At 70.8% G+C, this 56,288-nt stretch carries 58 protein-coding genes, 2 tRNA genes and 1 riboswitch (1 of these 61 running past the window's edge); of the genes, 46 read left to right on the top strand and 14 right to left on the bottom strand.

Annotated features, from left to right (window positions below; all coding sequences use genetic code 11):
- Positions 1-337: 337 nt before the first annotated feature.
- Positions 338-886 carry a MarR family transcriptional regulator gene (locus AB0I66_RS24375; protein WP_363210067.1) on the bottom strand — a complete coding sequence of 183 codons (549 nt, stop codon included), beginning with the start codon at positions 884-886 and terminating at the stop codon, positions 338-340.
- Between the two features lie 122 nt (positions 887-1,008).
- On the opposite strand from AB0I66_RS24375, the gene AB0I66_RS24380 reads away from it, so the two are divergent.
- Positions 1,009-2,295, top strand: coding sequence for an MFS transporter (locus tag AB0I66_RS24380; RefSeq protein ID WP_363210068.1), 1,287 nt, complete (start codon positions 1,009-1,011; stop codon positions 2,293-2,295).
- Between the two features lie 3 nt (positions 2,296-2,298).
- On the opposite strand, the gene AB0I66_RS24385 is transcribed toward AB0I66_RS24380, so the two are convergent.
- Entirely contained in the window at positions 2,299-3,972 is a 1,674-nt protein-coding gene (locus tag AB0I66_RS24385) for a SpoIIE family protein phosphatase (protein ID WP_363210069.1), read from the bottom strand.
- Positions 3,973-4,114: 142 nt separating this feature from the next.
- Positions 4,115-5,473: an NAD(P)/FAD-dependent oxidoreductase gene (locus tag AB0I66_RS24390; RefSeq protein WP_363210070.1), complete on the bottom strand. Its 1,359-nt coding sequence runs from the start codon at positions 5,471-5,473 to the stop codon at positions 4,115-4,117.
- 374 nt (positions 5,474-5,847) lie between these two features.
- On the opposite strand from AB0I66_RS24390, the gene AB0I66_RS24395 reads away from it, so the two are divergent.
- Together AB0I66_RS24395 and AB0I66_RS24400 are read left to right on the top strand one after the other, a co-directional pair.
- Positions 5,848-6,621, top strand: coding sequence for a helix-turn-helix domain-containing protein (locus tag AB0I66_RS24395; protein WP_363210071.1), 774 nt, complete (start codon positions 5,848-5,850; stop codon positions 6,619-6,621).
- 249 nt (positions 6,622-6,870) lie between these two features.
- A complete protein-coding gene (locus AB0I66_RS24400) occupies positions 6,871-8,772 on the top strand; it encodes a sigma-70 family RNA polymerase sigma factor (protein WP_363210072.1) in 1,902 nt (633 codons plus the stop codon).
- A 327-nt stretch (positions 8,773-9,099) separates the two neighbouring features.
- On the opposite strand, the gene AB0I66_RS24405 is transcribed toward AB0I66_RS24400, so the two are convergent.
- A complete protein-coding gene (locus AB0I66_RS24405) occupies positions 9,100-12,357 on the bottom strand; it encodes a BTAD domain-containing putative transcriptional regulator (RefSeq protein ID WP_363210073.1) in 3,258 nt (1,085 codons plus the stop codon).
- A 109-nt stretch (positions 12,358-12,466) separates the two neighbouring features.
- A complete protein-coding gene (locus AB0I66_RS24410; protein ID WP_363210074.1) occupies positions 12,467-14,566 on the bottom strand; it encodes an asparagine synthase-related protein in 2,100 nt (699 codons plus the stop codon).
- A 701-nt stretch (positions 14,567-15,267) separates the two neighbouring features.
- Between AB0I66_RS24410 and AB0I66_RS24415 the strand changes: the two genes are divergently transcribed.
- The 4 genes from AB0I66_RS24415 (at position 15,268) to AB0I66_RS24430 (ending at position 20,502) form a co-directional block, all read left to right on the top strand.
- The gene (locus tag AB0I66_RS24415; protein ID WP_363210075.1) at positions 15,268-16,725 is read left to right on the top strand and encodes an MFS transporter; all 1,458 of its coding nucleotides are present in this window, start codon (positions 15,268-15,270) and stop codon (positions 16,723-16,725) included.
- A 143-nt stretch (positions 16,726-16,868) separates the two neighbouring features.
- Positions 16,869-18,071: an L-2-hydroxyglutarate oxidase gene (lhgO, locus tag AB0I66_RS24420; protein ID WP_363210076.1), complete on the top strand. Its 1,203-nt coding sequence runs from the start codon at positions 16,869-16,871 to the stop codon at positions 18,069-18,071.
- A 228-nt stretch (positions 18,072-18,299) separates the two neighbouring features.
- On the top strand, positions 18,300-19,091 hold the full coding sequence (gene trmB, locus AB0I66_RS24425; RefSeq protein ID WP_363210077.1) for a tRNA (guanosine(46)-N7)-methyltransferase TrmB: 792 nt from the start codon (positions 18,300-18,302) through the stop codon (positions 19,089-19,091).
- 97 nt (positions 19,092-19,188) lie between these two features.
- Positions 19,189-20,502: a PrsW family glutamic-type intramembrane protease gene (locus AB0I66_RS24430; protein ID WP_363210078.1), complete on the top strand. Its 1,314-nt coding sequence runs from the start codon at positions 19,189-19,191 to the stop codon at positions 20,500-20,502.
- A gap of 4 nt (positions 20,503-20,506) precedes the next feature.
- Here the strand turns inward: AB0I66_RS24430 and AB0I66_RS24435 are convergent, their stop codons facing one another.
- From AB0I66_RS24435 to AB0I66_RS24455, 5 genes are all read right to left on the bottom strand, one after another.
- A complete protein-coding gene (locus tag AB0I66_RS24435) occupies positions 20,507-21,451 on the bottom strand; it encodes an aldo/keto reductase (protein WP_363210079.1) in 945 nt (314 codons plus the stop codon).
- Between the two features lie 137 nt (positions 21,452-21,588).
- A complete protein-coding gene (locus tag AB0I66_RS24440) occupies positions 21,589-22,674 on the bottom strand; it encodes a M23 family metallopeptidase (protein ID WP_363210080.1) in 1,086 nt (361 codons plus the stop codon).
- Between the two features lie 11 nt (positions 22,675-22,685).
- Positions 22,686-22,832, bottom strand: a riboswitch (cyclic di-AMP (ydaO/yuaA leader).
- Between the two features lie 202 nt (positions 22,833-23,034).
- On the bottom strand, positions 23,035-24,174 hold the full coding sequence (locus AB0I66_RS24445) for a PP2C family protein-serine/threonine phosphatase (RefSeq protein WP_363210659.1): 1,140 nt from the start codon (positions 24,172-24,174) through the stop codon (positions 23,035-23,037).
- Between the two features lie 165 nt (positions 24,175-24,339).
- A tRNA-Met gene (locus AB0I66_RS24450) sits at positions 24,340-24,413 on the bottom strand.
- A 93-nt stretch (positions 24,414-24,506) separates the two neighbouring features.
- Positions 24,507-25,724 carry an alginate lyase family protein gene (locus AB0I66_RS24455; RefSeq protein WP_363210081.1) on the bottom strand — a complete coding sequence of 406 codons (1,218 nt, stop codon included), beginning with the start codon at positions 25,722-25,724 and terminating at the stop codon, positions 24,507-24,509.
- 129 nt (positions 25,725-25,853) lie between these two features.
- Between AB0I66_RS24455 and AB0I66_RS24460 the strand changes: the two genes are divergently transcribed.
- Complete coding sequence (locus AB0I66_RS24460) at positions 25,854-26,105, top strand: hypothetical protein (RefSeq protein WP_363210082.1); 252 nt, start codon at positions 25,854-25,856, stop codon at positions 26,103-26,105.
- 58 nt (positions 26,106-26,163) lie between these two features.
- Here the strand turns inward: AB0I66_RS24460 and AB0I66_RS24465 are convergent.
- The 4 genes from AB0I66_RS24465 to AB0I66_RS24480 all read right to left on the bottom strand — a co-directional run bounded on the left by AB0I66_RS24465 (position 26,164) and on the right by AB0I66_RS24480 (position 28,963).
- A tRNA-Lys gene (locus AB0I66_RS24465) sits at positions 26,164-26,254 on the bottom strand.
- A gap of 172 nt (positions 26,255-26,426) precedes the next feature.
- Positions 26,427-28,112: a tyrosine-type recombinase/integrase gene (locus AB0I66_RS24470; RefSeq protein WP_363210083.1), complete on the bottom strand. Its 1,686-nt coding sequence runs from the start codon at positions 28,110-28,112 to the stop codon at positions 26,427-26,429.
- Between the two features lie 8 nt (positions 28,113-28,120).
- Positions 28,121-28,276: a hypothetical protein gene (locus tag AB0I66_RS24475; protein WP_363210084.1), complete on the bottom strand. Its 156-nt coding sequence runs from the start codon at positions 28,274-28,276 to the stop codon at positions 28,121-28,123.
- 264 nt (positions 28,277-28,540) lie between these two features.
- Positions 28,541-28,963: an XRE family transcriptional regulator gene (locus AB0I66_RS24480; RefSeq protein ID WP_363210085.1), complete on the bottom strand. Its 423-nt coding sequence runs from the start codon at positions 28,961-28,963 to the stop codon at positions 28,541-28,543.
- Positions 28,964-29,234: 271 nt separating this feature from the next.
- On the opposite strand from AB0I66_RS24480, the gene AB0I66_RS24485 reads away from it, so the two are divergent.
- The 38 genes from AB0I66_RS24485 to AB0I66_RS24670 all read left to right on the top strand — a co-directional run.
- Positions 29,235-29,525 (top strand): helix-turn-helix transcriptional regulator, encoded by a 291-nt coding sequence (locus AB0I66_RS24485; RefSeq protein ID WP_363210086.1) that lies wholly within the window; start codon positions 29,235-29,237, stop codon positions 29,523-29,525.
- Positions 29,522-29,845, top strand: a complete 324-nt coding sequence (locus AB0I66_RS24490) for a hypothetical protein (RefSeq protein ID WP_363210087.1) — start codon at positions 29,522-29,524, stop codon at positions 29,843-29,845. The genes AB0I66_RS24485 and AB0I66_RS24490 overlap by 4 nt, the downstream gene beginning before the upstream one ends.
- Before the next feature lie 18 nt (positions 29,846-29,863).
- Positions 29,864-30,349: a hypothetical protein gene (locus tag AB0I66_RS24495; protein WP_363210088.1), complete on the top strand. Its 486-nt coding sequence runs from the start codon at positions 29,864-29,866 to the stop codon at positions 30,347-30,349.
- On the top strand, positions 30,346-30,627 hold the full coding sequence (locus tag AB0I66_RS24500; protein ID WP_363210089.1) for a hypothetical protein: 282 nt from the start codon (positions 30,346-30,348) through the stop codon (positions 30,625-30,627). Before AB0I66_RS24495 ends, AB0I66_RS24500 begins: the two co-directional genes overlap by 4 nt.
- Positions 30,624-33,281, top strand: coding sequence for a bifunctional DNA primase/polymerase (locus AB0I66_RS24505; RefSeq protein ID WP_363210090.1), 2,658 nt, complete (start codon positions 30,624-30,626; stop codon positions 33,279-33,281). Before AB0I66_RS24500 ends, AB0I66_RS24505 begins: the two co-directional genes overlap by 4 nt.
- A gap of 358 nt (positions 33,282-33,639) precedes the next feature.
- The gene (locus tag AB0I66_RS24510) at positions 33,640-35,259 is read left to right on the top strand and encodes a DEAD/DEAH box helicase (RefSeq protein WP_363210091.1); all 1,620 of its coding nucleotides are present in this window, start codon (positions 33,640-33,642) and stop codon (positions 35,257-35,259) included.
- Between the two features lie 59 nt (positions 35,260-35,318).
- On the top strand, positions 35,319-35,888 hold the full coding sequence (locus tag AB0I66_RS24515) for a hypothetical protein (RefSeq protein WP_363210092.1): 570 nt from the start codon (positions 35,319-35,321) through the stop codon (positions 35,886-35,888).
- Positions 35,889-36,069: 181 nt separating this feature from the next.
- On the top strand, positions 36,070-36,414 hold the full coding sequence (locus tag AB0I66_RS24520) for a hypothetical protein (RefSeq protein ID WP_363210093.1): 345 nt from the start codon (positions 36,070-36,072) through the stop codon (positions 36,412-36,414).
- Positions 36,411-36,647 carry a hypothetical protein gene (locus AB0I66_RS24525; RefSeq protein WP_363210094.1) on the top strand — a complete coding sequence of 79 codons (237 nt, stop codon included), beginning with the start codon at positions 36,411-36,413 and terminating at the stop codon, positions 36,645-36,647. The genes AB0I66_RS24520 and AB0I66_RS24525 overlap by 4 nt, the downstream gene beginning before the upstream one ends.
- Complete coding sequence (locus tag AB0I66_RS24530) at positions 36,644-37,303, top strand: hypothetical protein (RefSeq protein ID WP_363210095.1); 660 nt, start codon at positions 36,644-36,646, stop codon at positions 37,301-37,303. The genes AB0I66_RS24525 and AB0I66_RS24530 overlap by 4 nt, the downstream gene beginning before the upstream one ends.
- A 278-nt stretch (positions 37,304-37,581) precedes the next feature.
- A complete protein-coding gene (locus AB0I66_RS24535) occupies positions 37,582-37,779 on the top strand; it encodes a hypothetical protein (protein ID WP_363210096.1) in 198 nt (65 codons plus the stop codon).
- A gap of 141 nt (positions 37,780-37,920) precedes the next feature.
- Positions 37,921-38,445 carry a hypothetical protein gene (locus tag AB0I66_RS24540; protein ID WP_363210097.1) on the top strand — a complete coding sequence of 175 codons (525 nt, stop codon included), beginning with the start codon at positions 37,921-37,923 and terminating at the stop codon, positions 38,443-38,445.
- The gene (locus AB0I66_RS24545; RefSeq protein WP_363210098.1) at positions 38,445-38,711 is read left to right on the top strand and encodes a hypothetical protein; all 267 of its coding nucleotides are present in this window, start codon (positions 38,445-38,447) and stop codon (positions 38,709-38,711) included. The genes AB0I66_RS24540 and AB0I66_RS24545 overlap by 1 nt, the downstream gene beginning before the upstream one ends.
- The gene (locus AB0I66_RS24550) at positions 38,708-39,568 is read left to right on the top strand and encodes a helix-turn-helix domain-containing protein (protein WP_363210099.1); all 861 of its coding nucleotides are present in this window, start codon (positions 38,708-38,710) and stop codon (positions 39,566-39,568) included. The genes AB0I66_RS24545 and AB0I66_RS24550 overlap by 4 nt, the downstream gene beginning before the upstream one ends.
- Positions 39,568-39,729: a hypothetical protein gene (locus AB0I66_RS24555; RefSeq protein WP_363210100.1), complete on the top strand. Its 162-nt coding sequence runs from the start codon at positions 39,568-39,570 to the stop codon at positions 39,727-39,729. The genes AB0I66_RS24550 and AB0I66_RS24555 overlap by 1 nt, the downstream gene beginning before the upstream one ends.
- Positions 39,726-40,049, top strand: a complete 324-nt coding sequence (locus AB0I66_RS24560; RefSeq protein ID WP_363210101.1) for a hypothetical protein — start codon at positions 39,726-39,728, stop codon at positions 40,047-40,049. Before AB0I66_RS24555 ends, AB0I66_RS24560 begins: the two co-directional genes overlap by 4 nt.
- Positions 40,050-40,145: 96 nt before the next feature.
- A complete protein-coding gene (locus AB0I66_RS24565) occupies positions 40,146-40,304 on the top strand; it encodes a hypothetical protein (protein WP_363210102.1) in 159 nt (52 codons plus the stop codon).
- 8 nt (positions 40,305-40,312) lie between these two features.
- Positions 40,313-40,504 (top strand): hypothetical protein, encoded by a 192-nt coding sequence (locus AB0I66_RS24570; protein WP_363210103.1) that lies wholly within the window; start codon positions 40,313-40,315, stop codon positions 40,502-40,504.
- A 1-nt stretch (position 40,505) separates the two neighbouring features.
- A complete protein-coding gene (locus AB0I66_RS24575; protein WP_363210104.1) occupies positions 40,506-40,649 on the top strand; it encodes a hypothetical protein in 144 nt (47 codons plus the stop codon).
- Between the two features lie 87 nt (positions 40,650-40,736).
- Complete coding sequence (locus tag AB0I66_RS24580) at positions 40,737-42,845, top strand: FtsK/SpoIIIE domain-containing protein (protein WP_363210105.1); 2,109 nt, start codon at positions 40,737-40,739, stop codon at positions 42,843-42,845.
- 187 nt (positions 42,846-43,032) lie between these two features.
- A complete protein-coding gene (locus AB0I66_RS24585; protein WP_363210106.1) occupies positions 43,033-43,233 on the top strand; it encodes a hypothetical protein in 201 nt (66 codons plus the stop codon).
- 131 nt (positions 43,234-43,364) lie between these two features.
- Positions 43,365-43,613, top strand: a complete 249-nt coding sequence (locus AB0I66_RS24590; protein ID WP_363210107.1) for a hypothetical protein — start codon at positions 43,365-43,367, stop codon at positions 43,611-43,613.
- 403 nt (positions 43,614-44,016) lie between these two features.
- Entirely contained in the window at positions 44,017-44,298 is a 282-nt protein-coding gene (locus AB0I66_RS24595; RefSeq protein ID WP_363210108.1) for a hypothetical protein, read from the top strand.
- Between the two features lie 127 nt (positions 44,299-44,425).
- Positions 44,426-45,016, top strand: a complete 591-nt coding sequence (locus AB0I66_RS24600; RefSeq protein WP_363210109.1) for a P27 family phage terminase small subunit — start codon at positions 44,426-44,428, stop codon at positions 45,014-45,016.
- Positions 44,988-46,724, top strand: a complete 1,737-nt coding sequence (locus AB0I66_RS24605; RefSeq protein WP_363210110.1) for a terminase TerL endonuclease subunit — start codon at positions 44,988-44,990, stop codon at positions 46,722-46,724. The genes AB0I66_RS24600 and AB0I66_RS24605 overlap by 29 nt, the downstream gene beginning before the upstream one ends.
- A gap of 19 nt (positions 46,725-46,743) precedes the next feature.
- Positions 46,744-48,207, top strand: a complete 1,464-nt coding sequence (locus AB0I66_RS24610) for a phage portal protein (RefSeq protein WP_363210111.1) — start codon at positions 46,744-46,746, stop codon at positions 48,205-48,207.
- Complete coding sequence (locus AB0I66_RS24615; RefSeq protein ID WP_363210112.1) at positions 48,204-49,184, top strand: hypothetical protein; 981 nt, start codon at positions 48,204-48,206, stop codon at positions 49,182-49,184. The genes AB0I66_RS24610 and AB0I66_RS24615 overlap by 4 nt, the downstream gene beginning before the upstream one ends.
- Before the next feature lie 73 nt (positions 49,185-49,257).
- Complete coding sequence (locus tag AB0I66_RS24620) at positions 49,258-49,995, top strand: hypothetical protein (RefSeq protein ID WP_363210113.1); 738 nt, start codon at positions 49,258-49,260, stop codon at positions 49,993-49,995.
- Between the two features lie 42 nt (positions 49,996-50,037).
- Complete coding sequence (locus AB0I66_RS24625; protein WP_363210114.1) at positions 50,038-50,982, top strand: major capsid protein; 945 nt, start codon at positions 50,038-50,040, stop codon at positions 50,980-50,982.
- A gap of 20 nt (positions 50,983-51,002) precedes the next feature.
- Complete coding sequence (locus AB0I66_RS24630) at positions 51,003-51,329, top strand: hypothetical protein (protein ID WP_363210115.1); 327 nt, start codon at positions 51,003-51,005, stop codon at positions 51,327-51,329.
- A gap of 1 nt (position 51,330) precedes the next feature.
- Positions 51,331-51,894, top strand: a complete 564-nt coding sequence (locus AB0I66_RS24635; RefSeq protein WP_363210116.1) for a hypothetical protein — start codon at positions 51,331-51,333, stop codon at positions 51,892-51,894.
- Between the two features lie 5 nt (positions 51,895-51,899).
- Complete coding sequence (locus tag AB0I66_RS24640) at positions 51,900-52,241, top strand: hypothetical protein (protein WP_363210117.1); 342 nt, start codon at positions 51,900-51,902, stop codon at positions 52,239-52,241.
- Complete coding sequence (locus AB0I66_RS24645; RefSeq protein WP_363210118.1) at positions 52,238-52,573, top strand: hypothetical protein; 336 nt, start codon at positions 52,238-52,240, stop codon at positions 52,571-52,573. The genes AB0I66_RS24640 and AB0I66_RS24645 overlap by 4 nt, the downstream gene beginning before the upstream one ends.
- Positions 52,570-52,974, top strand: a complete 405-nt coding sequence (locus AB0I66_RS24650) for a hypothetical protein (protein ID WP_363210119.1) — start codon at positions 52,570-52,572, stop codon at positions 52,972-52,974. Before AB0I66_RS24645 ends, AB0I66_RS24650 begins: the two co-directional genes overlap by 4 nt.
- A gap of 61 nt (positions 52,975-53,035) precedes the next feature.
- Positions 53,036-54,007 carry a hypothetical protein gene (locus AB0I66_RS24655; protein WP_363210120.1) on the top strand — a complete coding sequence of 324 codons (972 nt, stop codon included), beginning with the start codon at positions 53,036-53,038 and terminating at the stop codon, positions 54,005-54,007.
- Positions 54,008-54,114: 107 nt separating this feature from the next.
- Complete coding sequence (locus AB0I66_RS24660; protein WP_363210121.1) at positions 54,115-54,435, top strand: hypothetical protein; 321 nt, start codon at positions 54,115-54,117, stop codon at positions 54,433-54,435.
- 116 nt (positions 54,436-54,551) lie between these two features.
- Positions 54,552-54,857 (top strand): hypothetical protein, encoded by a 306-nt coding sequence (locus tag AB0I66_RS24665; protein WP_363210122.1) that lies wholly within the window; start codon positions 54,552-54,554, stop codon positions 54,855-54,857.
- A gap of 4 nt (positions 54,858-54,861) precedes the next feature.
- A protein-coding gene (locus AB0I66_RS24670; protein ID WP_363210123.1) for a phage tail tape measure protein crosses the window boundary here: on the top strand, positions 54,862-56,288 show its beginning. The gene runs 2,989 nt beyond the window's last position; only the first 1,427 of its 4,416 coding nucleotides appear in the window; it begins with the start codon at positions 54,862-54,864; its stop codon lies beyond the right edge, outside the window.

Raw genomic sequence — 56,288 nt, forward strand, 5'->3', positions numbered from 1 at the left:
TTCCCGCTCCGGCCTTTCGGCTTTCGCGTTTCCCTTTCCGGCGAGTCCGACTCTACCAGATCCTTTCGGGCCTGATTCCCAGTCAGCGGGCTTTGTCTTCCCGGCTGTTGGGCCGTTCCGACGTCTCAAACTCTAGCGGCTCTTCCCGGTTACTCATAATCGAGTCCTGGAATGGAATTCGGGCATGCCGAAATCGTTCCCGGGGGGATGTCGTGCAGAGTTTGTTTTGCCGCGTCTCAGCGGCGGGAGGTGCTGTCGCAGAACCGTTACGGCTCCGTGGCAACCCGAAGAACCTTACGGATCCGGCGGGTGACTGTCAAACGCCGTGGTGGGGCGCTCAGTCCAGGTCGGTGAGGCGGCCGCCCGCGTCCGGCTGGGCGTGCTCCACCCTGCGCAGGAGACGAGTCAGTACCTCTCCCAGGGCGCCGCGTTCCTCCTGGGACAGGTCCTGGAGGAGGTCCTCCTCGAACACCGTCGCGAGGCGCATCGCCTCCAGCCACTTCTCGCGGCCTTCCGCGGTGAGCTCGACGATCACTCGTACGCGGTTGGACTCGTCGCGGTCCCGCGTCACCAGACCCTCCGCGACCATGCGGTCGATGCGGTGGGTCATGGCGGCCGGCGTGAGGCCCAGGCGCTTCGCGAGCTCGCCGGGTCCCATTTGGTACGGGGCGCCGGAGAGGACGAGGGCCTTGAGGACCTCCCACTCGGCGTTGCTGATGCCGAGGGTCGCGGTCTGCCGCCCGTAGGCGACGCTCATCCGCCGGTTGAGGCGGCCGAGGGCCGAGACGATCTCCTCGACCTGGGGGTCGAGGTCCTGGAACTCCCGCTGGTAGGCGGCGATCTGCTCTTCGAGTGTCGGCTCACTGGGGCCGGGAGTGTCACCCATGGCCGCAGTATGGCACGCCCCTACTTGGCGTTGAAGTTCTTCGGTGTGTATTGTTTAGACTCTAACTTTAGCTTCGAAGTCTTCACGTCTAACTCCTAAGGCAGGTGAAAGTGACCAGGGCGATGGGCGCAGCGATGCGTCGTATTCAGGTAGGCAGCGCGCTGAGCGCGTTTGGTGTCGGGTTCACGGTTCCGTTCCTCTACGTCTATGTGGCGCAGGTGCGGGATCTTGGGGCCAGTACGGCGGGCATCGTGCTCGCCGCCTTTGCCATGGCCGCGCTGATCGTCCTGCCCGTCACCGGGCGCGTCATCGACCGTCGCGGCCCGCTCCCCGTACTCATGGGAGCCGCCCTGACCGCCTCGGCGGGTGCCCTGGCCCTGGGCTTCGCGAACAGTGAGCCGACGGCGATCGTCTCGGCGGCGCTGCTCGGCGCCGGTACCGCGGTGATGCAGCCGGCGCTCGCCACGATGATCGTCTGGTGCTCGACGCCCACCACGCGCACGCGTGCCTTCGCGATGCAGTTCTTCCTGCAGAACCTGGGGCTGGGTATCGGTGGCCTCTTCGGCGGGCAGATCGTCGACGAGCACGACCCGGGCAGTTTCATCACGCTCTTCTCCATCGAGGCCGTGATGTTCCTGGTGCTCGCCGCGATCGTCGTCACCGTGCGGCTTCCGCACGCGCCGTCCATCCAGGACGCCGTGCCGAAGGACGGCTCCGCGCCGCAGAGCGGTCTGCGGGCGCTGCTCCGGCACAAGGCCATGGTGCAGCTGTGCGTGCTGGGCTTCGTGCTGTTCTTCGCCTGCTACGGCCAGTTCGAGTCGGGTCTCTCCGCGTACGGCGTGGAGGCGGCCGGGATCTCGCCGTCGACGCTCGGCATCGCGCTCGCCGCCAACACGGCCGTGATCGTCATCGCGCAGTTCGCCGTCCTGAAGTTCGTCGAGCGCCGCAAGCGGTCGCGGGTGATCGCCGCCGTCGGTCTGATCTGGGCCGTCGCGTGGATCGCGGCCGGGTATGCGGGGCTCGGGCACGGCAGCCAGGCGATGGCGACCGCCGCGTTCATCTCCACGTACGCGCTCTTCGGGCTCGGTGAGGCGATGCTGTCGCCGACCGTCGCGCCGCTGGTCGCCGACTTGGCGCCGGCCGGGATGGTCGGTCAGTACAACTCGGCGTTCGCCCTGGTGAAGCAGCTGGCGCTCGCTGTCGGTCCCGCCGTCGGCGGTCCGATGGGGGCCGCGCTGCACGGGCCGTACATCGTGACGTTCCTGCTGTTCTCGCTGGGCATCACGGTCCTTGCCGTACGTCTGGGCAAGCAGCTCACCCCGCTGCAGAACCAGCCGTACGTGGCCAAGAGCCGGGTGGTCGCGCAGAGCGCCCCCGAGGCCGTGGAGCCTCTGCCCGCCAACTCCTAGGCACTACGGGCGCGGCAGGGCGAATTCGCACCAGACCGCCTTGCCGCCGCCCGGTGTGCGCCGTGAGCCCCAGTTCGAGGCGATCGTGGCGACGATGGCGATGCCGCGTCCCGCCTCGTCCGCGGGCTCGGCGCGGCGGCGGCGCGGCAGGTGGTCGTCGCCGTCCGTCACCTCGATGATCAGGCGGCGGTCCGTGCGGCGCAGGCGCAGGCGCATCGGGGGTGTGCCGTGCTGGAGGGAGTTGGCGACCAGTTCGCTGGCCGCGAGGACTCCCAGGTCGTGCAGTTCGGGCGGGAAGCGCCAGCTGGCGAGGACGCCGGTGGCGAAGGCACGCGCGCGTGGCGCCGCTTCGACCCCGCCGAGCAGCTCCAGGGCCGCGTTGCGGAACAGCTCGGCGTTCAGGCCGGTGCGGGCCGGGTGCTGGAGGACGAGGACCGCCACGTCGTCGTCGTGGTCGGCCGTCACGCCCAGGGCGCGGATCAGCCGGTCGCACACCACCTGGGGTGTGCCGGTGGCGCCCGCGAGGGCGCGCTCCAGTGACGCGACGCCTTCGTCGATGTCCTCGCTGCGCCGCTCGACCAGGCCGTCCGTGTAGAGGACGGCGGTCGAGCCGGGGCCGAGCGGGACCGAGCCCGAGGTGTGCAGCCAGCCGCCGGTGCCGAGGGGCGGTCCCGTGGGCTCCTCCGCGCGGTGGATCGTGCCGCCCTCGTCCCGCACGAGGATCGGCAGATGTCCCGCGGAGGCGTACACGAGGCTGCCTTCGTTCGGGTCGTGCACCGCGTAGACCATGGTGGCGATCTGGCTGGCGTCGATCTCCGCGGCGAGGCCGTCCAGGAGCTGCAGGACCTCGTGCGGGGGCAGGTCGAGGCGGGCGTAGGCGCGCACGGCCGTGCGGAGCTGGCCCATGACGGCCGCCGCGCGGACACCGCGGCCCATGACGTCGCCGATGACCAGGGCGGTGCGGCCGCCGCCGAGGGTGATCACGTCGTACCAGTCGCCGCCGACCGCTGCCTCCGTGCCGCCCGGTTGGTACGTGGCGGCGATGCGCAGGTCGTCCGGCTGCTCCAACTCCTGGGGCAGGAGCGAGCGTTGCAGGGTGACTGCGGTCTCGCGCTGGGAGCGCTCGCTGGCCCGCAGCCGCTCGGCGGCCTCCGCGTGGTCGGTGACGTCGGCGGCGAAGACGAGGACCCCGTCGTCCTTGAGCCCCGTGTCGGAGCCGCTCACGGAGAGCGTCACCGGGGTGCAGGTGAAGGTGTACGACCGGCCGCTCGCCGCCTTGCGGGACTTGACCGTGCGCGGCTTGGAGCTGCGCAGGACCTGGTCCAGGAGGGGCAGCAGGCCGAGCTCCTCCAGCTCGGGCAGCGCCTCGCGGGCGGGTTCGCCCACGGGGCGCTCGCCGAATGCGCCTGCGTACGCCCCGTTGACGTATGCGATGCGGTGGTCGGGGCCGTGCACCAGGGCGACCAGGGCCGGAATGCGGTCGAGGACCTCACGGGTCGGCAGTTCGTCGACCCCCGCGGCGGCGGGGGTGAGGGTGGTGCCTTCCGGGTCCTCCTCGACTCGGGCCGCGGGGACGGAGCTCTCGGCTCGCTGTGGCGGGGAGATCCCCAGGTCGGTGCGCGCCGCGGCGCGGCGCTGCGTTCCGGGGAGCCGGGCGCTCCAGCGCGTGAAGTTCACTGCGGTAGGCCTCGTGATGTCGCTTCTGGATCGGGCGGGGATTTCCGGCGGTCCTGGCCCGCCCATGGTCACACGAACAGTCTGGCCGACCGGACTGACATCCGTCAGACGCCGGTGTCGTGCGGGGAGTTCCTGCCTCCGGTCAGGAGGACTCCTTCGGGCTTCTGCCCCCGGCCGCGAGTTCGAATTCCGCACGCGGGTGCTCGAGCGACCCCAGGGAGACGATCTCGCGTTTGAACAGGCCGGACAGGGTCCATTCGGCGAGCACCCGGGACTTGCGGTTGACGGTGGGCACGCGGCTGAGGTGGTAGACGCGGTGCATGAACCAGGCAGGGTAGCCCTTCAACTTCCGTCCGTAGACATGTGCGACACCTTTGTGCAGCCCCAGGGACGCGACGGAGCCCACGTACTTGTGCGTGTACTCCTTGAGGGGCTGTTCGCGCAGGGAGGCGGCGATGTTGTCGCCGAGCGTCCTGGCCTGGCGTACCGCGTGCTGGGCGTTGGGGGCGCACTCCTTGCCGGGCTCTTTCGCGGTGACATCGGGGACGGCTGCCGCGTCTCCCGCCCCCCACGCGTGCGTGGCGCCGTTCACCGTCAGCTTCGCGGTGCAGTCGAGGCGGCCGCGTTCGTTCAGCGGCAGGTCGGTCGCGGCGAGCACCGGGTGCGGTTTGACGCCCGCGGTCCACACGACCGTGCGGGTGGGGAAGCGCGAGCCGTCGCTCAGGACGGCGACCCGGTCCTCGCAGGAGTCGAGGCGCGTCTCCAGGCGTACGTCGATGTTGCGGCGGCGCAGCTCACGGACCGTGTACTTGCCCATCTCCTCGCCGACCTCGGGGAGGATCCGCCCGGAGGCCTCGACGAGGATCCACTTCATGTCCTCGGCCTTGACGTTGTGGTAGTACCGCGCGGCGTAGCGGGCCATGTCCTCCAGCTCGCCGAGCGCCTCGACGCCCGCGTAGCCGCCGCCCACGAAGACGAAGGTGAGGGCCGCGTCGCGGACCGCGGGGTCGCGCGTCGACGAGGCGATGTCCATCTGTTCGATGACGTGGTTGCGCAGGCCGATGGCCTCTTCGACGGTCTTGAAGCCGACGCCGTGCTCGGCCAGGCCGGGGACGGGCAGGGTGCGCGAGATGGAGCCGGGGGCCAGCACGATCTCGTCGTACGTGATCTCGACGACGCCCGAGCCCTCGTCCGCGGTGGCGAGCGTGGTGAAGGAGGCCGTGCGCTTGGCGTGGTCGACCGACTCGACCTGGCCGATGACGATGCGGCATCTGTCGAGGACGCGGCGGAGCGGGACCACGACGTGGCGCGGCGAGATGGAGCCGGCCGCGGCTTCGGGCAGGAACGGCTGATAGGTCATATAGGGATCGGGCGTCACCACCACGATCTCCGCTTCGCCCCGCTTCAGCTCCGGCTTCAGCTTCCGCTGGAGGCGCAGCGCGGTGTACATGCCGACGTATCCGCCGCCCACAACGAGAATGCGCACAGGTTCCTTCACCATCCCATGACGCACCCAGCTCTTGAGTTTGTCCACAGGCTCGACAATTTGTGTGACCGGTCATCGTGCGCGACGCGCCGTCGGGGCCTTGGTGGCTCGCGGGAAAGGTGTGCAGGTCAGCGGGGGGAAGCGGGGAATGACGAGGGGGTGCAATCGGGTCGGAATCGGTGCGTACTCCGATCGGGGGGCGGTCCGTGCGGAACCCGCCTCTTCTGAATTGACTCTGGCTCAACTATGTTCGTGTGTCGTCGGGGTGTCGGGGGATGCGCTCGTCGGGTCGGGCTACGGGGCTCGGGTCCGAGCAGGCTCCTCACACTCCGGTTAGTCAATGGCGGGGAGTGTCTCCGGGGGGAGACGTCATTACCGGGGGAACGCGTATGCATATTCAGGAATCTCACTGGACTTCGAGCACGGCGTCGGCATCAGCCGTCGCCACCAGCGGGAACGGACGCGACATGGGGGACGGACCGCGTTCGACGCCGCTGCGGGTGGACGCACAGCGCAATCTCGAGCACGTGCTTCGCGCGGCGCGCGAGGTCTTCGGCGAGCTGGGTTACGGCGCGCCGATGGAAGACGTGGCCCGGCGCGCACGGGTCGGCGTCGGCACGGTCTACCGCCGCTTCCCCAGCAAGGACGTGCTGGTGCGGCGCATAGCCGAGGAGGAGACCTCCCGGCTGACCGACCAGGCGCGTTCGGCGCTCGGGCAGGAGGACGAACCGTGGTCCGCGCTCTCGCGCTTCCTGCGGACGTCCGTCGCATCGGGCGCGGGGCGTCTCCTGCCGCCGCAGGTGCTGCGGGTGGGCGTCGCGGACGAGGTCGCGGGGGTACGGGACGACGAGGCGCGCGTGCCGCAACAGCGGCAGGCGGCTCCGGCCGGTCCCGAGCTGCGGCTCGTCGAGCAGCGCTCGGCCCCGGCCGAGGAGTCGGCGGCCGACGACCCCGGGGCGATCGCGCTCCTGGACGTCGTCGGGCGTCTCGTGGAGCGGGCACGTGCGGCGGGCGAGCTGCGCGCGGACGTGACCGTGTCGGACGTGCTCCTGGTGATAGCGACGGCGGCGCCCTCGCTGCCGGACGCGGCACAGCAGGCGGCGGCGTCCTCGAGGCTGCTCGACATCCTGCTGGAAGGGCTGCGCTCACGCCCCACGGCCTGACGCGGCACAGCAGCACGACAGTACGGCGCCACAGCACCACAGGGTCTGCACAAGTTCGTCACGCGGGCGGCTCAACTGCCTTGTCATACAAGGCAGTTGAGCCTTCCCCGAACGAGTGAACAGTAGTGCTCCATTACGGGAAGTCGCCCCGGAAGGGTGGTTGACCGTCATCGCCGTCCGTCGTAGCGGAACGTTGTGGCACTCTTTCCCGGATGGTCGGGTCCGAGTGTGCAAGCGGGGGCTTCCGCGATGAGTGGTGACGGGCGGGACGAGTCGTCCTCCGCCCTGGACGGGGAAGCCGCAGGGCTGCCTCCCCGACAGGTGCCGAACCAAGGCGGGCCCGCGGCCGCAGGTGGCCCCGGCGGTTCCGGCGGCACCGATCCGAGCGTTCCACCGCAGCGTGAAGGCCTCCGGGGCGAAGGCCCGCCGGCCGACAGCGACCTGATCACGCGGATGCGGGCGGGCGACGACACCGCGTACGAGGAGCTGTACCGACGGCACGCCGAAGCCGTCCGCCGGTACGCCCGAACCTGCTGCCGTGACGCGCACACCGCCGACGACCTCACGGCCGAGGTCTTCGCGCGCATGCTGCAGGCGGTCCGCGGTGGCAGCGGCCCCGAGCACGCGGTGCGCGCCTATCTGCTCACCACGGTGCGTCGCGTCGCCGCCGGGTGGACGAAGTCCGCGAAGCGGGAGCAACTGGTCGAGGACTTCGCGGTGTTCGCCGCGCAGGCCCAGCGCAGCTCCGAGGTCTCCGACGACGACACCCTGGACCTGGGCGCGGACGTGCGCGCGATGCACGAGGCCGAGCAGTCCATGGCCATGCAGGCGTTCCGCAGCCTGCCGGAGCGCTGGCAGGCCGTGCTGTGGCACACGGAGATCGAGGACGAGTCCCCGAGTGACGTCGCCACGCTCTTCGGGCTCGACGCCAACGGCACCCGGGTGCTCGCCAAGCGGGCGCGCGAAGGCCTGAAGGAGGCGTACCTCCAGGCCCATGTGAGCACCACGCTCACCGCCGACGAGGAGTGCGCCCGGTATGCCGACCGGCTCGGCGCCTACGCGCGCGGCAGTCTGCGCACCCGGGCCGAGCGCGGCCTGCGCAAGCACTTGGAGGAGTGCGCCAAGTGCCGCCTGGCCGCGGGCCAGATCAAGGAAGTCGCCAGCGGTATTCCCGGGGTCGTGCCGATCGCGGTCATCGGCTGGTTCGGCGCAGCGGGGTACGCGAAGGTGGCCGCCCTCGTCGGCGGTGGCGCCGCGGGTGCCGCGGGCGCCGGTGCGGCTGGCGCGGCAGCCGCGGGCGGTTCGTCCGGTGGCGCGGCGGGCGGCGGTGCCGCGGCCGAGGGGCTCGGCGCGCCCGCGAAGGCCGGTATCGCCGCGGGTGTGATCGTCGCGGCAGCGGCCGTGGCGCTGGCGCTCACCGCGGGCGGGGACAAGCCCAAGGACCTGCCGAGCGCCGACGACAAGCCGCCGGCCGTCGAACCCGTCGCGCCGAACGAGCCACCGCCCCCGAAACCGAAGCCTAAGCCGAAGCCCGATCAGCCGGTCGCCGAGGCGAAGCCGAAGCCGAAGCCTCCGGCGAAGTCCGCTCCCGAGCCGAAGCCGGACCCGACGCCCCCCGCGAAACCCGAGCCCCCGGCCCCGGAGCCGAAACCGAAGCCGACTCCCACGCCGTCGGAGCCGAAGCCCGAGCCGCCGCCTCCGCCACCACCGCCGCCGCCCGCGGTCTACCAGTGGAGCGAGCTGCGGTACGGCATCGTCGGTGACGGCACCGAGCCCGAGATGCGCCTCGGCGAGAGCAGCTGGGTCTGGCAGCGCTCCGGCATGTCCATCGCCGACAAGCAGTACGGCCACGGCGTGACCGTCCACGGCCAGTCCTCCGTCACCATCGACCTGAACCGCACCTGCTCCTCGTACGAGGCGGTCGTCGGCGTCGACGACATGACGATGGGCCTCGGCAAGGTGCGGTTCTCGGTCTTCGGCGACGGCACACGGCTGTGGAAGTCACCGCTGATCGAGGGCGGGGACCCGGCGGTGCCGGTGCAGGTGAACCTGACCGGCCGCAAGACGATCCGCCTGGTCGTCGAGCCGCACTCGCCGTTCTACTCGGCAGCGCTCGCGGACTGGGCACAGTCACGCTTCCGCTGTACGTAGACGGCGGGCGGCGCTGCACGTGGACCGCTCAGGCCGGTGCCGTGCGGGAGAGTTCCGCGACCGCCTGGTCCGCCGCGAGCCGCGTGCCCGCGGCGGACTCCGCCCCTCCACGTAGACGCCGGGCGGCGTTGCTGCACATGAACCGCGCGCGGCCCCTACACGCAGACAGCGGGCCGCTCACGCCCGTGCCGTGCGGATGAGTTCCGCGACCGCCTGGTCCGCCGTGAGGCCGCGGACCGGCGGCGGGCTCCGCCTCTGCACGTAGACGCCGGGCGGCGTTGCTGCACATGAACCGCGCGCGGCCCGTACACGCAGACAACGGGCCGCTCACGCCCGTGCCGTGCGGATGAGTTCCGCGACCGCCTGGTCCGCCGTGAGCCGCGTACCCGCCGCGGACTCCGCCTCGTACCGGTCGGGGCCGATCGCCGAGAGGGCCGCAGCCCTGGTCTCGTCGGCCTCGGCGCGTTCCGGCATCGGGCGTGGGTGGCCGCCCCGCAGCCGGGTGCCGAAGGCGAGCAGGCGGGCCGCGCGCGGGTGATCGCCGAGCCGGCTGACCAGGGTGGCCCCGCCGTCCACCAGGCCGGCGACGACCACCTCCGCGCACCGGTGGTCGAGGGCCTCCCGCAGGCCCTCCGCGAGCAGCGGCAGCGCCTGCTCCGGGCCGGACTCGGCGGCCACGATCCTGGTTTCCACGCCCTTCAGGGCAGCGCCGAACTGCGGCGGCGGCGTGCCCCGCGCCGCCTCGTCGCGGGACGCCTCGAACAGGGCGCGGGCCCGGGGCACGTCAGCGTCGTCCAGCGCCATGAGCGACTGGAGGAGCCGCATGAAGGCCCGGGAATCCACCACCCCATAGCGGTCGGCCTCGATCCCCGCCTCGTCCAGGATCTTCACCGCCAGCGCGCGGTCACCCTCGCGGTACGCGATCTCGGCGAGCCGGACGAGCAGGAAGGGCGTCTCGGCGTAGGCCCCCACCTCGTAGGCGAGCCGCAGCGCTTCGTCGTACTCGACGCGCGCCTCGGCGTGCAGGCTGCGCACCATCGCGGCCTCGCCCGCCGCGCTGGACACCTGGGCGCGCATCCAGCGGTCGCCCGTGCGCGCGGCCAGCTCGCGCAGCTCGACGAGGTCCTCGTCGACCCCGAAGAGATTGCCGGGGGCGTCGACGGCCAGGTGCGTACGGAACATCAGGCTGACGCCGATCTCCCAGTCGCCGCCGTATGCGCGGCAGTTGGCGACCACGGAGTCCATGGCGGGCCGCGCGGCATCGGAGCCGTCGAGGAAGAAGGTGGTGAACGGCCAGATGAGGCCGGGGAAACGGGCCGCCGCGGGGACCGGCCGCGCGAAGGCGCCCCGCACCTCCGCGACGTACGCGCGATAACTTTCCTCGGCCATGGCGTCCGACGGACTGGAGTCCACCTCCAGGAAGATGTGCAGCAGGCGCAGACTCATCCAGGGCCAGTGGTGGGGCTCGTCCCGCGACCCGCCCCGCGCGCCGTCCGCACCGCCGCCGTCAGGCCCTTCGGACGGCAGCGGCGGTGCGAGGCCCAGGAGGCGGCTCACCCATTCCATGGCCTCCCCGCGGTAGTTGCGCAGCCACCAGAACCACCCGATGCCGAGGACGATCGCCAGGGCGTCGTCCACCTCGCGGGACTCGATGGTGCGCTGCAGGGCCGCGCGCAGGTTGTCCAGCTCCGTCTCCAGGCGCTGGATCCAGGGGAGTTGCTCGGCCGAGCGGAGCAGGGGTTCCGCCTGTTCGACCAGCGCGCGGAAGTGCGCGGTGTGCCGGTGGGCCGCGGCCGTGCGGAGCTCCGGGCACTCGGCGGCCCGCTCGGTCGCGTACTCGTGGATGGTCTCCAGCATGCGATAGCGCATGTCGCCCGTCGCCGTGGGCTCGGCGATGAGCAGCGACTTGTCCACCAGGGCGCCGATGAGGTCGGCGGCGGGCCCGGTGCAGACCGCCTCGGCCGCCGCGAGGTCCCAGCCGCCCGCGAAGACGGACACCTCGCGCAGGACCGTCCGCTCGGACTCCTCGAGGAGGTCCCAGGACCAGTCGACGACGGCCCGCAGGGTCTGCTGGCGCGGCAGGACCGTGCGGCTGCCGCTGGTGAGGAGACGGAAGCGGTCGTCTAGCCGGTCGGCGATCTGCCGCGGGGTGAGCAGGCGCAGGCGGGCCGCGGCCAGCTCGATGGCCAGCGGCAGGCCGTCGAGACGGCGGCAGATCTCGGCGACGGCCTCGGTGTCGTTCTCCGGGGCGAAGTCGGGGCGCACGGCCATGGCGCGCTCGGTGAAGAGGCGGTGTGCCGGGTCGGGCGGCAGAGGCTCGACCGGGCGGACGAACTCGCCGGGCACGCCCAGGGGTTCACGGCTGGTGGCGACGACGGTGAGGTCCGGACAGTGCGTGAGGAGGGTCTGGGCGAGGTCGGCGGCGGCGCCGATGACGTGCTCGCAGTTGTCAAGGAGCAGGAGCAGGCTGCGCGGGGCGCAGTACTCGATCAGCAGGGCGGTCGGGTCGCCCTGCGGCAGCGCGGAGAGCTCGCTGGTCATCAGCACGGTCTCGCGCAGACCGAGCGCGCTGACGACAGCGCCGGGCACCGCCTCCGGATGGTCGAGCGGGGCGAGCTCGGCCAGCCATGCCTGCGGATGCCCGGCGGCGGCTTCCTCGGCGAGGCGGGTCTTGCCGGAGCCGCCCGGTCCGGTGAGGGTGACCAGGCGTGCTCGTCGCATGTCAGAACGGATGGCGGCGAGTTCGGGTTCCCGGCCGACGAAAGAGGTCAGACGGGGGCGCAGGTTGCCTTTTCGGTGGGGGCGCTGGGGGCGATCGGGGCGCTCCGGATGCCCCGGATGCTCCAAATCCTCCGGGCTCCCCGGGTCCCCCTTGAGCAACTCCGCGTGCAGTGCCCGCAGTTCCGGGCCCGGGTCGGCCCCGAGGGCGTCGGCGAGCGTGCGGCGCGCGTTCTCGTACGCGGCCAGGGCGTCGGCGCCCCGGCCGGCCGCGCGCAGGGCGCGGATCAGGAGGGCGTGCAGCGTCTCGTCGTACGGCTGGGCGGAGGTGAGCTCCCGCAGCTCCGGTACGACGTCGGAGGCGTGGCCCAGGAGCAGCCGCGCCTCCACGCGCGCGCGGGTCGCGTCGGCGAGCAGCGCTTCGGGGCGGGTGGCCGCGCTGCGGTCGGGCAGGTCGGCGAGGGCGGGCCCGCGCCACAGGGTGAGCGCCTCGCCGAGGAGGCCGGCGGCTGCCGCCGGGTCGTGCCGGGCGAGGGCCGCCCGTCCCTCGCTCACCAGGCGTTCGAAGCGGTGCAGGTCGACGTCTTCGGGGGTGGCGGTGAGGCGGTAGCCGCCGGGGTCCGAGGCGATGGCGGTCCTGCCCAGCGCGCGGCGGAGGCGGCCGACGAGGGCCTGGAGGGCGGCCGGGGCGTCCGTGGGCGGCTCGTCCTCGGCCCATACCTCTGCGATGAGGGCTTCCACGGGGACCGTGCGGTCGGTGCGGAGCGCGAGGACGGCGAGGAGCGCGCGCAGCCTTCGGCCCCCCACGGGCAGGGGCGCTCCTTGTTCGTCGTACGCCTCGGTGGCGCCCAGGATTCTGTACCGCACGGGGTCATTCTCGCCGGTCGTGCGGGTTGAGGCGCGAGGGTTTTCCCTCCCTTGGCGAGCCGCTCGCCCGCTCCCCGTCGTCTCCGCGGCCCGATGCCGGACGCTCCGGCTACCGCCCCGCCCCCAAGGCCCCCCGCTGCGGCACGACGCTCCCCGTAGGGACAGCCCGCTGCCGCGCGGGTGTGCCCGTCCAGCACGTGCCCCTGCGGGACAGCAGGCGGCGCAGCCACAGCTCCGTGGAGACCAGGTCGGCCAGGCCGTCCAGCGGCAGTGGTTCTCCCTCTGCCGCCGCACGCAGCGCCTTGCGGACGACGCGGGCCTCCACCAGGCCCGCCTGGGCGAGCAAAGGGGTGTCGAAGAGGGCGAGGAGGTCGTCCACCGCCACCCGCAGGCCCGTCCTCGCCGCCGCCGTGGACGACGCGTGGGACGGAGCGCCCCAGCCGGGCGGCAGTTCGGCCACCCCGGCGCCTTCGAGGACCGTGCGCAGGATCGCCGCCCGCGCGCCCGGCTGGACGCGCAGGGCCACGGGGAGCGCGCGGCAGGCCCGGACCACCTGGTTGTCCAGGAAGGGCGCGTGCAGCCGCTGGAAGCGGACCTCGGCGGCCTGTTCGAGGACGCGCAGGTCGGCCGCGTGCCGGGCGAGCGCCGCGCGGGCCCGGAATTCACCGGGCCGCTGGCCGGGTCCGGCGCCGGGGCGTCCGGTCGTGTCCTGGAGGCGAACCGATACTTCTGCGAGGGCCTCGCCCGTGAGCCAACGCGCCGCGGGCCCCGGCCTGGCCCACGCGAGGGCAGCCATCGACGCCCCCACCGCCCCGCCCGGCTCGTCGAACCGGCGCTGAAGGAGACGCTCGGCGAGCGAGTCGACGCCCGCGCGGTAGGACATCCGGGCGAGCTTGCGGGCGGCGCCGTACACGCGTGCCGGGACCATCACGGAGCCCGGGGACCCGTCCGCCTTCGCCAACGCCGCGACGGGACGCACCAGATGGCGCCGTCTGCGGTCCATCAGGAGGTCGGCGAGGCGGGCCGGATGCGCGTCGAGCACCTGCCGTGCGCCGTACCCCGTGAAGTGGTCCGCGCTGCCCGAGGAGAGCCGCGCGCGGTGGCGCTGGGCCGTGACCAGGGTGCCGCTCGGTTCGTCCGTCAGAGGGCCGTCCAAGTCCGCGTACGGGAGGGCCTCTTCACCGGCGGCGACCACCACGTGGTGCAGGCGGGGGTTGGCCGCGATGGCACCCGCCCGCTCCAGCTCGGCCTCACGACCGGTGATCGCCAGGTCGTTGAAGGTGACCGCGAGGAGCCGCTCGCCCGCCCCCGTGCCATGGCCGAGGACCGTGCCGGGCATCCCCGGGAGCCCCGCGGCAAGCAGTGCGAGCGTGCCGGAAGCGGGCCCTCCGGAGAGGTCGGCGCCGATGCCGGGCACCGGCATCCCGCGCGCCGCGCGCCGCTCGGCGGGGCCCATGCCGGGCACCGGGCCTGGGTCGACCTCTGAGGCTCCGGGGACGTGCCGCGGGGCGCCGAGGCGGGCGCGTACCGCCTCCACGAGCGCGTCACGGACGCCGTCCACCGCGGCGGTCGCGTCGGCCGCGGGCGCGGCGACCGCGAGGGACGCCACGTGTTCGTACCCGGCGATCTCCCGGCTGCCGGCGCGCAGGATCAGGGCGTGCCCCGGTGGCACACGGCGCACGCCCTGGTAGGGCGTCGAGTCGTGCAGTGCTTCCGGCACGTCGGGCGCCGCGAGGAGCGCCGCGAGGTGACCGATGTCCAGGTGGGCCTCGATGAGGTCGGCGAGCGGCAGCGCGGCCGTCGCGAAGGCCGTGCCTTCGGCCCACGGGGTGTAGAAGACGGGGCGCGCGCCCGCGAGGTCGCCGGCGACCATGACACGGCGGCCGACCTGCACGACCGCGGTGTAACTCCCCGACCACGCGGTCAGGTGCCGCAGGGCGCCTCCCCGGGCGGCGAAGAGGCCGACCCGGAGTTCCTCGTCGCTCGCCCCGCAGGTGCCCAGGACCGCGATGCGGGTCTGTTCGTCCGCCTGCACCGTGCGCACCTCGTCGGCGCGCCAGTCACCCACCGCCCACAGCGGATCCGGGTCACCCCAAAGGAGTTGGGAGCCCACGGGATGAACGGTCTCGCCGTTCTCACCGGTGGCCCCGGCGGAGCCCACCACCGCAGGCTTCACGGCAGTGCTGCTCCACCCCACCAACCACCGCATCGTTGCCTCCACAGGCTGTGGACAACCAGTGCATCGAAGAACTGGGGTCCCATGCTGCCACGAAGGAGGCGCGCGGGAGTGGCTGCGGGGTCGCTCACGCTCTCGCCGATCTGCCGCGAGGGAGCGGTACTTGAAAGGCGCGACCACGGCGCATTCTTTGCGCCGGGGCGCACGACCCCGGCGTCCGAAGAGGCGATTTTCGGCCAAATCAGGGGATGGCACGCGCGCAGCGGAACCGTCATCGGCAACACACAGTCCGGGAGGCGGTGTTCGCCCCCCGGACCGGTCCGCCGCCCGCGGGGATGGAGGCGGCGGTGTCCCCCAGCCCACTGACTCCAGCGCAGCGGGCCGACCCACGCACCGACAATGGAAGCGCTCCCCTTATGGCCGGTGAAGAGCGCACACGCAGGCGCACGGCCACACACCCGGAGCACACCCCGGCACTCCCCCGCTCCCCTACCGGCAACAATCTCGCCATACGGAACTGCGCCTCTTAACGCTTGGGATTCGGCGAACTACGCTGTGTGTGCTGATGTTTTCGCGGAGGCATATACCTGGGGGCTCGGCCAAATGCTCTTGCGGCCGAGGTTCCGGGCCACGGCGGTCGTAGTCGCGGACGCCGCTGCCCCTGAGGGAACGCAGCACGAATGCCGTCGCGGTCAAGCCATCGCACGGCAGCCGTCTGTGTCGAGGGGTGGCGCATGTCCAGGGAGCAACGCGGGCCGAACGAAAAACTCGGCACCGTTCTCGCCCTCGCGGGAATCAGCAATGCGGGACTCGCGCGCAGGGTCAACGACCTCGGCGCCCAACGCGGGTTGACGCTTCGATACGACAAGACGTCGGTGGCCCGGTGGGTGTCCAAGGGCATGGTGCCGCAGGGCGCCGCGCCGCACCTCATCGCCGCGGCCATCGGGCAGAAGCTCGGCCGCCCCGTTCCCCTGCACGAGATCGGGCTCGCGGACGCCGACCCGGCGCCCGAGGTGGGCCTGGCCTTCCCGCGCGACGTGGGCGCCGCGGTGAAGTCGGCGACCGAGCTCTACCGCCTCGATCTGGCGGGCAGGCGCGCGGGCAGCGGCGGCATCTGGCAGTCGCTCGCCGGCTCCTTCGCGGTGAGCGCGTACGCGACACCGGCCTCCCGCTGGCTGATAACCCCGGCCGACAGCTCGGTCGCCCGCGACGTCGTCCTGGACGAGCCCCGCGAGCTGGGCCACGCCGACGACGGCGCGAACAGCGGGCATCCGATGAAGGTCGGCCACAGCGACGTGGTGAAGCTGCGCGAGGCCGCCGAGGACGCCCGGCGCTGGGACTCCAAGTACGGCGGCGGGGACTGGCGTTCGTCGATGGTCCCGGAGTGCCTGCGGGTCGAGGCGGCGCCCCTGCTGCTCGGCTCGTACTCCGACGAGGTGGGCCGCTCGCTCTTCGGGGCGTCGGCCGAGCTGACCCGGCTCGCCGGGTGGATGGCCTTCGACACCGGCCAGCAGGAGGCCGCCCAGCGGTACTACATCCAGGCCCTGCGCCTGGCCCGCGCGGCGGCCGACGTCCCCTTAGGGGGGTATGTCCTGGCCTCCATGTCCCTCCAGGCGACCTACCGTGGCTTCGGCGACGAGGGCGTCGACCTCGCGCAGGCGGCCCTGGAGCGCAACCGCGGTCTGGCCACCGCGCGCACGATGAGCTTCTTCCGCCTCGTCGAGGCACGCGCGCACGCGCGCGCCAATGACGCACAGGCGGCGGGAGCCGCCCTCCGGGCGGCCGAGGGATGGCTGGAGCGGGCCCGGGACGGCGACAACGACCCGTCATGGCTAGGTTTCTACGGATACGACCGCTTCGCGGCGGACGCCGCCGAGTGCTACCGCGACCTGAAGGCGCCCCGCCAGGTGCGGCGCTTCACGGAGCAGGCGCTCTCGCGGCCGACGGAGGAGTTCGTGCGCTCGCACGGCCTGCGCCTCGTGGTGTCGGCGGTCGCCGAGCTGGAGTCGGGGAACCTCGACGCGGCCTGCGAGCAGGGCACACGCGCCCTGGAGGTCGCCGGACGCATCTCGTCCGCGCGGACCACGGAGTACGTCAAGGACCTCCTGCACCGCCTGGAGCCGTACGGGGACGAGCCGCGGGTGGTGGAGCTGCGGGAGCGCGCCAGGCCGCTGCTCGTGGCCCCCGCGTAGCCCGCCGTGCCCGTGCACCCTCCCCATCCGGGCGCCGCCGGAACGGCAACAGCATTTACGCACCCTGTAACCCCGCGGACCTCGCCGGGTTTGAGGGCGTTGTCAGTGGCGCAGTGCACTATCGGGGTGGGAGGTGATGCGGGATGGTCCGGGCCGTGGCGTACGACTGCGATGTGCTGGTGATCGGCGGCGGGATCGTCGGTCTGTCGACGGCATATGCCATCACGCGTGCCGCGCCGGGGACGCGGGTCACCGTCCTGGAGAAGGAGCCCGGCCCCGCCAGACACCAGACGGGCCGCAACAGCGGGGTGATCCACAGCGGGATCTACTACCGCCCCGGCTCCCTGAAGGCGCGGTACGCGGTGCGGGGCGCCGCCGAGATGGTCAAGTTCTGCGCGGAGTACGGCATCGCGCACGAGGTCACCGGCAAGCTCATCGTCGCCACGGAGCGCTCCGAGCTGCCCCGCCTGCACGCCCTGGTCCAGCGCGGCCGGGAGAACGGCATTCCGGTGCGGGAGCTGGGCCCCGCCCAGATCTCGGAGTACGAACCGGAGGTGCGGGGCCTCGCCGCGATCCAGGTCGGCACCACGGGGATCTGTGACTACGGCTCGGTGGCGGAGCACCTCGCGGACGCCTCCGGGGCCGATGTCCGGTACGGCGCGGAGGTCGTCCGCATCGACCGCCGCGCGTCGCTCGGGGTGGCCGTCCGCACGGCCGACGGCTCGGTGGTGCGCGGAAAGGTCCTGGTCAACTGCGCGGGACTGCAGTGCGACCAGGTGGCGATGCTGACCGGTGACGACCCCGGGATGCGGATCGTCCCCTTCCGCGGGGAGTACTTCGACCTGGCGCGGCCCGATCTCGTGCGGGGCCTGGTGTATCCGGTGCCGGACCCGGCCTTCCCCTTCCTGGGGGTGCATCTGACGCGGGGCATCGGGGGCGGGGTCCACGTGGGCCCCAACGCGGTGCCGGCGCTGGCCCGTGAGGGGTACGGATGGGGTGTGGTGCGGCCACGGGAGCTGGCGGGGACGCTGAGCTGGCCGGGTTCCTGGCGCCTCGCCGGGCGGCACTGGCGGTACGGGGCCGGGGAGCTCCGGCGCTCCCTCTCCAAGGAGGCGTTCACCACGGCCGTGCGGAGGCTGCTGCCCGCGGTGACCTCAGATGATCTTGTGCCGGTGGCGGCGGGGGTGCGGGCGCAGGCCGTCTTGCGCGACGGGACGCTGGTGGACGACTTCCTCATCCGGGAGGGGGTGCGGGCGGTGCACGTACTGAACGCGCCTTCACCTGCGGCGACGGCTTCGCTCCCGATCGGGAGGGCGGTGGCCCGGCGGGTGCTGGCGGTTCTGTAGGGGCGAGCCCTGCTTCCCAGAACTGGAGCTCCGCCCCAGACCCCGCTCCTCAAACGCCGGAGGGGCTATATTTCCCGCCCACCCACCCGATCGCCCCGCAGCTGAATCTCCAGCCCGTCCGGCGTTTGAGGACGAACTCGGCGGAGCCGGTGATGGCGGCCACCAAGGCCCTCGCGCCAGAGCGAGTTTTCGGGAAGGGGCGGGGTTGGGGACTAAAATCCCACCACTGTGCCTGAGTCGAACGCCACCCCCGAGCGCCCCCAAGCCCCCCGCCCGAAGGGCGAGCCCCGTTTCCCGGACGGTCCCGCCCCGGACCCCGCGGGCTCACACTTCGAGCGGCGGATCCGCAGCTTCCAGCCCCGCAGGAGCCGCGTCACCACCGGCCAGGCGGACGCCCTGCAGCGGCTGTGGCCCAAGTGGGGCCTGGACATCGACGGGCAACGCGTCCTCGACCTCGCCGCGATGTTCACCGGCAAGAACTCCGTCGTACTGGAGATCGGCTTCGGCATGGGCGAAGCCACCGCCCAGATGGCCGCCGACGACCCGCACACCGGCATCCTCGCCGTCGACGTACACACCCCGGGCCAGGGAAACCTCCTCGGCCTCGCCGAGCGGAACGGCCTGGACAACATCCGCGTCGCGAACGGCGACGCCGTCATCCTGCTCCGCGAAATGCTCCCGCCCGCCTCCCTCGACGGCCTGCGCGTCTACTTCCCCGACCCCTGGCCCAAGGCCCGCCACCACAAGCGCCGCATCATCCAGCCCGACTTCCTCGACCTCGCCGCGCCCCGCCTCAAGCCCGGCGCCGTGCTGCACTGCGCGACCGACTGGGAGCCGTACGCCGAGCAGATGCTGGAAGTGCTCACCGCGCACCCCGCCTTCGAGAACACCGAGGCCGACGGCGGATACGCACCCCGCCCCGCCTTCCGTCCCCTCACCCGGTTCGAGGGCCAGGGCCTGGACAAGGGGCACGTCGTCCACGACCTGCTGTTCCGCAGGACAGGCGCCCAGGCGGACTGAGATACGGCCCACCCGCACCGAGACACCGTCGCGGCCCACCCCCGTCCCTCGTTAGGGTCAACGGGTGGCCACCCGTTCAGCGCACCCTCACCCCCCGATGCCCCCCGCAGGGCCCGCCGGGCTGCGGCACGCGCGCTGGTGGCAGCGGCGGGCGATACGCGCGGCCGCCCTGGTCACGCTGCTCGCCCTGTCGGGTCTGGTGATCCTGGCCCTGGTCAGGGAGCAGACCGGCACCCAGGGCTTCCTGGTCGGGCTGGGTCTCGCGACCCTGCCCGTGCCGCTCCTGGTGGCAGCCTTCCGCTGGCTGCAGCGGGTCCAGCCGGGCCCCTGGCGGAACCTGATCTTCGCCTTCGCCTGGGGCGCCTGCGCGGCCGCCCTCATAGCCATCGTCGCGAACAGCTTCGCGACCCGCTGGATAGCCACCGCCACGGCCGACCCCACCAGCGCGGACACCCTCGGCGCGACGGTCATAGCCCCGATCGTCGAGGAGAGCGCGAAAGCCGTGGCCGTACTGCTCGTCTTCCTCTTCCGCAGACGCGAGTTCACCGGCATCGTCGACGGCGTCGTGATCGCCGGTGTGACCGCCACCGGCTTCGCGTTCACCGAGAACATCCTCTATCTCGGCAGCGCCTTCGGCACCGACCAGCTCAACGGCGAGACCGGCATCGCGTCCGTGACGGCGGCGACCTTCTTCGTGCGCGTCGTGATGTCGCCCTTCGCGCACCCGCTGTTCACCGTGCTCACCGGCATCGGCTTCGGCATCGCCGCGCTCGGCACCGACCGGCAGAACTGGCGGCGCGTCCTGCTCCCGATCGCCGGACTGCTCCTCGCGATGGGCCTGCACGCCCTGTGGAACGGCTCGGCCAGCTTCGGCGACTACGGCTTCTTCGCCGTGTACGCGACGTTCATGCTGCCCGCGTTCGGCCTGCTCACCTGGCTGGCGATCTGGACCAGGCAGCGCGCCCTGCGCACCGTGCGCGCGGAACTGCCCGCGTACGCGATCGCGGGCTGGCTCACCGCCCCCGAGCCGTACGCACTCGGCACGATGCGCGCCCGCACCCTCGCCCGCGACTACGCCTCGTACACCCAGGGCAAGGCCGCGGCCCGCGCGGTCGCCCAGTACGAGGCGTACGCGACGTCTCTCGCGCTCCTGCGTCACCGCGGGCGCCGGGGCAAGGCGGGCGCCGACTTCGTCGTACGCGAGCGGGAGTTGCTGCACGCGCTGTGGGAGCGCCGCGAGGCCGCGCGCCCCGCCCTCGCCTACGCGGCACGCGCGACGGCACCCGTGCTCGTGCCGATGCCGCCGCCGTACGGATACCGCCCCCCGGCCTACCCACAGCCGTACGCCCAGCCGGCGATGCCCTACCCCGCGTACAACCGCTACCCCGCGTACAACCCCTACCGGGGTTAGGCGGTCAGGCCGAGGCCGCCGTCAGCTTCGACACCTCGGCGTCCGTCAGTTCGAGCTCGCCCACCGCGAGCAGCGCGGGCAGCTGCTCGACCGTACGGGCCGAGGCGATCGGTGCCGCCACCGTCGGCTGGGCCGCGAGCCACGCGAGGGCGACCGTCGCGAGCTCGGCGCCGCGGGCCTCGGCGACCTCGTCGAGCGCGGCGAGCACGCGACGGCCGCGCTCGGTCTCCAGGTGCTTGCCGGCGCCCTCGGCCCGCGCGCTCTCGACCTGCGCGCCCGGACGGTACTTGCCGGTCAGGAAGCCGGAGGCGAGCGCGTAGTACGGGACGGCCGCCAGACCGGAGCGCGAGGCGACCTGCTCCAGCGAGCCCTCGTACGTGTCGCGCGAGACGAGGTTGTAGTGCGGCTGAAGGACCGAGTAGCGGGCGAGGCCCTCGCGGTCGGAGAAGTCCAGGAACTCCTGGAGGCGTTCGGGGGTCACGTTGGACGCGGCGATGGCGCGCACCTTGCCGGACGTCACCAGGTCGTCGAGCGCGCCGATGACCTCCTCGACCGGGACGGTCGGGTCGTCGTAGTGCGTGTAGTAGAGGTCGATGTAATCGGTGCGCAGGCGGCGCAGCGATTCCTCGGCACCGGCCTTGATGGTGTGCGCGGACAGGCCCTTGAAGTCGGGGTGGGCGCCGACCTTGCTGGCGAGCACGACGTCGGAGCGGTTGCCGCGCGCGGCGAACCAGTTGCCGATGACGGTCTCGGACTCGCCGCCCTTGTTGCCCGGCACCCAGGCCGAGTAGACGTCGGCGGTGTCGATGAAGTTGCCGCCGGCGGCGGTGTAGGCGTCCAGCACGTCGAAGGACTGCGCCTCGTCGGCCGTCCAGCCGAAGACATTGCCGCCCAGGGCGAGCGGGAAGACCTCGAGGTCGGACGAGCCAAGCTTGCGGAGAGAAGTCATGAGGGGATCAACGCCCTTGCGGACTTCGGCATTCCGTACAACGGGATCCGGATTCCATCGGCTGGGACGCGCACGCCGAACCGGCAGCCCTGACGTCGGGGGGTTGTCGCCAGGACCGCCGGGGTGCCGGGGTTGCCTCAGATCGACTGGCCCTTGCCGCGCAGCCACGCCGCCGGGTCGACCCCGGTGGAGTCGCCGCCCGGGTGGACCTCCATGTGGAGGTGCGCGCCGGTGACGTTGCCGGTGGCGCCGACGCGGCCGATGGTCTCGCCGGTGGTGACCTTCTGGCCCGCGCTGACGTTCATCGAGGACTGGTGGCAGAACCACACCTCGGTGCCGTCGTCCAGTTCGAGGACCGTGCGGTAGCCGTACGCCCCCGCCCAGCCGGCTTCCTTGATGGTGCCGGAGTGGACGGCCTTGATGGGCGTGCCCGTCGGAGCCGCGAAGTCCAGGCCGGTGTGGTAGCCGGAGGACCACATGGAGCCGGGCTGACCGAAGGTGCCGGTGAGCGTGTACGAGGCGACGGGCAGGGTGTAGCTCTTCGCGAGCTTGGCCAGGCGCTCCGCCTCGGCCTTCTTCTTGGCCTCGGCCTCGGCCTTCTTCTTCGCGGCGGCCTTCTCGGCGGCGATCTTCTTCTCGGCCGCGGACTGCTTGGCGGCTGCCTGCTCGGCGGCCTGCTTCACGGCGGCTTCCTCGGCGGCCTTCTGGACCGCGTCGTCCGCCTGGTCCTGCTGGTTCTCGGCCTGCTCCATGATCCGGGCCCGCAGTGCCTCGCCCGCGTCCGTGCTGCCCTGCTCGGTGTCGGCGGCGCTGAGACCGGCGGCGCTGAGGGGTGCGGCGGCGGTCACCACGCCGTTGTCCGCGGAACCCGCGTCGGAGGAGTCGTCGGATATCAGGGACCCCACGCCCGGAAGCGACTTGGCCTCCGGCAGCGAGTCCGTGACGGCCGAGAGGTCCGGCATCGCGATGGAGACCGGGGGCTTGCCGTCCTGCGCGGTGGCGATGCCACCCGCGCCGACGGCGGCGATGACGCCTACGCCGAGAACCGTGGAGCTGCGGGCGAGCCCGCCACCACCCCGCTTGTGCACGCGGTGCCTGCCGCGGACGGGACGGATGGACTCCTCGGTGGGGTTCCATTCCTCCCAGGAATTGTCGTCGTACCCACCGAAATCGTCGTCATTCGGTACGTAAACGCCTTGGGGGGCAGGGCGGTTGGACGCCACTGGGGCGCACTCCTTTCCTTCCTTCTCGCCTACCGGGTTAGCTGACGGGTTCGGAGCAGGAAGGTCTCCTACGAACATCTGGCACGGATGCACAGATGCCCGATTCACCCCAATTAGTGGTTCCCCGGCTCCCTTTCGGGATTAGGCGCGTGCGCGCGGAGCCGACTCGAGTGACGGCTGGGACGACCGCGCTGCGTTATCGAACGTTAATAGACAGCAGGCCGGTATTCCAAGCTGTTCCGACTGATCGTTAACGCTCATGGCCCGCACTTATCGGGACACCGGGGGCCGGAACGGGGCGAGTTGACCCCACTTCTTCACACACCGGAGCTTCACATCTCCTTGACAGTACGTCAGTTGTTATGCGGAGTGGTGTCCTTCCGTCACGGCCGGTGACAGCGGCCGCCGCACCGCGAGCAACGCCATGTCGTCGGTGCCCCCGCCGCCGGTGTGCCGCCGCACCTCCTCGACGAGCGTCGTCAAGAGCGCGTCCGGGCCGCCCGGCCCCGGAAAGATCCGGCCGCCGAGCCGCGCCGCCGGGTCGTAGAACTCGCCCCGGACGTCACGCGCCTCGGAGAGCCCGTCGGTGTAGAGCAGCAGCATCGCCCCCGGCGGGAACTCCGTCTCGTCCGCGCGGTCCGGCCAGGCGCCCAGTTCGCCCATCCCCAGCGGCAGCGCGGGATCGGTGGCGGCCAGCACGCACAGCCGTCCGTCGCCGCGCAGGAGCAGCGGGCCCGGGTGCCCGCGGTTGATGAGACGCACCAGACCGTCGCCGTGCGGGATCTCCGCGAGGACGGCGGTGGTGAACCCCTCGAAGGCGTCGAGCCCGTCGCGCCGCGTGCCCTCACGCGCGAGCGCACGCTCCAGGCGCTGCGCCACCGCCTCCAGCGTGGCCTCCTGCTCGGCGGCCTCCCGGAACGCCCCGATCACCACGGCGACGGCCGCCACCGCGCCCATGCCCTTGCCCCGTACGTCACCGACGATGACGCGGACGCCGTGCGGGGTGTCCTGCACGGCGTACATGTCGCCGCCGATGAACGCGTCGGCCTCCGCGGCCTCGTACCGCGCCGCGACGTCGAGACCACCGATACGGGGGTCCGGCTGGGGCAGTACCGCGCGCTGGGCGGCCTCGGAGATGGAGCGGGCGGACGCGAGCTGTTTGTCGCTGCGGCGTACGACGCGGTTGATGACGACGGCGAGGACGGCGACGGTCACCACCGTGATCAGTTCGGTGACGGCCTCGACGTCGGTGGTGGTGCTGGTCTTGAAGTGCAGGGCGAGCACGGCGGTGCAGGAGGCGGCGCCGATGAGGACGGTGCTGAGCAGCGAGTAGAAGGGCGCGGCGATGAGCGGGGCGGCGGTGAAGAGGGGTACGGCGGTGAACCTGGGCGGGGTCGAGACGTCGTACACGATCCCGGCGACGATGAGCAGCAGGGGAAGAGCCCGCACGAGCGCCCGCTCGTGCCGCACATCGGGACGCTTGCCGCCGCCCCCGCCGATTGCTCCTCGCTGCCCCACTCACTCAGGGTTCCCGGAGGGGCGGTGCGGGGCGACCGGTGTGGGCCGACCGGGTTACCGACTTCCCTCGCGGCTCACGACATCCCATGACAGCGGAAAACACCGAAGGCCCGAATCCATTTCTGGATCCGGGCCTTCGGTCTTTAGTAGCGGGGACAGGATTTGAACCTGCGACCTCTGGGTTATGAGCCCAGCGAGCTACCGAGCTGCTCCACCCCGCGCCGTTGAATGCAACTCTACGCCATCAGGGGGAGTGAAAGCGAACCGGTTGCGAACCACCCGCGAACGGCGCCTTCCGACGGTCCATCGTCAGCTCACACATTCTCGGCGTGCGTCAGCGTCTCCCAGGCCACGAACAGGTCGTCCGTCCCCTCGGGCCGCTGCTCGCGCGTGAGCCTCTCCGTCTCCGGCAGGGCGAGCCGCAACCGTTCCCGCAGGTGGTTGAGGCCGACCTCGGTGTCGGGACCCATGTCGCGCCGCACCGTGCCGCCGCACAGCCAGTCCGGCGCCTTGGCGCCCAGCTGGTACCTGGAGTGGAATTCCAGCGCGGCCCGCAGCCGCTCCTGGACCTCGCCGTACAGGTCGACGCCCTGATGCCAGGCGGTCTCGGCGATGTGCGCGGTGGCGGCGAGGGAGTAGCTGGCGTGCTTGAAGTTGCGGCAGGTCTCCTGGGAAAGGCCGTCGGCGAATGTCTTCTGCCCGAACCAGTACTTCTGGAGCTTCTCCGGGGTGTTGATGCCGCTGCCCGCGGGCGACACGGGCAGCGGGCCGTCCGACTCCAGATAGAAATAGGCGGGGACGCGGGTCCTGAAGTGCGTCACCGCCTTCTCGAAGGACTCGTGGTCGTCGAGGAAGACGGCCATGCTGATGGTGGCGTCGGCCATCAGGAGATCCCAGTTGCCGTTGAAGTCGGCCGCGCCGTCCCGCACTTGGGGCAGGTACGCGTTGCGCAGCATCCGCTCGAAGCGGAGGAGTTCGCCGTCGGTCCAGCCGTCGTAGGTGTAACGCACGGCTTCGGCCGCGCGTGCCCACGAGGAGGCGGCCCAGGCCGTCTGGAGCCCCGCGTTGGCCCCGGTGTGCCGGGTGATCACCCGCGCCCAGGCGTCCATGATCTGCACGGCCTTCCTGGCGTGCGCGCGGTCGCCGGTGACGTTCCAGAGCAGGGCCTGCGTGTACGCGGCGATGGCGTCCTCGCGCTCCTCGACGCAGCCCCGGCCCGCGCGGGTGCCGGCCGGGCACTCGACGACGGCGTACGGCTTGGCCGTGTAGTCGTCGGCGCCGTACCTGCTGGCCCGCATCCGCTCGAACGCCGTCAGCCAGGGCTGCTCGCGCGCCGCGACATGGGCGCGCACGCGGTCCAGTTGCGCCTCGCTGACGAGGACCCCCGGGTGCGCGAAGGCAAGCTCGGCAGGCCGAGCCCGGTCACTGGCTCTCCCACTCCCGCTCCCGCCCTCGGACCCCCCGCAGGCCGCCGACACCCCGACGAGCAACGGCACGAGCACCATCACGAGAGCCCGTCGTACGGAACCCATGCTGTACCTCCGGATCGGCCCCCTGGCAGGCTCAGCGTCGCTCGCGGGAAGCAAGGGCGCAGGCGAGGCGGGTCCGTTCGGGCGACCGGCGATGCGTGACGCCCTGGGCCGGGCGTCGTTTGCCAGCTCATGAAGAAGATCATCACCGCAGGCATGCTGGTCATCGGCTCGCTCGCCCTGGCGGCACCGGCCCACGCCGACAACGACTCCAACTTCGGCGGCGGCGTGAACGCCGCCAACAACTGGAACTTCACGGCGGCCGCCGTGTGCCTCCAGGAAGTCGCCGTGACTCCGGTGCTCGGAGACTGGGTGGGAGACCACGCCAACAACTGCTCCAACGGCAACGTCATCGACCACGCCAGGGCCGCACTGCCCGTCTAGGCACCCCCGAACACACCGAAGGCCCAGCTCGGGGACTCCCCGACCTGGGCCTTCTCGGTAGACCGTGTGGGACTCGAACCCACAACCAATGGATTAAAAGTCTGATTGGCTATCACCCCACCCTGTACCGCCTCGTACCGCAACGGTCCGGCTGATCACGGTACCTACTGGTCAGGGCCGCTTCCTGCACGCACGGGCCGCGCCATGAACCCCGCCTCGTACCGCCTCGTGCCGCGCCGTTACGCGTCACTCGTGAGAGCAGTGTGAGAGCAAAAGGGCCTCTGACCCGCAGGTCAGAGGCCCTTCGTCTGTGCTCCGATTCTACGTCTCTGAGGTCGCGTTGTCAGTGCCCGGCGCTACGGTGCGCTTGTCCCTATCTGGTGTTGCTGGCTGCGACGCTGCGGGCTCCGGTGGCGGAACAGCGCCCGCCGCCGGGGCTCCGTCACGTGCCTTCCTTGCTCGGGGCACGACGGCGGCCGCGCGCTCCGTCAGCTCCTGCTCGTACTCCTGGAACAGTGCCATGTACGTGTCGCTGGTCAACGCGATCGTGGAGTGCCTGAGCTTGACCTTGGCGTCGTGCAGGTCGCCGCCGGCGGCCTTCACCAGTGCGGCCGCCCCGTGCCGCAGATCTCTCAGGTTGATCGGGGGGAGGCCTGCCGCCTCGGCGATCCGCTTGAACTCCTTGGATACGACGTCAGGGTGGAGCCAATTCCCGTCCTCCGCCGTGAAAATCTTTCCCGTATCCGCCCAGTCCGCCACGGACTTGCCCTCGGCGCGCTGCTCGGCCGCCCATGCGTTCCAGGCGTCCCGATCGGCCAGCTGGCGCACCCGATGCTCGCGCAGTACGTCCACGGTCCCACGGTCGATCATCACCGAGGCCATGGACGAGTCGGTCTTGGGTTCCGTCTCGATGGGCGTCCAGCCGTCGACAACGATCTCGGTCAGCACCTCGATGTGCGGCTGTGCAACGTCCAGGTGCACGTTGCCCCAGTCCGCGCCGACAGCCTCGCCCCTGCGCAGGCCGTGGTGAGCGATGACGTGGAAACAGGCGTACAGACGGGATGCCTCGGCCTCGTCGAGGAACTCGCCGACCTGCTCGGGTGTCCACACCATCACGCTGGACGGTTTCGCACCGGTCTCCCGCCACCGGGCCACGCGTTCGGGGGTCCACAGCAGGCCCTTGGGGCGTGCCACCGTCCCGAGCTCGACGTGCACGGCAGCGTTAAAGGTGATGAGCTGCTGGCCGATTGCCTTGTTCAATGCGGCGCGCAGCGTGCGCCGGATCGCATGCCGAGTGGCTGGCCCGGAAGCCTTGCGGAACGGCGGCATCGCGGCCAGCTTCTCGCGCTCGGCGGCAAGTCGTGCGCGCTCGGAGGCAGGGGGCGAGCCAGGCCGCCCCCACTTAGACCGCGCGACTTGTTCGCGCCGTGCTGCGTTCTCGGCGCGGATCACGTCGGCCTCATCCGCGATTGCATCGAACATCTCTTGGCAGTGCCCGACCGTCAGCCGGTCTAGACGCAGATGGCCGATGTGCGGCTTCAGGTGCACGCGGATGTGGGAGCGGTAGCCGTTGTTCGTGGTGGCCCTGGTCTTCTTCCGGCTCATCCAGCGGTCGAGGTAGTCCCCTACCGTCAGCTTGCCGTCGAGCGGCACGCCGACCCCCAACTTGCGCTGCACTTCGGCAGGGTCGGGAATCGGGGCGCGCGTGCTCATCACTTCGGCGAGCAGGTCGCCGACGCGGCGCTGGTCCGCGTCGTCGTCGCCCGCCAGGTCGAGGACCGCCTGCAGCCGGGAGAGGTCGGCCTTGGCGTCCGTGACTGTGCTGTATCCAGTGCGCCGGAACTGCCGGCGCTTCCCGTTCTCACCCGGGGCGAGATCAATGCTGACATCGATCTTCCCGTGGGTCTTCTTTCGGAGCTGTGGGCAAGCTGCTCCGAGCCTCTTGCCGTCCGCACCTCGGCAGTCACACCGACGTGTGAGCCCCCCTGCCCTGCGCAGATTCGGCATCGTGCCCCCTAAGTGGTCGGCCCCTCGGGGTCGTCATCTCCAGGCTGCCAGATGCCCGTGCCCACCACGTGGGCCAGCATCGCGTTGACGGCTTCAAGCAGCTCGTCGGTCATCTCTCCCGGCCGCACCGCAATCATCGTGCCGCGGGGTGTCAGTACAGGCATGAGCACCTCTCCATCGGGCAGATCGTCCCGGAATTCCCACCAAGCCCTTGCGGGCCTGTGCCGGTTGACCATCTCCGCCCCCTCTCACTCGCAACCTCGCACTTGCGTTCGATTAACCGCTGACACCTCAACCCTGTGACGGGTGGGGGTGAAGCGACATGATCGCACTACAGGAAGGGATGCGATACAGGCAGGCACGGTTCCCTTACAGCAGGTGACCCGAATGGATGAATTCTGAGCATGTAAATCACACTGCGTTATCGCTTAGTCGACATCTTCGGGCGGCACAACCGCGTCCAAGAAGCGGATGAGCTGCTCTCGCTGCGCGGGGGTCATCGCCTCCAAGCGCCGCACGTACGCCTTGGCCTCACCCGATTCTGCCCAGACGGGGTCAACCCCGTGGAACTGCTGCCCTGCAGCGTCCTGCATGACCGCCAGGTTCACCTTCGCAGCACGAGCCAGGCCACGCAGCTCTGGAAGCTGTGGGGGCGTCACCGACTCCCCTGACTCCAGGCGGTGCACCCAGCTGTACGTCACAACCTGCTCGCCGGTCTCGGGGTCGATCGCGTTCGCCGCGAACGTCTTCAGCGAAAGGTTGAGGGCGGCCCGCCGATCACGCACCAGGTCGGCGAACTGTGTTCGGGGTGGGGCGTGTTCCTTGCGTGGGGGGAGGTCCTTCGCAGCCATGCGGCGCATCCTGCCACTCCTGGGGGACTAGTAGATCCTCGGCGTTCAGGTGACTCATGTTGCACAAGTGCATATGCACTGATGAACAAGGGTGCCATCTCACGTCCTGAACAGATTGTTCAGGTGATGAGTTACGACCGCCAGAGGGCGCGCGGCTTATTGGCCTAAAGCACACGCACGCCCGGCGCATTGCATGTGCTGGACACGACGTTCAGGTCGTGCAATGCTCAGCGCGTTGCACAAACTGAACGCGACGTCTCAGTGGAGAAACATGACCTCTGAAAGCACGTACTACGTCGACGGCCCCCTCCTGCGGCGCCTGATGCAGCGCATCGGCACCGGCCAGAAGATCACCGTCCGCCAGCTGGCAGACGCGACCGGCCTGGCCACCGGAACCATCGGCGCGCTGCTCTCCGGCACGCAGCGCACCCTCACCGAGGGCAAGGCCCGCCGCATCGCATCAACGATTGGTGTGGACCTGGACATCCTCTTTATCCCCTGCGAGCGAGCAGGGCGCGCGGCCCTCCTGCAGCACGCGGCCGCCACGGCGGTGCCCGTATGAGCACCAAGGACGCCCTGTCGCCAACCGAGGCCCTCGCACTCCCCGCCATGCCGACCGCGCAGGACGCCTTCCGCGCCCTGAACATCGGCTCCACCGCTGGCTACAAGCTCATCGAAACCGGCGAGTTCCCTATCCCGATCGTGCGGATGGGCCGTCACTTCCGCGTCCGGCGAGCGGAGTTGCTCGCCGAGATGGGGCTCACCGAGCCCGCTGCTTCCGAACTCCAGCCGGAAGCAGCCACCCACGACGACGCCCCCGGGGTCCAGCCGGGGGCGCCGTCCGAGCAGCCCGCACAAGCACCCACAAGCGCCAGCAAGTAGAAACCAGAGGGTCCGCTCATGGCTGAGCTTCCCACGGCCGCCGCGCCGTCCACCACGCCCGCGGTCACACAGGCGCTGGCCAACATCGAGGCCAGCAAGCTGACCGCAGGAGCCTCCGTTGCCGAGTGCCTCGACGCGGTTGGCGACCTGATCAGGATCACCCGCAAACCGTCGGTGGTCTTCGACTGGGTGATCCGCCTGCTCGAGGGCGAGACGCTGAAGTACTTCGCCGCACAGAGCCGCATCATCCTGCACGAGTCGCGCGCCACCGAGGAGGAGAGGCTGCCCAGGGCGATCGTCATCTGGATGGCCGACGGCACGGGGATGGCCATCGTCCCGCAGGGACAGCACCCCCACACCGTGCTGCTGCAGCTGCACGAGGAAGTCGCCCAGCGCCAGGAGGACATGCGGCGCGCTGCGGCCTTCCAGGCCTCGGTCGCCGCCGGCCACGTCGAGTCCGTCGACACGTGGCACGCCCGCACCTCCAACCAGGCGGGCCGATGACCAGCCCCGCCGCGCGCGCCCGGGACACCCCGGGCGGAACGGCCGTACCCCCGCCATTCCAAGGCGTCCTGTTCGTCGACCTGGACGGGCAGCGAGCCAAGTACGAGTGCCTGCGCCCTGGCTGCCCGCACCGCCTGGAAGGGCCCATCGCCGCGAACGACCGAGTGAAGGACAAGTCCGGACGGACCACCTGGCGCCGCGGGCCCGGCGGAGTCGCCGCATTCGTCGCTGGCATCAAGGCCTACCACCTCTCCAAGCACCACGGGAGCACCCGTTGACCGACGCGCAGAGCACTGACATCCGGGCGGCGGCCCGCGACCTGCACGAAGCAGGCCTGTGCGTCCTGCCTATCAAGGCCGACGGCAGCAAGAAGCCGGCCGTGTCCTGGCTCCGGTACAAGGTCGCCCGCAGCACTCCAGAAGAACACGACCAGTGGTTCGGCGGTGACCGCCCACGCGGCATCGCCGTGGTCTACGGCGGCGTCTCCGGGGGCGTCGAGATGCTGGAGTTCGAGGGCGTCGCCGTTCGCGAAGGTGTCCTCGACGAGGTCACCGAGATCATGGAGGGCTCCGGGCTCGGCGAGGTGTGGCAGAGCATCACCACGGGATGGGCAAGCGAGTCGCCCTCCGGTGGCGTGCACTACCGCGTCCGTGTCGAGGACGGCGTCACCGGCAGCAAGAAGTTGGCCAGTCGCCTCATCCGCGAGGACGAGTACACCGCGGAACAACGGCAGCGCCTCGCGGAAAAGCCCAACTCGAGGTTCGTTCAGGTCCTCATCGAGACACGTGGCGAGGGCGGGTACGGGCTGGTCGAGCCGTCAGGCGGCTCCGTCCACGCGTCCGGACGCCCATACGTTCGCCTGACCGGTGGGCCCGACAGCATCCCGACCCTCGACGCGGAGACGCTCGAAGCGGTGCACGCCGTCTGCCACATGGTCGACGCGATGCCCCGTGAGGAGAAGGCGAAGACTGCACCCCGTCCCAAGCGTGAGCTTCCGGAAGGTGGCGTCCGACCGGGCGACGACTACGAGAGCCGGACGGACTGGCCGGAGATCATCGGCGATGAGTTCGATCCGATCTTCACGCGCGGCAGCACGACGTACTGGCGCCGCAAGGGCAAGAACCAGGGGATCTCAGCGACGACAGGCCACGCCGCGGACCGCGACCGGCTGTACGTCTTCACCACCTCGACGACGTTCGAGGCCGAGACGCCCTACGACAAGTTCGCCGCCTACACGCACCTCACGCAGGGTGGCACCGGCGCGGAGCAATTCAAGGCCGCCGCCGCCGAGCTGCGCCGACGGGGGTACGGGACCGAGCCGCCCCGCCGTCGCCTGTCCTCCGTACCCGCGCAGCACTTCGCCGACGGATCGTCGGCCCTCGACCCCGACCACGCCCCGGACGCGCATGAGGGATTCCAGGGCGGCCCGCAGCTGCGCTCCGTCTCCTCCCGCCCCGAGCTGGACATCACCAACGAGGCCGACGGCATCGACGGCGTCCTGCAGCTCATGAAGGACGGCCGCCTGCCCGACCTCTACACCCGCTCCGGCGGCCCCTGCTGGGTCTACCGCGACGACAACGACGACCCGATCGTCCAGCAGCTCGGCACCGACAACCTCCGGGCGTACCTCGCCGACCACCTGTCCAGCTTCGTCCTGAAGCGGAACCCGCTCACCGAGCAGCTGGAAGAGGAACGCGAGCTGCTCATGCCCAAGAGCTGCTCGACAATCCTCGGCCGCAAGACATGGCCGCTGCCGATCCTGCGCGGTGTCGTCACCTCTCCCGTGATCCGGCGAGACGGAACGCTGCTCGACGGTCTCGGCTACGACCGGGCCACGGGCCTGTTCCTGGAACCGCGGGTGCCGCTGCGCCGCCTCGCCCCGCAAGTGACGCGGGACAGCCTCGACCGGGCGAAGGCCATCGTCCTCGACCAGGTCCTGAAGGACTTCCCTTGGGTCTCGGCAAGCGACCGGGCCCACTACCTCGGCGCGCTGCTCACTCCGATCTTGCGGCCGTCATTCGACGGGCCGACACCGATGTTCGTGCTCACCGCGACGGCCGCCGGGTCCGGCAAGTCCCTGCTGAAGGACATCTTCCGGCACTGCTACGGCATCGCTGACACGGCCTGGCCGGAGAACGACACCGAACTGCGCAAGAGCATCACGACGCAGCTGTACGGCACTGGGCAGCCCGTCGTCGTCCTCGACAACCTGCCCAACGGCTACGTCATCAAGAGCCCGGTCCTGTCCGCGCTGCTGACCTCCGAGGTATGGGGGGACCGCGTCCTCGGCGCCACCTCCAAGGTGACCATGCCCAACGACCGGTTGTGGATCGTCACCGGCAACGCTCTGCGGACCGGCGGGGACAACGGGCGCCGCGTCCTGTGGGTCCGCCTGGACCCTGACTGCCCCGACCCCGACCAGCGCGACAACTTCACCATCGGCGACCTCCGGCCCTGGCTGCGCCACAACGCCTCAACGCTGGTCGCCGCCCTCGTCACCTTGGTTCGGGCGTGGGTCGCCGCGGGGGCTCCCCAAGTCCGCGTCCGTAAGGGCGACTACTCGGAGTGGGCCAGCCTCATCGCTGGCCTGCTCGACTTCCTCGGCGTCGAGGGCTGGATGGCCGACCGCAACGAGGCACGCGACCAGGACGACGAGCTGCAGGAGTGGGCTCTCTTCCTGGAGATGTGGCGCGAGACGTACGGCGCGGAGCCGCTGGCCACTGGCGCCTTGATCAAGGGCCTGCCCAACCACGTCCCGCGCAAGGGCGATGAGCCGCCCAGCGCGAACCAGCTCGGTATCTGGCTCAAGGCCAGGCAGGGCCGCTACTTCGGCACCCACAAGGTCGTGATGGTCGTCGACAGCCACCGGAAGCAGAACCTGTGGCGCGTCGAGGTGCACGCCGACCGCGGCACCGGCGGGCACGAGTCGTGACCGGCCCTTCTGCGGGGAGTGCGGGGACTCCGCGGGGACCTGTGCGGGGACTCCGCAAGGCCCTCGCACCCGGCCCGACCTGCACGGACGCGGGGACGCGGGGACTTGCGGGAACCCACCCCACTCCCCCGTATAGCGCACGCGTCCCACACGCATCGCGCATCGCGCATTCCGCACGTCGTCACGGATCAGTTCTGAAGATCTCCGGCATCAAGGGATTTCCCAAGTCCCCGCAAGTCCCCGCATCCCCGCAAAACCCCTGATCAGACCAGCTTCGGAGTCTCACACGACTCCCCGCAACGACTCCCCGCAGTCCCCGCAGTCCCCGCAAAGCCCCAGCAACCGAAACGAGGTGACCATGACCACGACCGCCTTCACCCCTCGCCCGTACCAGCTCGACGCAATCGAGGCGCTCCGCAAGGGATGGGCCGACGGTCAGACCCGTCTGGCCGTCGTCTTGCCGACGGGCGCAGGTAAAACGGTGGTTTTCTCCCACCTGGCACACCAGATGCTCGACGGCCTCGGGCACCGCCGAGTCCTCGTCATCGCGCACCGAGAGGAACTGATCGAGCAGGCCGCCTCCAAGCTCCTGTCGGTCGACCCGATGCTGCGCGTCGGCATCGTCAAGGCGCAGCGCAACGACCACGCCGACGCCGACGTGATCGTGGCCAGCGTCCAGACCCTGGCCGTGGCCAAGCGCCGCGAGGCCATCCGCGATATCGGCCTGATCATCGTGGACGAGTGCCACCACGCCGCAGCCCGCACCTACATGGAGGTGCTCCGGCACTTCGGCGCCTGGGACGGCGTACCGGTGGCCGGCTTCACCGCGACGATGACGCGCACCGACGGAGGCCTGGCCGAGGTCTGGCAGGACGTGGTGATGCGGCTGGACATCCTCGACATGATCTCCGACAACTACCTGTGCGACGTCCGCGGCAAAAGCATCACCGTCGACACCCTCGACCTCAACAAGGTGAAGACCCGCGGCGGGGACCTGGTCGACGGCCAGCTCGGTAAGGCACTCGAAGAATCCGGCGCCATCGATGCCATCGCCAAGGCGTACGTCGACCACGCGGGCGACCGGGCCGGTGTCGTCTTCACCCCGACCGTGGCGACCGCCCAGGCCGCCGCCGCGGCGCTTACCGCGGTCGGGATCACCGCGGCCCCGGTATGGGGCGCCATGGGCAAGGATGAGCGCCGCTCGACCCTCGCCCGGTACGTGGCCGGTGAGGTGCAGGTGCTCACGAACTGCATGGTTCTTACGGAGGGGTTCGACGCCCCGCACACGTCGTGCATCGTGGTCGCCCGGCCCACGAAGTCGCCCGGCCTGTACGTGCAAATGGTCGGCCGTGGACTCCGGCCGGCCCCCGGCAAGTCCGACGCGCTGCTGCTCGACGTCATGGGCGCCGCGTCCCGCCACAAGTTGGCCAGCATGGTCGACCTGACCGAGCGGGAGGTCGGTGAGGCCGAGGAGGGCAAGACCCTTAAGCAGGCCGCCGAGGAGCACGAGGCCAGCGAGAAGCGCCGAGCGATCGTCGCGCAGGTGTCCGCCGAGGAGATCAACCTGTTCGGCCAGTCCGCGATCCGGTGGCTGCGCACCGAGGACGGCACATGGTTCATCCGCCTCACCGGCGCGATGTTCCTTTTCCTCGTGCGGGACCCCGGCACGCGGATGTACCGGATGCGCCGGTGGACGCAGGCCGACGGCGTGCACCCGCCGAAAGACGACGTGGCCCGTCCGCTGCCCGAGGCCCTGGCGTGGCTGGAACAGCAGGCCAAGGCGCTCGCCCCCGGGGCGTTCGTCGCACGCGAGGCACGGTGGCGCCGCAGCCAGCCCAGCAGCAAGCAGATCGGCCTGTGTCGCCGCCTCGGCATCCCGGTGCCGCGTAGCAGCACGGCGGGCGACGTCGCCGACCTGATCGACCAGGACCGCGTCGGCCGAGTCCTCGGCCAGCTGATCCTTCCCACCGCCGCGTAGCAGTCCGGGCCTGCCCTTAACAGGCCCGGACCTCCACCCATCACACCACGGAGGAACCCATGTACCCGACTCTCTTCACCACCCCCGGCGTCAAGGCCTTCGCCGAGGAGATCGACGCCGAGCGTCAGCGGCAGCTGGAGAAGTTCGGCGAGCAGCACCACCCCGACGTGGAGACCCGTGACATCGCGATCGTCACGCACCACTACTACGCCGGCCGCGCCGACATCTGGCGGGAGGTCAACACTGAGCGCGCCACACCGAGCACCGGCGGCCGCTGCACCACCTGCCCCGGCAGCGCCGACGGCCCGCACACGCACACCGCGTGGGACGGGATCCTCCTCGAGGAGGCATACGAGGCCGTCGCCGAGGCGGACCCGGTCAAGCTGCGCGCAGAGCTCGTCCAGGTCGCCGCTGTGTGCGCCGCGTGGGTCGCCGACATCGACAGTCGAACGGCCCCCGACCACGCCCCGAAGTGCGCCAAGTGCAAGCAGCCGTTCGATCCGACCGACACCCGGTTCGACGGCCACGCGCAGCACGCCGACACGCCCTGGTGCCGGGGGTGCGTAGACAACTGCCATGAAGGCGGCGCGGAGCACGTCTGCGTGATCTGCGCTGGCGGCCAGCCGTGAGTCGCCGTTGCACGCGCGGGCACTTCATCCCCGCCAACGCCCCCACGCACGTCTGCCACTGCACGCTTACGCCCCGACGTCGGCGCTATCGCAGGCACGAGCTGGGCTCAGACCTGTGGGGCCAAGGCCTCGCCGCCCGCAGAAAGCGCATCACCACCGTCTCGCTCACCGGGAGGTACCTGTGAAGCTGTCCATCCGCATCCTCCGCTGGCACTACCTTGCCGCTGCGGCACTCGCAGGCCACTGCGCCGCCAAGAGTGCTCAGCACGACGCGTATTGGTACGCGGCCGGCCTCTTCATCACCAGCCTCCTCCTCCTGGTCGCCTACGCCCGCGAATGCGTCGTCGCCCAGCAACGCCGCGAGGACCTCGTCCGAGCTGAGCGCGCCGCCCGCCTGCACGGCCGCCAGGACCAGGCAGCCATGACCTGGGGCGAGCTGGACGCGGCCTGCTGCCTGCGCGCCTGGGAGACCAATGGGGCCGACCACGACGCGATCAACTGCGTGCGGAAGGAGAGGACCGTATGAGCAAGAGGCGCTACACCGCCAGCAGCATCGACGACGACGCCCTCGATGCCCTGTACGAGAACGCCAACGAGGGATGGCGCCGCGGCGACCGATGGAAGGAGCGGGCCGAATCGGCCGAGGCCGCTCTGCGCCAGGTCCTCGCCACCGCCGAGGTCATCGAGGCCAACGGCCTCAAGTGGGCCGCCGACTCGGTGCGGCGGGCGGCGACCATTGAGGGGATCAGCACTTCGTGAACTGCGAACTGTGCGGCGACGCGGCCAGCGGCTACCTGTGCCACCGGCACCGGGAGCAGCTGGCCGCGCGGCTGCAGGAACTGCCCGCTCTGTACGCCGAGGTGGGCGAATGCCTGGTGCCTCGCCGCTCCGGATGGGGCGAGATCGTCGCCACCAGGGGAGCCGCGGGCCCCCGGTCCCCGATCGACGAGGACGTACTGGACACCGTGAACACAGCCCGGGCCACCGAGGTTCTGCACCTGTGGCGCGTGGACGTGCAGCGCGTCCGCTGGCCGCACCACGGTCCGCCGCCCCTGGCTCACCTGCTCGATGACGCCCGGTGGCTGGTGATGGAACTCGACTGGATCGCCGAGCACTACCCGGCGGCCGGCGACCTGGCACGCGAGGTGAGCGACCTTGAGAACGCCGCCCGCTCGATCGTCGGCGACCCAGCACCGCGGCGGCAGAGGCTGGGCACGTGCGTGGCGATGACGGAGGCTGGCGTGTGCGGGGCTGTGATCTCTCGTCTTCCGGGCGAGACCCGGCTGACCTGCCGGTGGTGCGGATGCGCGTACGAGGGGGCCCAGAGCTTGCTGGCTCTCGCGCATTTCCAGCCCAAGCCGGTGGTTACTCCCCCTTCGGGGGACGCTGCGGAAGTTCGTCCGTCTCATGTGTGAGCCAGCGCAGGAAGTCGCGGATGACCGCGCCTCTGGCGCGAGGGCCGACCGCTTTCCCCGCCTTGGCCCACAGTTCCTTCTCGACCCTGATGGTCTGGCGGGGCGTCTTCTCGACGTTCGGCATCAGCTCTCCACTCTCGTCATGACACCGGTCAGGGTAGCCCCTTGCGGTGTCATGACACCAGGGTCTACGCTGGGTGTCATGACACCGGGGAATCCCGTAGTCATCACCAGGAAGACCAGCAGGGGAGACAGCAATGAAGGCTCGCATTGACCACGTGACTGACGCCCGGGACACCCGCCCAGCTTGGGGGATCACGTACCGCCGGTATGTGGACGTCACGAGCAGCCACGTGAGGGTGCAGGCCGACAACCTCGACTCCGCCCTGGCCGCCTTGGCCGAGTACGTCGGCAACAACCAGTACGCCGTGACGTCGATCATCCCCGAGCAGGAACTGCGTCGCTCGGCCATCTGACCCCGGTCATTGCAGGCCGGGGACCGCCGAGCCAACGCACGCCCGCAACACAACTGAATCGGCCCCCCGCCGGTGTAACGAGCACCGAACGAAGGGCCTGACCGCACCGCCTACCTGACCAAACCAGGAGGAGACACGGCTATGGCCGATCTTTCCACGTCCCCTGACACGGGCGACACCACCCGCACCTACCCGAGCGAGCTCCCCGCCGCGATCATCGTGGCCCGGCGCACCCTCGCCACCTTCAGCAGCATCGATCACGGGGACTCCGCCGCCGCCAGTTCGGCCCACGGCGCCCTCACCGAGTCGCTGCGGATCCTCCTGCTCGCCCTCGACGCCAGCGGCATCCAGCCCCCTGCCGTGCCGATCGCGGCCCGCTGCCCAGCCGCGCACCCCGAGGACCCCACGCCGTGTGGGGGGCCGATCGTCGTCACCGTCCTGGACGCCACGAACGCGGGCGCGGAAGGATGCGAGCACCACGGCGCCCGCCTTCTGGCCTCCCTCGACGGCGGCCGCGTCTACACCCTGCCGGACGCCCCCGAAGGCTCCGCGATCCGCGTGTTTCAGGCCGCGGACAAGACCCGCCCGTTCGCCTGGTTCAGCGGTCCGCGCATCGACCCGTCGCAGCTGAGCCACGCGGAGAACCGCCGCGGAGGTGGTCAGTGATGGGAATCCGTGACCGCGCACGAGACGCGCTGTACAACGCCATGACCAACGAGGATGGCTCACCCGCCTCGGCCCGCCGTGCCACGCAGGCCGCATCCGTGGCCGCCAATGCTGCGGCCGAGCGGGGCCACGGCGGGACCGCTGCGGCGATCGCCGGGCTCGGCGCCGCCGCGGTGGCCGCCGAGGGCGCCCTGTCCAACTACGTCTACCCGCCCGGCGAGTACGCCTCGTTCAAGGACGACGGCAAGAAGCGGGGGAAGCGATGAGCCGCATCCGCCGCGCCGCCGCCTGGCTGGCCCGCCCCTTCCGCCCCGTGCCCTCCACCAACCGCCGCACCGCCGCACCGCTGTGGATCCGCGGCCTCACCGCCGGCGGACGCCCCATCGTCCTCGGCGTCGCACTCCTCATGTGCGCACCCGGCGAGTACCACCTCGCCCGCAACGCCGGATGGCGCGACCCGTTCACCTACGGCATGCCGGTCGTCCTGTCCGCCTACGCGGGCATCGCCGCCGCCGTCGCCTCCACCCGCCGCCCCGGCGACCGAGGACGCTGGTCCGCGATCATCGGCGCCTGCCTCGCCCTCGGCCTGGCCATGGCCGCACAGGTCGTGTCCCACTTGATCGACACCGGGCACCTCGTCGCCGACCAGCCCACGCTGATCGCCGTCACCAGCCTCGTACCGCCCGCGGTCGTCGGGCACCTGCTGCACCTCGCAGCGTCACCCCCGGACGCCACGGACACCCCGCCGGACGCCCAGGACGCCCCCGCGTCCGACCCCGTCCCGCGCGTCCCCGACGTCGTTCCCGCAACTGCGCGGCTCCTGCCGGTCGTTGCCCGACCCGCGCCCACCGTCACGCTCGAACGCGAACCCCGGGACGCCGATGGGACGCCCGAACTCCCCCCCGGGACGCTCCAGGACGCGGAGGACGCCGACGACGGGCCGCCGCCCGAGCCGCCCCTGATGACGACCAAGGACGTCGCCCGGCACTACGGCATTGAACCGTCCACCGTCCGCAACTGGGTGGGGGCGGGACGCATCCCGGTCCATGGCAAGGACGCGCGAGGACACAACCTGTTTCACCCGTCCGAGCTGCCCAAGTTCTTCGTGGGGGTGGCCAAGTGATGCGCTTCCTGTTTGGTGCGCTCCTCGCGCTCCTCTACCTCTACCCGGCGCTCCTGTCCGCCGTCGCCGCCATCGCCACGCAGCCCGTCGTCCTCGCCTTCGCGGCCGGCGTCATCCTGTGGCCCCGCATCAGCCGCCGCATCAAGGGGTGGACGGCATGAACGAGCCCGTGCCTCGGCAGCAGATCGGCTACGACCTCGCCGGGAACCCCGTCTACGCCCCGCTTGTCCAGTACGGCCCGGCAGTTGTGGGGCAGCAGCCCACGGCTCCGCTGCAGCCCATCAAGGCCCACCCGTGGGGCGCCTACGTCGGCCTCGGCTGCCTCGGCCTGGTCGCCCTGGTCGTCGTCCTGCTCCTGGTGCTGGCCGTCGTGTTCGGGTTCGCGATCCTCGCGGCCGTCCTCGCCCTGGTCGCCGTGGTCCTCACGATCTGCGTCCTGGTCCTGCGCTCGATGTGGACCGACTACCGCAAGGGCCGCTGACCTGCCCTTCCGTCCTCCGCCGTCTGTTCCATCTGGAACAGACGCGGGGGTGCGGTGGGGCCGGACAGCCCGGCCCGCAACCGAGAGGAACACGTCATGGCTGACAAGACCTACGCAGAGGCCGCCCGCGAGTACTCCGACGCGCTGAAGATCGCCGACACCGCCCAGGACATGGGCAAGGACCAGACCGCGCAGGACTGGCGCGACCAGGCCAGCGAGATCCGACAGAGCTTCTTCGGCCGCGACAAGAGCTGAGCGCGGCCATGGAATCCGCCAGCACCCTCGCCCGGAGGTACGCCAACCGGGCCGCCCGCCTCGCCGAGCTGGCCGAGGAGAAGAACAGCCACGGCTCATCCGAGAAGTACATGATCCCCGCCCTCACGAGCATCGGCAGCCTCTACGCCGAGGTCTCCCGCGCCTACTCCGCCATCGCCCAGACACCCGAGGAGAAGTGACGTGGCCAACCCCAACGCCTACGAGTACGCCCGCATCGTCGGCATCGGCGTCATGGCCACACTCCGCGGCGACATGACCGACCGGCAGAAGCGAGCCCTGCAGAAGCTCAAGGACCGCACCGACAAGCGCGACCGCAAGAAGTAGTAACGCCCCGGGGACGGCGCACCACGACCAAGAAGTAGAGCCGTCCCCGGGCCCCGGACCGCCCAACAGAACGACCGGAAGGCCAGCATGACCGACATCCTGATCAAGCCGCTAGAGGACGCCCCCGGGGACGCCGAGGACACCCACCAGGACGCCCAGGACGCCACCGGCGAAGTCGAGGCCGTCGACCGTCCGGACAACCCGCTCGCCGACTGGCTCACCGTCCCCGACACCCCGATCCTGCCCGCGTGGGCCCGCAACTGGGCGTCCGTGCGCGCCAACAGCGGAGCCTTCGCCAAAGTCACCTGGTGGCACACCCGCTACCACTCCTTCCGCAGCCCCAAGTACGCCGTGAAGATCGTCGGATACTCCACACGCGGCGCCTTCCGCGGAGGACGCCGCCTGTGGCCCGTCCTCACCGCGCAGGACCACACGCGCGCGATCAAGGCCCTGCGCGCCCAGACCAAAGCCAAGCCCGAGGACACCGGCCTCGCCGCCCAGGCCGTCCTCGCCCATCGGGAACGGACCGTCGCCCGCCGCTGGCGCTGGGGCACCGCCCTCGGCCTCGCCTCGGCCGCGGCCGTCGCCCTCAACTACGCCTCCCTGGGGCTGCAGTTCGCTGCGGGCTGCCTGATGTGCGGCGGCTTGGCCACGATCGGCTGGTCGGATGAGGCGCAGATCCTCGACCACGGCACGCCGCCCCTGCGCATCGCCATGGACTCCCAGCAACTCAACGACGCCCTGCGCGCCACCGGCCTGCTCAAACAGGGCAAGGGCGACGACGACGGCCCCAAGGTCAACTGCATCATGGGCCCGCTGCGCGACGGCAACGGCTGGTCCGTCGTCTTCGACCTGCCCAAGGGCGGCGGCAAGACGGCCGCCGACGTCCTCGCCAAGCGCACCGCCATCGCCGCCGAACTCGGCGTCGACGAGATCCAGGTCATCATGAGCCGCGTCCGCGCCCACGGCGGCGGCAACGCAGGACGCGTCTCCATGTGGGTCGCCGACGATGACCCCTACCTCGCCGCCCCCGTCCCCTCGCCCCTGGCCAGCCTCGACACCTTCAGCGTCTGGGACCCCATCCCCTTCGGTGCGGACGCCCGCGGACGCCGCATCGACGTCCCCGTCGTCTGGCAGTCCATGTTCTTCGGCGGCCTGCCCCGCCGCGGCAAGACGTTCACCCAGCGCCTCATGTCCGCCGCCGGCGTCCTGGACCCGTGGGTGCGCCACTACGTCGCCGACGGCAAGGGAGGCGCCGACTGGATGCCCATGAAGGCCGTCGCCCACCGCCTGGTCATGGGCGCCGAGGACGACGCCATCGCAGCCCTGAAGGCGATGCTCCGCGAGCTCATCGCCGAGATGGAATACCGGTTCGCCCTGTTCAGGTCGCTGCCGACCTCGCTGTGCCCCGAGGGCAAGCTGACCAAGCAGATCGTCGAGCGCTACAAACTGCCGTTCATCTTCGTCACCGTCGACGAGCTGCAGGAGTACCTGACCGCCATGGAGAAGGAAGAGCGCGACCAGGTCATCTCCGACCTGTGCCGCATCGCCCGCCGCGGCCCCGCCGCCGGATTCATCTCCAACTTCGCCTCCCAGCGCCCCGACGCCGAATCCGTCCCCACCAAGCTCCGCGAGATCATCACCCTGCGGTACTCCACCCAGGTCGTCGACCAGACGTCCTCCGACATGGTCCTGGGCAAGGGCAAGGCCTCCCAGGGCGCGGACGCGTCCGTCCTGTCCGAAGAACACCGCGGCGTCGGCGTCCTGGTCACCGGACCGGCCTCGTTCGTCACCGTCAAGGCCGACCTGCTCGACGGGCCAGGCTTCGCCGCGATCTGCGCCAAGGGCCGCGCCCTGCGCAAGGACATCGGCCAGCTCACCGGAGAAGCGGCCGGAGACGTCACCGCAGCCGCCGACGAAAGCGTCGTCGTCATCCCGGCCGTCATCACCGACGTCCTCGACGTCATGCGGCACTCGCCCCGCATGTACACCGTCGACCTCCTCGCGGGCCTGGTGAACCTCGACGAGGACACCTACGGCGACTGGGACGCCGAGAAGCTCGCCCACGAACTCGACAAGGCCGGCGTCACCCGCGCCAGCAAGCAGGTCAAGATCGAGGGCAAGGCGCTCGCCGGATATCAGCGCCGCGACATCGAGGACGCCGTCCCGGTCGAACTGCTCGCGCCCGTCGGGTAGAGCCCCCACCCTCTACCGGCCCCTCTACCGAAGCCCCTCACAGCCCCCTCGCCCAGACACCCCAGGGTCGAGGGGGCCCTTGACCATGGTCATGCCCCCAGTCATGGCCGCCCACCTGCACGGTCATGGGGGTAATGGGGGTAGGGATCACCCCCGAAACACCCCGCCCAGGGCGCATCATGGGGGCATGGAGTCGCAGATCATCCGGCCCGGCCACCTCACCGCCCACCAGACCGCACGCCTCCTGGGCGTCAGCCTCGACGGCGTCCGCCAGCTCGTCCGACGCGGCCACCTCACACGCTCAGGCGGCAGCCCCCGACAGCCCTGGTACACCGTCACCGACGTCGCCGCACTCGACGCCAAGCGCCGTACCCGCGCCGCCGCTTGACGCGCAGGTCAGAGCGGTGTCACGATCCCGGTGTACAACTGTGCCCTCAACCGGCACCACAGACGCACACGAAGCCCCGGCGGCCCCGAGCCCCGGGGCTTCGTCGTGCCATGAGCGAGGAGGCTCACCCCATGCCCCTCCGCACCACAGCGGCCAAGGCCGTCGCCCAGATCGAGCGCCGAGACTCTGAAGGCGCCGCGCAATACAGGGCCGAACTCCGCTACTTCCACTACAAGCCTCGCGCCATCATCGGTATGACCACGGCTTACACCGTTGTGGACGAGGTACACAGGTGGGCCGCCTCATGCGCCCAGGCGATTACCAAGGTCGCAGCAGTCAAGCCCGAAGACTTCTCCCTGGCCCCTCAGCAGGCCCCCTGACATCCCATCCCAGGGAGGCCATACCCCATGCCCTCCCGCCCCCGTAAACCCTGCCCCATCCCTGGATGCCCAGAGACCGTGGCTCAGGGCAGATGCGCCAAGCACACACGGCAGGCCGAGGAGATCAGGGGCAGCAGCACAGAGCGTGGATACGACACACGATGGGCAAGGCGTAGGGCCAACTACCTGTATCACCATCCGTGGTGCGTGCTGTGTGGTCAGCCATCCAAGACAGCAGACCACCATCCCGTGTCACGCAAGCAGCTGATCGCACGACGTGATCCCGATCCTGATGCTGATCGCCATCTACGTCCGCTGTGCGTGCCATGCCACTCAAGCGAGACGGCCAAGCATCAACCAGGCGGATGGAACGCCCGATAGGACACCACGGAGGCTCACCCCAGTGATCAAGCACCAGCCGACACCCGAACAGCTCGAACGGCTTCAGCAGGCCTCTCTCGCGGCCTCACAGACCAACGCAGCCGTTGCCGAGGCCCGCGCGAAGCTCTCCCTGGCCCTCGCAGAGCACGGAGAAGCGTCCGCTGCGCTGTCCAGCGCCATCGAGACCGTCATCTATGGCCCCCAGGACGACGCTCCGGAGCATCGCGGAGGCACTCTGCGTGAACTGTCGAACCAGGCTGCGCGTGATCACTGGCCCTCGCCGCCGCCCACCCCTGGGGGGTGACTCCCCCGGTGGCCTGACGGCCACCCGCCGGGGAGGGAAAAACCTGCGCGCGCGAATCGGGGCCTTCTGATCACCGGACAGACCGAGGCAGCATCGTGACGCATCGTCACCAACGGGGGTGATCTTGATGTCCGTGTCCGGGCGCAAGCCGAAGCCCGCTCTTCAGGTCGTGCGCGAGGGCAACCCGGGGCACCGTCCCGTGCGCGAGGGCGTGAAGGTTCCGCCGGCCGAGCTGCTCGAGCCCGACTGGGCCGAGCAGTTCCCCGAGGTGCCCATCCCCGAGAAGCCGCGCGCGCCCGCGGGCGCTGATGACGAGGAGCTGAAGGAGTACCGGCGCGAGGTCGAGACGTGGCGCCGCATCAAGCTGGCGAGCGAGGCCGCGGACTTCAGCCGCGCGGTGGCCGCGCGCGAGTGGGCGCGCGTCGTGCCGATCCTGCAGTTCGCGGCGGGCCTGTCGGCCGTTGACCGGTCCGCGGCCGTGGACTACTGCGTGTGCGTTGCCCGCTTGGAGTGGTGTGAGCGTCGGCTGTCCGTCGAGGGCCTGATCTCCATGGGCCAGCGCGGGCCGTGCCGTAACCCGCTGACCACGGTGGCGACGCAGTACCGAACGCAGCTGAAGGCGTACATCGGCGAGTTGGGGCTGTCGCCTTCGTCGCGTGGGCGGATCACGCCGCCGGAAGGCGGGGGCGATGACGACGACGGAAGTGTCTTCGACTGAGCAGCTCTCCCTCGAGGACCTGGCCGACGAACTGCCGGTGCCGCGCGCGGCCCTGCACGCCCTGGGGTTGACGGACGAGGAGATCGCCACAGCCCTGGCATCCAAGCCGCTAGTCGTCGCGCACCAGGCGCATCTGAAGCCCGGAGCCTGGTTCGACGTACCGGCCGCGCTGCGGGCGAAGAACGCCATCGAGTCGTTCAAGCACACCAAGGGGCGATGGGGCGGCAACGCGCTGCTGCTGGCCCCGTGGCAGCTGGTGTGGGTGGTCGCCCCAGTTTTCGGATGGCTGTACGAGGACGAGGAGGCGGGCCGCCCGGTACGGGTGATCCGCACAGCCTGGGTCGAGGTGCCCCGCAAGAACGGCAAGAGCACGATCTCTTCCGGCGCCGCGCTGACGCTGCTCCTGGCGGACCGCGAGGTCGGCGCCGAGGTGTACGCGGCGGCCGGATCGCTCGACCAGGCCAAGCGCGTGTTCGACGACGCGAAGCGCATGGCGCAGACCTCTCGTGCCGTGCGCGGGCGGGTGGACGTGCGCGCGGCCGCGCTGCTGACCCCGCGCACGGGCGGCGTCCTGCGGGCCCTGTCCAAGATCGCCGAGACCGCGCACGGCCTGAATGTGTCCGGCGGCGTGATCGACGAGGTGCACGTCCACAAGTCACGCGACCTGGTGGACGCGATCGAGACCGGCACCGGCGCCCGTGACCAGCCGCTGATCCTCTTCATCACCACGGCGGACGAGGGCGACGAAGGCACGATCTACGACGAGAAGCACACGTACACCGTGCGCGTGGCGGAAAGCGTCGTCGAGGACCCTTCACACTACGGCGTGATCTGGGCGGCCGAGGAGTCCGACGATCCGTTTGACGAGGCGACGTGGCACAAGGCCAACCCTGGGCTCGGGGTGTCGCCGACGCTGGCGTACCTGCGCAAGGAGGCCGCAAAGGCGCAGGTGACGCCGTCGTACTTCCCGACGTTCTGCCGCCTGCATCTCAACCGACGGATGCGGCAGAAGGTCCGGTGGCTGCCGATGCCGCTGTGGGAGGCCAACGAGGGCACCCTCACACCGGCCCGGCGCCAGCGCTTCCAGCCCGCCTGGGGTGGACTGGACCTGTCCGCCGTCTCCGACCTTTCCGCCTGGGTGGTGGTGGTCAAGTCCCGCCAGCCGGGGCGCGAGCTGGAGATCCTGCCGCGGTTCTGGCTTCCGGAGGACCGCTGCGACGAACTGTCCCACCACCTGCAGATGCCGCTGCGGGACTGGGCGGAGGCGGGCCTGCTGACGCTGACCGAGGGCGACGCGATCGACTACGCGGCCATCGAGGACCAGATCCTCGCGGACTCGCGCACCTACCGAATCCAGCGCGTCTCCTATGACCGCATGTTCGCCGGCGGATCGCTGCAACGCATCGAGGCCAACCCGCGCATCGGGGAAGTGACCCCGGTCAACCAGACCTACCTCGGCATGGGGCCGGCGGCCAAGGAGACTGAACGGCTGCTGCGTGAGCGGGCGTTCGTGCACGACGGTCACAAGGTGCTGCGCTGGAACGCCTCGTGCGTCGAGGTGATCCGCGACGGCAACGACAACATGCGCCCGGTCAAGCCCAAGCGGGACGAGTCCACCTCCCGCATCGACGGCATCGCCGCCCTGGTGATGGCGATGGACGGATACCTGCGGCGCAAGGCCGTCCGCGACACCGCAGACAGCGCATGACGCGCGGAAGGAGACGCGCATGCTGACCGACACCGAGAACCGGCTGGCCGACACCGACGGACCCGAGACGATGATCCGCAAGCTGCGGGCGCGGATCGACAAGCGGGACACCAAGGTCACGGAGTACAACTCGCTGTACGACGGGGACCGGCCCCTGAAGTACGCGTCGCCCGAGTTCAGTGAGCAGACCGGCGGACTCTTCGACGACTTCTGCGACAACTGGTGCAAGACCGTCCCCGACACCTTGCGCGAGCGCCTGGCGGTCATCGACTTCGAGGGCGAGGACGGCAGCCCCGACCAGGCCGCGATGAAAGCCTGGAAGCGCACCCGCGCCGACGTCGAGGTAGGCCTGGCGATCCTGGACGCCCTGGTGGTGGCCCGCTCACACGCCCTGGTGTGGAACCCCGCAGGCCAGTCGGACATCACTTTCATTCCCGCCGGGCAGGCCATCGTCGACTACGTGCCCGGCTCCCGTGGCCAGCGCCGCGCGGGCCTGCGCGTCTGGTCGGACGGGTCCCACGAGTTCGCCACCCTGTTCGTGCGCGCGTCGGGCGACCAGAGGGCGATGGTCTACCGGCGCCAGCGCACCGTGAACGGCGGCGAGTGGGTGTCCCGATCGGTCGGCGTGCGCACCTCCGAGCAGGTCGACATGCCCAATCCGATGGGTGAGGTGCCCATCGTCGAGATCGCCAACCGGGCCCGGCTGCACGGCAAACCCCAGTCGGAGATCGCCCCGGTCGCGCCGCTGCAGGACGGTGTGAACACCTTGTGGGCGCACCTGTTCACCGCGGCCGACTTCGCCGCGCTGCCCCAGCGCGTGGTCCTGGGCATGGACAAGCCGGTCAAGGACATCGTCGATCCCGAGACCGGCGACATCCTCGACGTTGAGGACGTCCCGCTGGGGCAGTACTCCAAAGATCGTCTGCTGTGGCTGTCCAAGGCTGGCGCAGGCATCGGCCAGTTTTCAGCCGCGGACCTTACGGCGTACCTGAGTGTGATCTCTCAGTGCGTGCGGCACATCGCCGCCCAGACCCGCACCCCACCCCAGTACCTGCTTGGTGAGATGGCGAACATCGCCGCCGACGCCCTCGAAAGCGCCGAGTCCGGTCTGGTCGCCAAGGCGATGGACAAGCAGCTGCACTTCGGCGCGGACCTGCGCGAGATCATGCGCCTTGAGGCGCTCGCGTCGAACGACCCCGGTCGCGCGGCCTCCCTGTCCATGGGCCGCGTCGTATGGAGGGACGCGCAGTTCCGTTCCGTCGCGCAGTACGCGGACGCCCTGACGAAGTACAAGGCGATCGGCGTCCCCGACGAGGCACTGTGGCGGATGATCCCCGGCGTGCGGCCGGAGCAGGTCAAGGAGTGGATCCGGCTGCGCAACGAGCAGGCCGCCGCCGCCGCGGCCGCCGCCGCGTCCGCGTTCAGCAGCTTCGGCCCCAAGGAGACCGACGACCAGGACGAAGCCGAGAGCGAGGCGGCATGAGCGAAGCGGCGGACGCCCGCTATCGACAGGTGCAGTCCCTCGCCCAGGCCGTCGTTGCGCGCGTCCAGTCGATCTGGTCGGGGCTGGACCCGGCGAACATCTTGGCTTCCCTGCAAGGCGACCAGGGCGGCGCCATTCTGGACGCGGTCGTGGCCGGGCAGCTCACCGCGGCCGAAGGCGCGCAGGCGTTCGTGGGGCTGGCGATGGCCGAGCGCGGAGCAGCTGCACGCGCGGCCGCAGAGATCGAGCCCCGCGCTCTGGCCGGTATCGCATCCGATGGCCGGCCGTTGACGACGCTGCTGTTCCAGCCCGCGATCACCACCTACACCACGCTCGTTGCGGGCGCGGACCCGCGCACGGCGCTACTGGCGGGCATGAACCAGATGGCACGGATGGTGTCCACGCAGATCGCTGACTCCTCACGGGCGGCTACCTCGGTCGCGATGACCGCGCACCGCCGGTGCGTTGCCTACGTGCGGGTGGTGAAGCTGCCCGCGTGCGGGCGGTGCATCGTCCTGGCCGGACGGCAGTACACGTACTCGACCGGCTTCCAGCGGCACCCGAAGTGCGACTGCGGCATGGACCCCGTGCACTCCGACGAGGAGTGGCGCGCGCTGCCCGGGCCGGAGCAGCTGGTGGCGCAGATGTCCCCGCAGGAGCGGCACCGTCGTCTCGGCGCCGCTGCCGTCGAGGCGCTCGAGAAGGGCGCGGACCTGGCACAGGTCGTCAACGCCCGCCGCGGCATGCAGACCCTCACCGGCAGCCGCAAGGGGCCGACGACCACCGAGGCCACCACGCTGCGCGGCATCGCGGGTAAGCGGCTGGCCATCGACCTGGGCGCGGACAAGTTGCCCCGTGAGCGGTACCGGCGGTCAAAGGCCCCGCGGCTGATGCCGGAGGAGATCTTGCGGCAGACCAAGGACAGCAGCCGCGAGGAGCAGCTGCGGCTGCTGAAGAAGCACGGCTACATCTACTGACTTCCCGGGCGCGAGGCCTGGGCGCGCGCGAGGTGCGACACCCGCGCGGATCACCCCACGAAGGAGGAGCGCGATGCTCCGCACACGCAAGAACACCCTGGCCATCGCCGGTAGTGGCTGGTCCCACCCTTACGCCACGGGCCCTTTCGACCCGTTCCTGTACGCCGACGGAGGGGACGGCGGCGGCTCCGGATCCGGCGGCGGCGACGGGGGCGCGGGCGGGAACGGTGAGGGCGGCGCCGGCGGCAACGGTTCGGCAGACGGCGGCAAGGGCGGCTCGGGAGACGAGGGCGACAAGCTCGGCGAGGGCGGCGTGAAGGCGCTGCAGGCGGAGCGCGATGCCCGCCAGGCGGCCGAGGCCCGCGTCAAGGAGCTGGAAGGCAAGCTCTCCCGCAAGCCCAAGGAGGACGGCAAGGGCGGTGAGGGCAAGGGCGGCGACGGGAAGGGCGATCCGCCCCTGGACGCCGAGGCCCTCAAGAAGGAAGTCCGCGACGAGATCACCGCGGACACCAACGCCCGCCTGATCCGGGCTGAGGTGAAGGCCGCCGCCGCGAAGCTGCTCGCCGATCCGGCCGACGCCCCGAAATTCATCGACCTCGCCAAGATCAAGATCGGTGAGGACGGCGACCCGGACGCCAAGCAGATCAAGAAGGCGATCGAGGACCTCCTGAAGGAGAAGCCCTACCTGGCCGCGAACGGTCAGGGCTGGGGCGACGTGGGAGGCGGCGGCCACCCCACCCCGCCCGCCGACGTCGACCCCGGCATGGGCCGCCTGCGGCACGCCTACGCCACCGAGTCCAAGACCAAGTAACCCGGCCCGCGCGACGGGCCCCCACCAAGAAGGAGGCCCGTCGTGGCCGTAACCCTTGTCGAGGCGGCGAAGCTGTCCCAGACCCAGCTCCAGCGCGGCGTCATCGAGACGTTCGTGCAGGAGTCCGTGGTCCTGGACCGCATCCCGTTTTTGACGATCGAAGGCAACGCCTACGCCTACAACGAGGAGGCCGCATTGCCTGGCGTCGCCTTCCGTTCGGTCAACGAGGCGTACACCGAGTCGACCGGCACCGTGAACCAGAAGAGCGAGTCTCTGGTGATCCTCGGTGGCGACGCGGACGTGGACAAGTTCATCGTCCGTACCCGCGGCAACCTGAACGACCAGCGCGCCACCCAGACGCGCATGAAGATCAAGGCGGCCTCGTACTACTTCCAGGACCAGTTCTTCAACGGTGACGTGGCCGTGACCCCCAAGGGGTTCGACGGCCTGAAGAAGCGCCTGACCGGGGCGCAGGTCATCGACGCCGCGACCAACGGGCTCGGCCCGGTGGCCGGCGGACACGACTTCTTCGACGTCCTTGACCGAGGCATCGCCGCGGTGCCCGGCATCAACGCCTCCAACGGCGTGATCTACGCCAACTCCGCGGCCATCGCCCGCATCAAGTCCTCCGGCCGTCGCCTGGGCGGCGTCGACATGGTCAAGGAGGCCCTGACGCAGAAGATGGTCCAGACGTACAACGGCATCCCCGTCCTGGACCCCGGCCAGACCGCGGCCGGTGTGGAGATCCTCCCGCAGAACGAGACCCAGGGATCCAGCTCCCTCGCCTCCTCGATCTACATCGTCAAGTTCGGTCAGGACGAGGGCGACAAGGCCGTCACGGGCCTGACCAACGGCGGCGTCCAGGCCTATGACCTGGGCGAGCTGCAGGAGAAGCCCGCCTATCGCACGCGCTTGGAGTTCTACACCGGCCTGGCCGTCTTCGGCGGCAAGGCAGCTGCCCGTATCCGCGGCGTCCTGAACGCCTGACCTTGAAGGGAGACGGCTTCATGGCCGCCAAGAACACCACCAGCACGCCGAGCGAGACCCGGCTGGACGAGCACCTCAACGCCCCGTCCACCACCGCCCCGGGCGACGGCCCGGCCGACACCACCGACCCCGCGGAGCGGGCCACGTCCGCGCCCCCCGACAAGGGCGCCGCCGCCCAGGCCGGGCACGGCACCGTCAACGCCGTGCTGCCCCTGCCCAAGAAGAAGACGGCGGCACGGCAGGGCAAGGACCGCACCGAGACCTACACCGCGCTCAAGCCGGACGGCACCGAGGTGACCGTAGAGCGGAACATCGAGACCGGCGAATCGTCGGTCAAGGGCGGCTGACGTGGCGCCGCTGCCGCCGCTGGCCACCATCGAGCAGCTGGAGGACTGGTTGCAGGTGCCGCGGGGCAGCGCGCCCGTGAACACGGTGAGCCTCGCCCTGGACATCGCCTCGGACATGGTCCGGCGCGAGGCCCGCACGACGTTCACCGTGCGCACCATGACCGCGCCGTCCCGCATCGTCGAGGGCGGCCGGATCCGGCTGCCCGGTCCGGTGCAGTCGGTCGCCTCCGTCACCGTCAGCGGTACGGACCTGACCGAAGACAGCGAATGGCAGCTGCAGGACGACACGGTGCAACTGCTCGGCCGCCGCTATTACCTATGCGGGCGGGCACGGGTGACGTGGACGTTCGGATGGCCCGTGGTCCCGATGGAGGTAGTGGGCCTGGTCCTGGACGTCACCGCGCGCGCCTGCGTGAATCCGAAGAACCTGCGCCAGGAGTCCACCGGGCAGCGCTCGGTGACGTTCGCCTCCGAGACGCTGGCGACGTCGCTGGCGCAGGTCGAGATCGACAAGCTGGCCCGCTACCACCCGCATCGCAGTCTGACGTCGCGCTGGGGGAGGTGACCTGCATGTTCGGTCAGTCCGCGCTGATGGACCAGACGATCCAGCACATTGCCCGCCACTACGGGGAGGACGAGCGCGGCAACGAGGCGTGGATAGAGGCCGATCCGGTCGACGTTGAGCACTGCTCGTTTCAGCCGCTGGACTCCACCGAGTACCTCACCAGCGCCAGCGACCAGATCGTCTCCCGCTGGCAGTTCTTCGGACCTCCCGACATGGGTCTGAAGGGCACCGACCTGATCGCCGTGGACGGTGAGAAGTACGAGGTCGACGGCAAGCCGGGCCTGGCCCGGTCTGTGGCCCCGTTCCTTGCCCACACCTCGGCCGTGCTGAAGGAGTACACCGGATGAGCAGACCTCGCATCGTGTTCGACGAGCGCGGCCTGGACCAGATCATGCGGCTGCCCAAGGTGCGGGCCGCACTGAAGGCCAAGGCCGAGGAGATCGCCGGACGGGCCCGCACTATGGCCGCCTCGGAGATCGACGACGGATTCGCCTCCGAGATCGAGGTGTCCGAGGAGACCCGCCCCTCAGGCCGCCCTACCGCCAAGGTCGTCGCCAACCGGGCCGATGCCGCCGATCACGAGTGGGGCTCGACCAACACCGAACGCCGCAGAATCCTGGGCAGGGCCGCCGGCGTCGAGCCGCAGACCATCTTCCCTGACCGGGCGGACCGGCCGTGACCTGGCCCGAGCTCGACTGGGGCGATATCGAGCAGGCCGCCGCCCTGTGGCTGCGCCCCCGCCACCTGGGCGTGCGTGTGGTAAACGAGCTGCCCGCCGACCTGGACAAGAAGCTGCCGCTGGTACAGGTGCAGGTCACCCCCGGCGGTGGGGAGGACAACACCACGGGTGTGACCCTGCTGGACGTCGAGACGTTCGCCTCCTCGCGCACCGCGATGTGGGACCTGGCGCGCGCCGTGCACACCAGCATGCTCGCCCTGGCCGGACGCTCTTCGGGCGGCCTGGTCATCGACACCGTCAGTTCCGACATGCGGCCCGCACCGGTCCCCTACGGCAATCCGGCGCTGCGCCGGGCTGTGGCCACCTACCGGCTCACCAGCCGCGCCCAGGCGCCCGCCTGACGCGCACTCACCTCCAAGCCCCCGCCCGTGTGCGGGGGCTTTGTCATGGAAGGGGGCCGCGATGCCGGCCGCTGACTTCACCACCATCGCGGAGCTGCGCCAGTCGCTGATCCGCAAGGCCCTCCGATACGCGATCTTCGCCGCCGACGCCTCCGCAGCGGCGGTGTCCGCACCGTTCGACAACGACGGCGTCCTGCAGACCCTGCCCGCCGGGTATGTGCCGGTCGGCTTCACCACGACCGACGGCGTGACCTTCTCCGGTGACCTGTCCAACTCCGATGTGGAGTCGGGGCAGTCCGCGAGCCCGACCCGCTCGGACGTGGAGACCGATACCACGACCGCGCAGTGGGTGCCGCAGGAGACCAACGCCGCCGCCATCGCCCTGTTCGAGAACCTGCCGCTCTCAGGCGCGGGCGCCCTGCCCAGCCTCGGCTCGGCGGCCTGGACGTGGTCGCGGCCCAAGACCCCGCCGACCCGCTACCGACGCTTGCTTTTCATCGCCGAGGACCTCAACAAGTCCAGCGGTGAGCCGATCTACATCGTGCGGCACTTCCCCAGCGCGCTGCGCTCGGGCCGCGAAGACGAGCAGTGGACGCGCACCGCGGAGATCTCCCGCGGCGTCACCTACCAGGCCTACATCGACGACACCCTGGGCACCGACGCACTGACCTGGATCGACGGCCCCGGCTGGCGCGACCTGGCGCCGCTGTCCAACGAGGTGCAGTCCGTGGCGATCACGGGCGGCCCGACCGGCGGCACGTACACGTTGACGTACTCCGGGCAGACCACTGGTCCCATCGTCTACAACGCGACATCCGCGCAGGTGCGGACCGCGCTGCAGGCCCTGTCGAACGTCGGCTCGGGCAACGTCACCTGCACCGGCGGCCCGCACCCGGGCACCCCGGTCGAGGTCACGTTCACCGGCGCCCTCGCCGGGACGGACGTGGCACAGATGACCGCCTCCGCCACCGGGTTGACCGGCGGCACCAGCCCGAGCGTGGACGTGTCGACGACCACCCCCGGTGGCGCGTGAGCGCCGCCGACAAGCCGGCACCGCGGCGGCGGCCCAGGGTGAGCCCTGCCGCCGCGGTGCCTTCACCCGCTCACCCGCCGGCCACCCAGAAGCGAGACGAGACGCCCATGAGCAAGCCCAACAAGAAGCGCTACAAGCTGTCCGAGGTCAAGCAGCAGTTCGTCGAGGCCGTAGGCCCCGAGGTCGAGTTCGAGCTGGACAACGGGGAGACCCTGACCTTCCCCCACCCGCTGTTCGCCGACGACGAATGGTCGGAGAAGGTCGACGCCGCCGAGACCAACCGGGCCAAGGCGCACGCCATCCTCGGTGACGAGCAGTACGACAAGTTCGTGGCCGCCGGGCACCAGGACATGGAGATGGCGCTGCTGTTCCTGGCCGTCCAGCAGGACATGCAAGGGCAGGTCAAGAACCGCCCTACACGGTCCTAGACGTCCTCGGGCGCCATCCCGAGGCCGTCGAGGCTGACCTCCTGCACCACTACAGCCCGCGCGATCCGATCGCGGAGTTCTGGCGCGGGGAGATCTCCCTGCGCCAGCTGCGCGTGATGGTCGAGGGCCTGCCGCCCGATGGGGTGCTGGCCCGCACGCTGGCCGGGCACCACTGGCAGCACGCCGACTTCATGCTGGCCGACCTGCTGGATCTGATGGCCCGGCTCCGGGTCGATTTCGCCAACGCCAACCGGCCGGACAAGGCGCCGGAGAGGCCCTACCCGGATCCCGCGTGGCGCCCGGAGAAGCCCGGCGCGCAAAAGAAGCGCAAGAAGAAGGCCCGCAAGGAAGCCGCCGACGCCCGTCAGGGCTACCTCCGGATCGTCGCCATCGCGACACCGCAGTACGCAGAAAAGGGGTGAGGTCATGCCCCGCGCTGCATCGGTATGGCTGGACGTCCTGCCGTCCATGTCGCAGTTCCGCCGCGAGCTGCGCCAGTCGCTGGAAGAGCCGGTCCGGCAGTCCGCTGCCCGGGCCGGCGACCAGGCCGGTGACGGCCTGATGCAGGGCATGGCCGGGAAGATGAAGGCCGGGGCCCTGGCCGCCGGTGCGGCGGTGGGGGTCCTGGTCGCGCAGGGCGTCGGCGAGGCCATCGAGAAGCAGGCCGCCACTGGCAAGCTCAAGGCGCAGCTGGGCCTCTCTCCGAAGGAGGCCAAGACCGCGGGCGCGGCCGCGGGCAAGCTCTACGCCAACGCGGTCACCGGCTCCATCGACGAGGGCGCCCAGGCGGTGCGCGCCATCATGGCCGCGGGCCTGGCCCCGTCGGGCGCCACCACCAAGCAGTTGGCCGCCATCGCCACCAAGGTGCAGGACCTCTCGTCCACCTTCGAACTGGACCTGGGCCAGACCGCCAACGCGACGGGACAGATCCTCAAGACCGGGCTGGCCAAGAACGGCAACGAGGCGCTGGACGTGCTGTTCAAGGGCATGCAGAAGCTCGGCCCCAGAGCGGACGACATCGCCGACACGTTCAACGAGTACAGCACCATCTTCCGCAGCCTCGGCCTCGACGTGAAGACGACGATGGGCCTGTTCTCGCAGGGCATGCAGGCGGGCGCCCGCGACACCGACGTGATCGCGGACAGCCTGAAGGAATTCCAGATCCGTTCCACGGACGGCTCCAAGGCCTCCGCGGAGGGCTTCAAGGCGCTGGGCCTGAACGCCAAGGACATGACGGCCCAGTTCGCCAAGGGCGGCAAGGGCGCCTCCCAGGGCCTGCAGACCGTCTTGGACCGGCTGCGGAAGATGAAGGATCCCGTCGACCGCAACGCGGCCGCGGTCGCCTTGTTCGGCACCAAGGCCGAGGACATGGGGGAGGCGTTGTACGCCCTCGACCCGTCCAAGGCCGTCGGCGACCTCGGCAAGGTCGGCGGTGCGGCGAAGAAGGCCGGCAACGACCTGCGCGACAACGCGGGCGCGCAGTTCGAGCAGTTCAAGCGCCGGGCCCTGATGGCGCTCGGAGACGCGGCCATGAAGTACGCCATCCCGCCGCTGATGCGCTTCGGGCGTTTCCTCAACGACGACGTCCTGCCGCCTGTGAAGACCGGCGTCATGTGGCTCGCCGACCGCCTGGCCCCGGCCGTGCGCGGTACAGGCGCGGCCGTGGGCGCCACCATCCACTGGTTCCGCGAGTGGGGCATCTGGCTGACCCCGCTGGCCATCCTGATCGGCGGGGTCACCCTCGCACTGTCCGCGCAGGCCATCACCACCGGCGCGGTCATCGGCGTCATGTCCGCCTACGCCCTGGCCAGCCGCGGCATCGCCGCCGTGACGCGCGCCTGGGCGGCCGCACA

This window comes from Streptomyces sp. NPDC050439 (assembly GCF_040655335.1).
GTDB lineage: Bacteria > Actinomycetota > Actinomycetes > Streptomycetales > Streptomycetaceae > Streptomyces.

Coding starts and splice junctions, on each gene's coding strand:
- AB0I66_RS24375 (WP_363210067.1), bottom strand. CDS start 886: ATGGGTGACACTCCCGGCCCCAGTGAGCCGACACTCGAAGAGCAGATC.
- AB0I66_RS24380 (WP_363210068.1), top strand. CDS start 1,009: ATGGGCGCAGCGATGCGTCGTATTCAGGTAGGCAGCGCGCTGAGCGCG.
- AB0I66_RS24390 (WP_363210070.1), bottom strand. CDS start 5,473: ATGGTGAAGGAACCTGTGCGCATTCTCGTTGTGGGCGGCGGATACGTC.
- AB0I66_RS24395 (WP_363210071.1), top strand. CDS start 5,848: ATGCATATTCAGGAATCTCACTGGACTTCGAGCACGGCGTCGGCATCA.
- AB0I66_RS24400 (WP_363210072.1), top strand. CDS start 6,871: ATGAGTGGTGACGGGCGGGACGAGTCGTCCTCCGCCCTGGACGGGGAA.
- AB0I66_RS24410 (WP_363210074.1), bottom strand. CDS start 14,566: ATGCGGTGGTTGGTGGGGTGGAGCAGCACTGCCGTGAAGCCTGCGGTG.
- AB0I66_RS24415 (WP_363210075.1), top strand. CDS start 15,268: ATGTCCAGGGAGCAACGCGGGCCGAACGAAAAACTCGGCACCGTTCTC.
- lhgO (WP_363210076.1), top strand. CDS start 16,869: ATGGTCCGGGCCGTGGCGTACGACTGCGATGTGCTGGTGATCGGCGGC.
- AB0I66_RS24430 (WP_363210078.1), top strand. CDS start 19,189: ATGCCCCCCGCAGGGCCCGCCGGGCTGCGGCACGCGCGCTGGTGGCAG.
- AB0I66_RS24435 (WP_363210079.1), bottom strand. CDS start 21,451: ATGACTTCTCTCCGCAAGCTTGGCTCGTCCGACCTCGAGGTCTTCCCG.
- AB0I66_RS24455 (WP_363210081.1), bottom strand. CDS start 25,724: ATGGGTTCCGTACGACGGGCTCTCGTGATGGTGCTCGTGCCGTTGCTC.
- AB0I66_RS24460 (WP_363210082.1), top strand. CDS start 25,854: ATGAAGAAGATCATCACCGCAGGCATGCTGGTCATCGGCTCGCTCGCC.
- AB0I66_RS24470 (WP_363210083.1), bottom strand. CDS start 28,112: ATGCCGAATCTGCGCAGGGCAGGGGGGCTCACACGTCGGTGTGACTGC.
- AB0I66_RS24475 (WP_363210084.1), bottom strand. CDS start 28,276: ATGCCTGTACTGACACCCCGCGGCACGATGATTGCGGTGCGGCCGGGA.
- AB0I66_RS24480 (WP_363210085.1), bottom strand. CDS start 28,963: ATGGCTGCGAAGGACCTCCCCCCACGCAAGGAACACGCCCCACCCCGA.
- AB0I66_RS24485 (WP_363210086.1), top strand. CDS start 29,235: ATGACCTCTGAAAGCACGTACTACGTCGACGGCCCCCTCCTGCGGCGC.
- AB0I66_RS24490 (WP_363210087.1), top strand. CDS start 29,522: ATGAGCACCAAGGACGCCCTGTCGCCAACCGAGGCCCTCGCACTCCCC.
- AB0I66_RS24495 (WP_363210088.1), top strand. CDS start 29,864: ATGGCTGAGCTTCCCACGGCCGCCGCGCCGTCCACCACGCCCGCGGTC.
- AB0I66_RS24500 (WP_363210089.1), top strand. CDS start 30,346: ATGACCAGCCCCGCCGCGCGCGCCCGGGACACCCCGGGCGGAACGGCC.
- AB0I66_RS24510 (WP_363210091.1), top strand. CDS start 33,640: ATGACCACGACCGCCTTCACCCCTCGCCCGTACCAGCTCGACGCAATC.
- AB0I66_RS24515 (WP_363210092.1), top strand. CDS start 35,319: ATGTACCCGACTCTCTTCACCACCCCCGGCGTCAAGGCCTTCGCCGAG.
- AB0I66_RS24525 (WP_363210094.1), top strand. CDS start 36,411: ATGAGCAAGAGGCGCTACACCGCCAGCAGCATCGACGACGACGCCCTC.
- AB0I66_RS24540 (WP_363210097.1), top strand. CDS start 37,921: ATGGCCGATCTTTCCACGTCCCCTGACACGGGCGACACCACCCGCACC.
- AB0I66_RS24545 (WP_363210098.1), top strand. CDS start 38,445: ATGGGAATCCGTGACCGCGCACGAGACGCGCTGTACAACGCCATGACC.
- AB0I66_RS24550 (WP_363210099.1), top strand. CDS start 38,708: ATGAGCCGCATCCGCCGCGCCGCCGCCTGGCTGGCCCGCCCCTTCCGC.
- AB0I66_RS24555 (WP_363210100.1), top strand. CDS start 39,568: ATGCGCTTCCTGTTTGGTGCGCTCCTCGCGCTCCTCTACCTCTACCCG.
- AB0I66_RS24560 (WP_363210101.1), top strand. CDS start 39,726: ATGAACGAGCCCGTGCCTCGGCAGCAGATCGGCTACGACCTCGCCGGG.
- AB0I66_RS24565 (WP_363210102.1), top strand. CDS start 40,146: ATGGCTGACAAGACCTACGCAGAGGCCGCCCGCGAGTACTCCGACGCG.
- AB0I66_RS24570 (WP_363210103.1), top strand. CDS start 40,313: ATGGAATCCGCCAGCACCCTCGCCCGGAGGTACGCCAACCGGGCCGCC.
- AB0I66_RS24580 (WP_363210105.1), top strand. CDS start 40,737: ATGACCGACATCCTGATCAAGCCGCTAGAGGACGCCCCCGGGGACGCC.
- AB0I66_RS24585 (WP_363210106.1), top strand. CDS start 43,033: ATGGAGTCGCAGATCATCCGGCCCGGCCACCTCACCGCCCACCAGACC.
- AB0I66_RS24590 (WP_363210107.1), top strand. CDS start 43,365: ATGCCCCTCCGCACCACAGCGGCCAAGGCCGTCGCCCAGATCGAGCGC.
- AB0I66_RS24600 (WP_363210109.1), top strand. CDS start 44,426: ATGTCCGTGTCCGGGCGCAAGCCGAAGCCCGCTCTTCAGGTCGTGCGC.
- AB0I66_RS24605 (WP_363210110.1), top strand. CDS start 44,988: ATGACGACGACGGAAGTGTCTTCGACTGAGCAGCTCTCCCTCGAGGAC.
- AB0I66_RS24610 (WP_363210111.1), top strand. CDS start 46,744: ATGCTGACCGACACCGAGAACCGGCTGGCCGACACCGACGGACCCGAG.
- AB0I66_RS24615 (WP_363210112.1), top strand. CDS start 48,204: ATGAGCGAAGCGGCGGACGCCCGCTATCGACAGGTGCAGTCCCTCGCC.
- AB0I66_RS24620 (WP_363210113.1), top strand. CDS start 49,258: ATGCTCCGCACACGCAAGAACACCCTGGCCATCGCCGGTAGTGGCTGG.
- AB0I66_RS24630 (WP_363210115.1), top strand. CDS start 51,003: ATGGCCGCCAAGAACACCACCAGCACGCCGAGCGAGACCCGGCTGGAC.
- AB0I66_RS24640 (WP_363210117.1), top strand. CDS start 51,900: ATGTTCGGTCAGTCCGCGCTGATGGACCAGACGATCCAGCACATTGCC.
- AB0I66_RS24645 (WP_363210118.1), top strand. CDS start 52,238: ATGAGCAGACCTCGCATCGTGTTCGACGAGCGCGGCCTGGACCAGATC.
- AB0I66_RS24655 (WP_363210120.1), top strand. CDS start 53,036: ATGCCGGCCGCTGACTTCACCACCATCGCGGAGCTGCGCCAGTCGCTG.
- AB0I66_RS24660 (WP_363210121.1), top strand. CDS start 54,115: ATGAGCAAGCCCAACAAGAAGCGCTACAAGCTGTCCGAGGTCAAGCAG.
- AB0I66_RS24665 (WP_363210122.1), top strand. CDS start 54,552: ATGGTCGAGGGCCTGCCGCCCGATGGGGTGCTGGCCCGCACGCTGGCC.